The sequence below is a fragment of the Microvirga sp. HS2 genome (assembly GCF_055792805.1).
The window spans coordinates 1-56300 of sequence record NZ_JBVVAJ010000032.1 but is presented as its reverse complement, the minus strand read 5'-3'; the positions used below and the strand labels follow the sequence as shown (position 1 = coordinate 56300).

Here is a 56300-nt window from a genome sequence, read left to right as displayed (position 1 = left end):
TACATCGACCTGACGTAACTTGGCGACGATCTCTTCCGGCTTGTGGCGCTTCCTGGGCATTGTGGTCCTCCTGTCTGCCTCAAGACATACTTCAAGGTGGACCAATTCAATGGGGGTGAATCAGCAAGACGACGGAGTTGGCGGAGCGCTCGACTACAGGCTCGTCAGCGACTTCAACGGAAAGTTCGGGATCAGGACCATCGAGCAAGATGGAGTCAAGTACGGCGAGATCTTCCTCACTGGTTCAGGGTTGGATTTTGAGGCGTTGACCGCAGGGCTGGATGTGAGGGTCGAAGGCGCCCGGAAATATGTCAAGGTCACGGCCTACGCTCAGGAGACGGACATCGCCAATGGCGGCCTGAAGTCAGATAACAGTGATATCTGGGTGGAGATCCTCGACGCCAATGAGGCGCCGACCGCTCCGAAGTGGAACCTTGCGGGCAATCCGACCAATATCAGCGTACAAGAAACTCGGCCTTTCAGCGTAAGCGTCGTCGCCACCGACCCGGAGACGACATCAGGCTTGCGCTATAGCTGGGGGCTCGATCCCTCGGGTAATGTCGGGAATGCGGGCGGGCTCTTCGAAATCGTTTCGTCCACCGGCCTCGTCACCTTGGCACCAGGCCGCGAGTTGGATTATGAATCTCTGCCGAGTGGCGCGAAGTTCCATAAAATCTATGTGCGGGCGTGGGATGGGGTCAACTTTGGCGACACTCAGGAACTGATCATCAACGTCTCGGATATCAACGAGGCACCGAACGCGCCGACGTGGAGCAACAACTCGACGAGCCTGCCGGCGGTTCAGGAAAATACCGCTTTCACGGCTCAACTGAGAGCCACCGATCCCGACGGAACCACGACCTTTACTTACGAGTTCGATCCGTCCAACGGTGGGGCTACCGGTACTGCCAGCGCCAATGGCTTGTTCGTGATCGATCCGAACACAGGCGTTGTCAGCCTCGCACCAGGCAGGGGAGTGATCGATTACGAGGCCGCCACTAACGGGCAGTACACGATCTATGTCCGGGTCAAGGACGGCAGCCTCTACAGCGCCGTTCAGGCATTGACGATCAACGTTGCCGATGTGAACGAAGCTCCGACCGACGCGAATTACAACGTCAACGCCATGAACGAGACCGCTCAGGTGGGCACGCCCGTCGCCTCGCTCAACGGCCCGGTCATCGATCCCGATATCAGGGACGTGAATCGGAACTTCCGCTTCAAGCTGGTGACCGACGCGAGCGGCAACACCGTCTATACCGGTAACGCCTTCGCCATCGATCCGATGACGGGCCAGATCACGGTCGGTACCGGCGGTCTGCCTGACGTGTCTAGACCGGAAGTGATCAGGGTTTATGTGAAGATCACGGATCAGGGCGGCAACGGCTATTCCATCATCAAGCCCCTCGATGTCACGGTGAATCCGTCAACCGTGAACTCGCCTCCGGGGACTCCGGTCATCGTCAACGATTCCGTCGTGGAACTGAGCGAAAACAGCGGCGCGGTCCCGACGGTCGCGACGGTGCATTCGGAGGACGACAATGTGGGCGGCTCCCATGTGGAGTACGAAATCGTCACTAATCCGGGCAATCTCTTCTCGATCAATAACATGACGGGCGTGATCTCCTTCGCGGGGGGCGCCAATTACGAGGCGGCCAATATCGGTCTCTTCACCGAGTTCCCCGGCACCCCGCAGGAGCGCAAGTATTTCGAGGTGGTGGTCCGCGCCAAGGAGATGGGGATACCGAACGGTCAGCTGTCCGGCCAGAAGATCGTCAAGGTCTATCTCAACGACGTGAACGAGGCTCCGCATCTCGCAACGACCAATGCGACGGTGTCGATCAACGAGACGGCTGCAGTGAATGATCCGCTGGCGACCTTCACGTTGACCGATCCGGATGCGAACGAGCATTTCGTGTACGAACTCACGGGCTACCCGGTGGGTATGGACGGCGCGTTCCGGGTGGATGCGTCCGATCCGCAGAACCTGAAGATCGTCGTGGCCGACCAAAGCAAGCTGACGGTGGCCACAACCACGACCTTCACGCTCACCCTGACGGTTAAGGACAAGAACGGCGCGTCCGGCCATCTGACCGATACGCTGCCCTTCACCGTCACCGTCAACGACGTGCCACAGGGGAACAGCCCGCCAGTTGTCGCGCATCAAGATATCCCGGATATCCGTGAGGATACGGGAGTCAACCTAGCGATCGGCGCTCCTCTGGAGGCCCGTGACGATGATGGAGATGCCATCTCCCATTTCGATGTCGTCGGCCAGAATATGCCGTTCGAAGCCCGGGAAATCGGCGGCCAGTGGTTCCTCGTGGTCACCGGCCCGCTCGATTACGAGACCGCTCCAGGCAGCGACGGGGTTCCCGGCGGTCAGCGGTGGTATGATGTCCAGGTCACGGCGACAGCTGGGGGGCAGACCTCCGCGCCCGAGACTATCCGGGTCTATGTCACTGATGTGGATCCCGACAACACGGCGCCAGTCATCACGATCGACGGTCCGTTGAACTGGACGGTGGATGACGACGCTGTCGTCGATCCTTTCCAGCATCTCAGCTTCTTTGATGCCGAGGATGGCGGGAACGACAACGATCCGAGCACTTTCATCACGGCCCAGATCTTCTTCCAGGCCAATCAGGGTGCCATCGAGAACCAGCCAGTTCTAGATAATTTCCCTGGCGCCACATTCGACTACACGGACGGTTTTGTGAGTGTAACCGGCACGGCCGAGCAGGTGACTGCCATCGTCCACGGGCTTCGATTCCACACGCGGTCTCGTCCCAATGACCCAGATGGCGCATCGGAGTTGACCGGCTTCACAGTGATCCTGTCCGATACCAGAGGCGCCTTAACCTACCGAACGGTCACCGTGGATGCCTGGGCTGGCGGCCCGCACAACAACGCGGCGCCGACGGATATTCATCTGGATGGTGGCGCGGTGGCCGAAGACCTACAAGTGACTGGTTTGGTCGGCCTCCTGTCCGCCACGGACGAGAGCCCCTCGGCGCTGACCTATTCCTTCGTCACGGGCTTCGACGGCGCCGGTCACTTCGTGATCGAAGGCAACCAGATCAAGGTGCAGACGGCCCTCGACTACGAGGCTCCGATCGTGACCACTCCCGGTGCGGGGCTCGAGCAGGATCAGAGCGGCAATAGATTTTATCGCCTGCAGGTGGTGGCCAACGATGGCACGAATGCATCGACCCCGCAGGAGATCCTGGTCTACGTCACCGACGCGAACGATGCGCCGACGGCGGTGAATGTCCCCGTTCCAGCGACGGTGCGCGTGGGTTCTCACGCGAACGATGTCGTGACCACCGTGAGCGCGGTCGATCAGGATACGAACCCCACGTATCGGAACAACGTGTTCAAGTTCCTGTTGTCGGACGGCAGGACTCTGAGCGATGAAAGCGAGGATCACTTCTTCACCATCGACGCCAGCGGACACGTGAAGCTGAGGGCAGACGTGACCGACGCCGATCTGGGTGGCGCACACACGTTCACGGTTGTGGCCTATAAGGAAGGCGACGAGGCTCACTTTTTGCAGTCGCAGGTGCAGACGGTGACGGTGCAGGCTGCGGGGGCAAATACCGCTCCGACGGCTCCGACCTTGTCGCAAGCCTATGTGTTCGAGTTCGACGCGCCTGGCACTCTCATCGGCACACTCGAGTCGACAGATGTGGATCACGACCCGCTTGAGTACTGGATCATGAACAGCCAGAACCAATTGGTGAAGGATGACGGACGCTTCAAGATCGTAGGCAACGAGCTTCAGGTTTCGAATCCTCTGATGCTCGACGCGGAGGCCAATCCGCTCTTCAATCTCAAGCTGGTCGCAACCGATGATCACGGAGGTGTCAGCACGGTCGCCGATCAACAGATCAGCGTGCTCGACTGGATTGGTGAAACTGCCGTCGGCGATGGTGTCAACAACCTCATCCTCGGTTTCTTGGGCAACGACAACCTTTCTGGGAACAACGGGAACGATACTCTGTCGGGCGGCATTGGTCGCGATATCCTTGCCGGTGGTGAGGGTAGCGACGTGTTCATCTTCGATACGGATGCGGCGACGAACAACACCGACACGATCGTCGATTTCAAGGTCTCCGAAGGCGACAAGATCCACCTGAAGTGGGACATCTTTAGATTGGGTAGTGGCAATGTGGGTCACGCCCTGAGCGATGCGCAGTTCCACTTGGGTTCGCCTGCGACGGGGCTGTCGGGAACCACGCGTATCATCTACGAGAAGACAGGGACCGTGGCTCGGCTCTGGTACGATGGAGACGGTAGCGGCACCCGATTCAGCGCGAAGCTGATCGCCACCTTCTCAACCGAGAAGCCGGACCTCACGATTAACGACTTCCTCATCATCTAAACGAGATCCCGGGCGGGAGGTCATTCCCGTCCGGCCTACATCCGGACCGGCCCGCGGCTGAACTCAGCCATGACGCCAACAGGCGCCCGCGAAGGGCATGTGCCCTGGATTGTCAACCAGATGCAATGCTGTTACGTAACAATGGCATTGTTTCCAGCTTCTGTTCGAGAGGGCTCCTATGCCTACAAATCTTACCATCACGCCAGTCAATCAGTCGCAAAACCTTGGCTTCAACAATGTCGGTTTTGCTGAGAACCACCCTAACGGCTGGGTCATTGCCAAGATCACGGGGTTTCCTGCCAATGAGACCAACATTGGCACCCTGACATTCACCCCTGACACGGCGAACGGCGCCCCTGGAACCGATAGCGGCCGCTTCAACGTTATCAAGGCCACGGCCGCCGATACTGGGACTCCTCCAAGTTGGAACGTCGGCGATTGGGTCCTTGTCGTCGCCGATACGACGAAGATCAGCTTCGAAACCGAGGCCGGTCTTTTTAAAAATGCCTACAAATTCGTAAGCACGGCGGGCTCGGCCGATAGCTATATCATCAACGGCCGATGCTCGATCACGGACGTTAATGACGCCCCTGAGAACGTTGCTACGACCAACGATACGGTCAACGAGGAGCAGATGGGGATCGCCATCGGCGTTCTGAGTTCTTTCGACCAGGATGACGATTGGTGGCAGGATCCAATCACTGGGGAGCGACCGCGCCTCTACTCCATCGACGCCGGTCTCGATGGCGCGATGTTCGAGATCGCTGCCGACGGCAGGACTCTGAAGCTCAGGGATGGTATCAAGCTCGATTGGGAGACGATGACCAAGGTCGTGAACGACCCTGCCGATCCCAAGAACGGCATGAAATACGTCGAAGTCATTGTCAGGGCGACGGATCAAGGCAGCTACGATCCGGACGGTGTCCCGACCGGCCAAAATGCACAGTCAACGACTAGGACTGTTCGTGTTTACGCGAATAACGTCGCTGAAACCCCCGCCAACAATCCGCCGCCGAGCCCGGCGACGGCAGTGAACGTCAACGAGGGCACGGCCAGCGACCAGACGGTGGCGACGCTGGCGGCGCAGGATGGCGACAACCAAGTCATCACCTACACGTTCCAGAACGCGCAGGCCGGCTCGAACGGCCTGATCAGCGCCGACGGCAAGTTCAAGATCGTCGGCAACCTGATCCAGACCAACGGCACGGTGGCCGACGTGACGCAGGACACGCCGCTGACCTATGCGGTGGTGGCCAATGACGGCTCGGGCGCGGCCAACGCGACCACGACCGGCAACGTGACGATCACCGTCAAGGACGTGGCCCAGCCGCCGGCCAACACGGCGCCGACGATCACGGTCGATGCTGCGCACGCAACGACCAATACGTGGGATACGGCTCCGAGCGTGTCGCCGTTCAAGGACATTGTGACGGTTGCCGATGCGGACAGCACGAACTTGACGTTGAGGGTTTCGTTCCTCAGCACCAATGGTGCGCTGGAGAACGCCGATATGGCGACGAGTGTGAGTGGCCCCGATCCCTTCGAAGTGGTGACTTATACTTTCACCGGAACCGCGGAGCAGCTGAACGCGATCCTCCGTGGCCTGAAATTCAACCCACGCGACGGTTACCCTAACGTTGGCCAGGACCTTAACACTGTCTTCGAACTCAAGGTCAGCGACGGCATGAATACCGTCACCAATACCGAGGTGAAGGTTGTCACGAGTGTGAGCGGCAATGCCTTCCCGGTGATCAATGTGGACAACGGCACCGGATCGTGGACGGTCCTCGATACCCAAAGCGGCATGTTCGCTCTGAAGGGCTTGACCTTCGTCGATAGTGACGACCTCACGGTTGAGATCAAGTTCCATGAGGCCAACGGAACGCTCGTTGTTCCGGACGGTTTGGGTGACTTCTTCAATCCTGCGCAGGTCACGCGGACAGCCGGTGGGGACATCATCTATCGCTTTACAGGGACTGCCGCCGAGCTCCGGGTCGTGATGGATCTCCTGAAGTTCGATGCCGCCACGCGTACAAACGCTGTGATCGGCTCGGTGGAGAGCACGGTCCTGACGGTGAAGGTCACGGACGGTCAGCATGGTACGGACGGCACGACGGAGACCATCCGGATCGACTCGATCGCCGCCAAGGCCGGGTTTACGACCTTCATTGCGCCTCGGGAGCTCAGCACGGCCCCTGGCACCAAAGTCGGCGATCTCACGGCCGAGGACACGAAGCAGCACGCCTTCTCGTATCAGATCGTGCTCGCTGACGGCACGGTGACGAATACCGATGGGCGCTTCAAGATCGGCGCCGACGGCAAGTCCGTCGAGGTGGCCAACGGCTTCCTTTTGGATTACGAGCAGGCGAGAAGCCACAAGCTCAAGCTGAAGGTCACGGTTGCGGACGGCGACAACGACCCGACCAACAACCTCTCGTTCCTGCAGGATGTCACTATCAACGTGGCCGACTGGACCGCCGAGCGCACGAATGGCTCTGCCGCCAACGACTACTTCGTCGGCGGGGCAGGCAAGGACACGCTCTATGGTGGCGCCGGCAATGACAAGCTTAACGGCGGCGCGGGGAACGATATGTTGAAGGGCGGAGCCGGCAGGGACATCTTCATCTTCAACACCAAACTGAACGCGACCAAGAACATCGACAAGATCCTGGACTTCTCGGTGCCCAACGACTCGATCTGGCTCGAGAACAAGATCTTCACCAAGATCGGCAGCGGGACGATGGCGCGGCCCGGGAAGCTGAAGAAGGACTTTTCGTCAAAGGTGACAAGGCGTTGGATGGCAACGATTACATCATCTACGACAGCAAGAACGGCATTCTGTACTTCGACAAGGACGGATCCGGTTCTGCCAAGGCGGTGGCGTTCGCCACCCTGGCCAAGAACCTGAACCTCACCGAGAAGGATTTCTTCGTCATCTGAGGATGAGGTCTCTCCAATCGCGCGCCCCGGCAGCCAGCCTGCCGGGGCTTTTTGTTTGAGCATGTTCACGAGCCTAAGGGCCTGTCGATCGGCACAATCACGCCGACCCCATCACACCTTCACTGCTTGATAGGATCGGACCATTCATCTGCATGGGCATCGCAGGGCGACCCAGGGCGAGCGTGTGTCGTGGCATCGAACGCGAAAACCGTATCGGTTTCGCACCGAAAGAGGCTCGACAATCAGAAGCTGATAGCACCTGACATGGGGCAACTGCATCTTCTGATGCCTTGGAAGGTAAAGGCGCTGACACGGTCCAGCGAGTGGGACAGGGCAGGGCGCGACCGCGCGGCCGTCGTTACACCGGCATCGCGATCGTGAAGGATTCTCCTGCGCTGGGCCCAACCTCAAGCGCGGAAGCGCTCCGTTCCTCCCTGCGCGATCCGGTCGCCGGCTGTGGGCTTGCGCTCTGCGTTGACGCTCGTCTTTGAACCCCGCTCCCTGTCGCCCGGCTGCAAGCCGAAGCGGCTCGTTCCTTTCAGCAGAAGCGTTCCAGCCGGATGATCCGGCAAGGCTCGCCAGCCTGTGCGGGCGGTGCATGGGGCGGCCTGACGAGGAGGGTCTGCGAGCGTTCGAGAATGCTCAGCATGGATGAATCCTGCATCATGTGCGGCGTTGCCACCGGCAGAACCATGCGCCCCGGGCCTTGGGAAAGGGAAATCTCGAACTCCTCGCAGGCGAGCGACGCGCGCATGTAATCCTGGCGTGGGCCGTTGGCAGGCAGATCCGCGCCGAGGATCGCGTCCTCCGCTGGGTCCGCATCCGGCTGGGCATCGCCAAGCAGGGCGCGAACGGCCGGAATGAGGAAGAGGACGGTGCACACGAGGGTGGAGACCGGATTGCCGGGAAGCCCTAGCAGGAGCATGTCCCCGAGCTTGCCGTGCATCAGCGGCTTGCCGGGGCGCAGGGCCACGCGCCAGAAGCCGAGTTCCATGCCCTGGCGCTGCAGCGCCTTCTGAACGAGATCGTGCTCGCCCACGGAGGCGCCGCCGAGCGTCACGAGAATATCGGCGCCAGCATCGCGCGCAGCCTGGATCCGTTCTTCCAAGGATTCGAGCGTGTCGCGCGCGATGCCGAGGTCGATGGCCTCGGCTCCTGCCTTCTCCGCCATCAGCGCCGTCGCGGGTAGGCTCGATGCCGTGATCTGGTCGGGGCCCACCTGTTCACCGGCACGCACAAGCTCGTCGCCTGTCGCCAGAATGGCGACGCGGGGTTTCCTCCGCACGGGGAGGGTTCCATGCCCCATGGCGGCGGCCAGGGCGATATGGCGGGAATCGAGGCGAAGCCCGGCCTGCAGCAGCACGTCGCCCGCCGCGAAATCGAGGCCGGCTTTGCGGATATGCTGCCCCCGACGCGGGGCCTCCTTTACAATCACCCGATCGCCCGCGGCCTCGGTGTCCTCCTGGATTACAATTGTGTCCGCGCCATCGGGGAGGGGCGCGCCGGTGAAGATGCGCACGGCCTGGTGCGGCCCGACTGTCCCGGAAAATCGCTGCCCCGCCGCACTCGCGCCGATCACCTGAAATGTCGCGGGAACCTGCGCCGCATCGGCGCTGCGCAGGGCATAGCCGTCCATGGCCGAGGCAGGGAAGGGCGGCTGGTCGCGCCGAGCGCTCACGTCTTCCGCCAAGGCGCGGCCCGCGCAGGACGACAGCGGCACATGCTCGATGGAGACAGGTCGCTCCACGCTTGCCAGCACACGGGACAGGGCATCCTCGACCGAAATCAGGCTCATGGCGCCTCTCAAAGCATGATCCGGTGAAGGGAGAACCGGTTCACCGGTAGGATCACGCGACCAAGAAAAGACATACGAGGGGAACGCATTCTGATCAAACAGCCTCGTCGATTATGGCGCCTCGAACACTCCGGAGCGTCCGCCGCTCTTCATGCGAAGCCGCACGTTCTCGATGCGCATGCCTTTGTCGGCGGCTTTAACCATGTCGTAGATCGTGAGGCACGCAACCGAGACGGCGGTGAGCGCTTCCATCTCTACGCCGGTCTGACCCGACACCTTCACCTCCGCCGTCACGCGCACGCCGGGAAGCGCGTCGTCCAAGGTGCAATCCACCTTCACTTTGGAGATGAGGAGCGGATGGCAGAGAGGGACCAGTTCGTGGGTGCGCTTCGAGGCCATGATGCCCGCAAGCCGCGCGGTGCCGAGCACGTCGCCCTTCTTGGCGTCTCCTTGGCGGATCAGCGCGAGGGTTTCCGGCTGCATCACCACGCATCCCTCCGCGATGGCGGTGCGGCTGGTCACGTCCTTCTCGGACACGTCCACCATGTTGGCTTCGCCGCTCGCATCCAGGTGCGTGAGCTTCGTCATGCCGCCTCGCCGAACAGGAGACGTTTCGTGGCCGCCGCGACATCCGCCTGGCGCATCAGGCTCTCGCCTACCAGGAACGTGCGGATATTCACCTTCGTGAGGCGCTCGATGTCCTCGATCGTGAAGATCCCGCTCTCGCCGACGATGATGCGGTCGGACGGGATGAGCGGGGCCAAGGCCTCGCTCACGGTGAGCGACACCTCGAAGGTGCGCAGATTGCGGTTGTTGATGCCGATCAGCTTCGTGCCGAGCGGGATCGCGCGTTCCAGCTCGGCACGGTCGTGCACTTCGACCAGCACGTCCATGCCGAGTTCATGTGCGGTGTCGATCAGCGCGCGCGCCTCCGCGTCCGAGACGCTCGCCATGATGACGAGGATGCAATCTGCCCCCCAGGCGCGGGCCTCGTAGACCTGATAGGGCTCGAAAAGAAAATCCTTGCGCAGCGCCGGAAGCCCGGAGGCCTCGCGCGCCTGGCTCAGATATTCGGGTCTGCCCTGGAACGAGGGCTCGTCGGTCAGAACAGAGAGGCAGGTCGCACCGCCCTCCGCATAAGCCCTGGCGAGGCTCGGCGGGTCGAAATCCGCGCGGATGAGTCCCTTGGAGGGGCTCGCCTTCTTGACCTCGGCGATCAGCGCGGGGCGTCCTTGAGAGAGATGCCGCTCGATAGCCTTCGCGAAGCCGCGCGGAGGCGCGGCTTGCAGCGCTCGACGCTTCATCTCCTCCATGGAAACGGCCGCCTTCGCGGCTGCGATCTCCTGGCGCTTATAGGCTTCTATCCTGCTCAGAACATCGGTCATTGCGACGCCTCATGCATTCGAGACTTTGACGAGGCGCTCGAGCGTGCCCTTGGAGGCGCCGCTGTCGAGAGCCTGCGAGGCGCGCTCCAGCCCCTCGCGCAGGTTCGCTGCCGCGTCGGCGATCACGAGAGCCGCGGCGGCATTGAGCAGCGCCACGTCGCGATAGGCGTTGCGCGCACCGTCGAGCACGGCGCGCAGAGCCTTCGCGTTGTGTTCGGGGTCGCCCCCCTTCAAGTCTTCCAGCTTCGCAGTCGGCAGCCCCACTTCATCGGGCGTCACGGTGAAGCGGCGGATGGCGCCGTTTTCGAGCGCAGCGACGAAGGTCGGGCCGGTGGTGGTCATTTCGTCGAGACCGTCGGAGCCGTGCACGGTCCACACGCGCCGGGAGCCGAGCTCTTTCAGAACCTGGGTGAGGGGCTCGAGCCAGGCCTCCGAAAAGACGCCGAGAAGCTGGTTCTTGGCGCCGGCCGGATTGGCGAGAGGCCCGAGCAGATTGAAGATCGTGCGCGTGCCGAGCTCCACGCGGACGGGAGCCACGTGACGCATCGCAGCATGGTGCGTCTGGGCGAACATGAAGCACAGGCCTGCCTCGTTCACGCAGCGCTCCAGTTCTGTCGGGGTGAGTCCGAGCTTTACGCCGAGCGAGGAGAGTACGTCCGCCGTGCCGGATTTCGACGACGCGGCTCGGTTTCCGTGCTTCGCGACAGGAACGCCGCAGGACGCGACGATGATCGAAGCAAGCGTCGAAATGTTGTAACTTCCGGAATGGTCGCCGCCCGTGCCGACGATGTCGATGGCATTGTCCGGCGCTTTCACCGGCAGCATGCGGCCGCGCATGGCGGTGACCGCGCCGACGATCTCGTCGAGGGACTCGCCGCGAACCCGCAGCGCCATCAGGAAGGCCCCGCCCTGCGCCGGCGTCACCTCGCCGGACAGCAGGTCGTCAAATGCCCATCGCGCCTCGTCCCGGGTCAGAGCAGCGCCGGTTGCGACTTTAGCGAGATAGGATTTGAAGGATTCCATCGGTTCATTGCCTTGGGGTTGAGCGGCGGGTCAAGCCGGACTTGGGGTTCAAGCAGGACTTGCGCCGGTCCGGCGCTGCTTGGCATTCCAGGCAGCCGCCAGGTCGAAGAAATTGCGCATGATCGTCACCCCGTGCTCGGACAGGATGCTCTCGGGGTGAAACTGCACGCCATGGATGGGAAGCGAGCGGTGTGACAGGCCCATGACGAGGCCGTCGGCCGTTTCGGCCGTGACCGAAAGCTCCTCCGGGCATGTCTCTCGGTCCACGATCAACGAATGATAGCGGGTCGCCTTGAAGGGGCCGTTGATGCCTCGGAAGACCGCTTCCCCACGATGCTCCACCTCCGAGACCTTGCCGTGCATGGGAAGGGGGGCGCGGGACACCGTTCCGCCGAACACCTGGCCGATGGTCTGAAGACCGAGGCAGACTCCGAAGGTCGGGATCTCGGGTGAGGCCCGCTTCACGACATCAAGGCATATGCCGGCTTCGTTCGGCGTGCAGGGCCCGGGCGACAGAACGATGGCGTCAGGTTGCGAGGCCAGCACCTCGTCGGTGGTGATGGCGTCGTTGCGCACCACCTCCACGGAGGTTGCGAGAGGGCCGAGCAGATGCACCAGATTCCAGGTGAAGCTGTCGTAATTGTCGATCACGAGAACGCGGGTCATGGCGCACCGACGTTCGCGTATGCGGCGGGCCCGGTCAAGGGAAGCATTGCCGCTACGATGGTCATTGGCCGATCCTCGCCTGGCTGGCGAACCGCACGGCCTCTTCCGCCGCCCGGAACAGGGCCTTCGCCTTGTTGATGCATTCCTGCTGCTCGGAGGCCGGATCGGAATCGTAGACGATGCCGGCGCCGGCCTGGACGGCCATGCGCCCGTCCTTCACCACGGCTGTGCGCAGCACGATGCAGGTATCCATTTCGCCATTGGCGCCGAAATAGCCGATGCAGCCGGCGTAGGGCCCGCGCTTGTCCTTTTCCAACTCGTCGATGATCTGCATGGCGCGCACCTTCGGCGCGCCCGAGACTGTGCCCGCCGGGAAGCCCGCCACGAGGGCGTCGAGGGCGTCGAACGAGGGATCGAGGCGGCCTTCCACGTTCGAGACGATGTGCATGACCTGGCTGTAATATTCGAGGAAGAAAGAATCCGTGACCTGCACGGTCCCCATTTCCGCCACGCGGCCCACATCGTTGCGGCCGAGGTCGAGCAGCATGAGATGCTCGGCGCGCTCCTTCTGGTCGGCGAGCAGGCTCTCCGCATGGGCCCGATCCTCGGCGGCGGTCTTGCCGCGCGGGCGCGTGCCGGCGATCGGCCTGATCGTGACCTTGCCGTCGCGCATCCGTACCAGGATTTCAGGCGAGGAGCAGACGATCTGGAAATCCTCGAAGTCGAGATAGCAGAGGAAGGGAGCAGGATTGACCCGGCGCAGGGACCGGTAGAGCGCGAAAGCGGGCAGGGGGAACGCCGCCTCGAAGCGCTGCGACAGCACCACCTGGAAGATGTCGCCCGCGCGGATGTATTCCTTCGCCCTGGCGACCATGGCCTCGAACTCGTCCGGCGTCGTATTCGAAACCGGCGGGTCGAAGTGGATGGCGGCCGGATCGCTGCGATCCTCCATGGGGAGCGGCTGCTCGAGGGCGTGCGTCACAGCGTCGAGCCGGGACAGGGCGGCCTCGTACGCGGCTTTCGCCGAAACGCCGGGTTGCGGGCGCACAGGCGTGATGAGGGAAATCTCGTCCTTCACCGCGTCGAATACCACCATCACCGTGGGGCGGACGAGGATGGCGTCCGGCACTTGCAGAACATCTGCGCTGGGCTCGGGGAGGCGCTCCATCTGGCGCACCATGTCGTAGCCCAGGTAGCCGAAGAGACCTGCCGCCATGGGCGGAAGATCGTCGGAGAGCGGCAGGGCGCTTTCCTTGATGAGCGCGCGGAGGCTGTCCAGGGCAGGGCGCTCGTCGGTGACGAACTGCCTGTCGCGGGCGAGCGCATTCCGGTCGATGGAGGCCACGCCGTCCTGGCATCGCCACATGAGATCCGGATCGAGACCGATCATCGAGAAGCGGCCGCGGGTGGCGCCGCCCTCGACGGATTCCAGCAGAAAGGCGGAGCCTTTCCGGTGGTGCCGCAGCTTGATGAAGGCTGCGACAGGGGTCAGCAGGTCGCCGACGAGGGTGGCGCGCAGGACACCCGCCTCGCCATCCCCGTAGGCCTGCGCAAAGGTCTCGAAATCGGGCGCGATGCTCATGGCTCAGAGTTCGCCGCTGCCGGTCGCCTGCTGCAAGGCGCGCGAGTTGACGGTGACGCCGAGATCCTGGCGGGCCTGGGCGATGTACTGATTGATCAGATCGTCGCTCATGCCGTTTCGCAGCTGGTTTTCGACATTCTGCGCTTCCTGGGTCGTGGTGACCATGGGCGGCACGGTGGCTGCCGTGACCTTGAAGACGACGCGTGCATCGGACCCGTTCGCCGTGTTGCCCACCTTGCCGACGGGAGTCGCGAAGATGCGGTTCACGGCATCAGCCGAGAGGTCGTCCTTGGCGGCGTTGCGGGCGAGATCGGCGGCGGATTTCACGTCTGCGCTCGCGTCCTGGGCCACGGCCTCGATGGCCTCGCCCTTGTCGAGACGTTCGGTGAGCTGAGTGGCCTTCTCGGCGAGCCGCTGGCTGACCTGGTCCTCGCGCCACTGCGCGGCAACCTGGTCGCGCACCTCGTCGAGGGTCTTCTCGCGGGAGGGTTCGATCCCCGTCACGTCGTACCAGACGTAGCCGGAGGCGACGCGCAGGGGTTCGTTGTCGACCCCGATATCCGAGGCGAAGGCCGCCTTGGCGAGGGCGTCGCGGTCGGGCGCGTTCACCAGTTTCCCGGCCTTGTCGAGGCCTTGGGCGTCCATGGCGGGGACCTGGACGAGGGTCAGGCCCTTCTCCTTGGCGATGTCGGCGAGCGGCTTGGCGCCGGCGCGGAGGTCCTCGATCTCGTCGTGGATCCGCTCGATCTGGTCCTGGGCGCGCTCGCGGGCGATTTCACCGCGAATGTCGGATGCGACCTCCTCGAAGGGACGGACGGATTCGGGCTGGATCTGGGTCACGCGCAGGATCACCGGACCGAAGCGGCCCTGGACGGGGTCGCTCACGCCACCCTCAGGAAGGCTGAAAGCAGCATCGGCCACGGCGGGATCGAGCATTTCGGCTTTCGAGAAAGTGCCGAGTTCGAGACCCGAGGCGGAAACCCCGCGCTCGGCGGCGACGGTGGCGAAGTCCGTCCCTTCCTTGATCTTGGCGGAGGCCGCCTGCGCGTCGTCCATGGAGGTGAAGGGAATCTGCTGGATCGTGCGGCGTTCCGGCTGACCGTACTTCGCCTTCTGCTGGTCGTAATACTGGCGCGCGTCGGCATCCGAGACGTCGTTGGGCTTGGCGATCGCGGCCGCGTCGAGGGCCATGGCGTTGACGGCCCGGTATTCCGGGGCGCGGTAGCCGGCCTTGTGCTCCTCGTAGAAGCTTTTGAGCTGCTCGTCGGTGGGGGCCGGGATGTCACCCGCCATCCCGGCGTTCAGCACGAAATAGGACGCGGTGCGCCGCTCGGCGGCGAAGCGGTGCAGGGCCTCCTTCGCCGCTGCCGGAACGGTCACGTCCCCGGCCAGGGCTTCGGCCAGCTGGGCGCGGGCCATGGAGGCGCGCTGCTCCTGAATGAATCCGGGCTCCGAGAGTCCGGCATTGCGCAGCGCCTGATCGAACAGGGCGCGGTTGAACTGGCCGTCGGGTCCCTTGAAGGCGGGATTCTCCATGATGGAACGGGCAACAATCTCGTCCGAGACGGACAGGCCCAGACGCTTCGCCTCCTCGGCCATGACGGCCTCGGTGACGAGCGAGTTGAGCACCTGCTGGTCGAGGCCGAACAGGCGGGCCTGCTCGGGGCTGATCACGGTGCGGAACTGACGGCTCAGCTGCTGAAGCTGGTTCGTATAGGCGTTGCGCACCTGATTGACCGTGATGGGGGTCTTGCCCACCTCGGCGACCGTCGATTCAGGTCTCGTGCGGAAGATGTCGCCAATGCCCCAGACCGCGAAGCTGATGATCAGCCCGACGAAAAAGACGGTGGCGATGATTTTGCCGACCAGGGTCTGCCCAGCCTTGCGCATGTTCCGAAGCATCGTGAACCCGTTCTCAAAAAACTCGTTTAGAAGGCCGATAGCCCATCAAAGGCCCGGGGAAAAGGGCAAGTCGGTTGAAAGAAGCCTTAAGGCTCTGCTACTGCCAAGTTATCAAGCGTGACAGGAGTTCTGGAATGAGCGTCGATAGACCGCGCCCGTTGGTGGCGGGAAATTGGAAGATGAACGGTCTCAAGGCCTCCCACGAGGTCTTGGGCGAGGTTCAGGTCGGCTTTACCCCAGGCCTGAAGGCCAAGGTCGAGCTTGTCGTCTGCCCCCCGGCAACCCTCGTGCACAGCTTCGCCGTCGCCTGCGTCGGCTCCCGCGTCGCCGTCGGCGGCCAGGATTGCCACGCCAAGGAATCAGGCGCCTTCACCGGCGATCTTTCGGCTGAGATGCTGGCCGATGCCGGCGCAACCTATGTGATCGTCGGCCATTCCGAGCGCCGGCAGTACCACCGCGAGAAGGATGCCGACGTCTGCGCCAAGGCCGTCGCGGCCCATCGGGCGGGCCTGACCGCCATCGTCTGCGTGGGCGAGACCCGCGAGGAACGCGAGGCGGGCAAGGCGCTTAGCGTCGTCCGCAAGCAGCTTCGCGGGTCGATCCCCGTCGATTCCAACAGCCACAACCTCGTGGTGGCCTACGAGCCCGTCTGGGCCATCGGAACGGGCCTGACCCCGACCGCCGCCGACGTGGCCGAGGTGCACGCCGTCATCCGCGAGGAGCTCAAGCGCCTGGTGGGCAAGGCGGATCACGGCCGGGTGAGGATTCTCTACGGCGGCTCCGTGAAGCCTTCGAATGCGGCCGAGCTGATGGCCGTCGAGAACGTCAATGGCGCTCTGGTGGGCGGGGCAAGCCTCGTGGCGGCCGATTTCCTTGCCATTGCAGGCGCCTACCTGGGATAGGCACAGCCTGACCCTCTCTAACCCGTCATGGCCGGGCTTGATCCGGCCATCCCCGTTTTGGGAAAGCTCCAGGCCCATAAGACGGGTATCTCCGGGTCGAGCCAGGGGATGACGACAGGGGATAAAGGAGGGCGCTTCAACAACAAAAGCGCCCTTGCGGGTCTTTGATCCTGCGCCCACCTGTGTTACAGGCCGCCGCAACGAACGGATTGCGAGCGGCTGACGCATTTTCAAGCGCAGCCGCTTGAGGTTTTTGGAACGATGCAAACAGTTCTCATTATTGTCCACCTGATCATCGTGCTCGCCCTGATCGGCGTGGTTCTCCTGCAGCGCTCCGAGGGCGGCGGCATGGGGCTCGGCGGTGGCGGCGGCGGCGGTGTATCCGGTTTCATGACCGGTCGCGGCCAGGCCAATGCGCTGACCCGCGCCACTGCGATTCTCGCCGGTCTGTTCTTCGTGACGAGCATTGCGCTGACCGTCATGGCGACGACGGGTCGCGGGCCGCGTTCCATTCTGGACGGGGCCGCCCCGACGGCTCCCGCCGGTCAGCCTGCTCCCGCGGCGCCGCAGGGCGGCAGCGTGCTCGAGCAGTTGCAACGTCTCCAGGGCGAACAGCCGGCGAACCCGGCTCCAGCGCCCAATGCTCCGGCGCCGGCGCCCGCAGCGCCTCAGCAGTAAGCCAAGCAGCAGGGCCGGAACTCCGGCCCTCTTCTTTTGTGGATGGTCTCGGAGTGGCACGATTCGCGCATTGCGAATCGGCGCTCCTTATTAATGGATAGGGGTCCATGACGCGGTACGTATTTATCACCGGCGGCGTGGTGTCTTCGCTCGGCAAGGGTCTGGCTTCGGCCGCCCTGGGAGCGCTTCTCCAAGCACGCGGCTACAAGGTCAGGCTTCGCAAGCTCGACCCATATCTCAACGTCGATCCGGGAACGATGAGCCCGTATCAGCACGGCGAGGTCTTCGTGACCGACGACGGTGCCGAGACCGACCTGGACCTGGGCCACTACGAGCGCTTCACCGGCGTTCCGGCGTCCAAGGCCGACAACATCACCACGGGCCGGATCTATCTCGACATCATCACCAAGGAGCGGCGCGGCGATTATCTCGGCGCCACGATTCAGGTGATCCCGCATGTCACCAACGCCATCAAGGACTTCGTGCTCACGGGGAACGAGGGCTTCGACTTCGTGCTCGTCGAAATCGGCGGCACGGTCGGCGACATCGAGGGCCTGCCGTTCTTCGAGGCGATCCGCCAGCTCGGCAACGATCTGGAGCGCGGGCAGGCGATCTACGTCCACCTGACCCTGCTGCCGTTCATCCCCTCGGCGGGTGAGCTGAAGACCAAGCCGACGCAGCACTCGGTCGCGGAGCTGCGCTCCATCGGCATCCAGCCCGACATCCTGCTCTGCCGCACGGACCGCGAGATTCCGAAGGACGAGCGCCGCAAGCTCGCGCTCTTCTGCAACGTGCGCGAGACGGCGGTGATCGAGGCGCGCGACGCCCGCTCGATCTACGACGTGCCGCTCGCCTATCACGAGGCGGGCCTCGACGGGGAAGTGCTGGCCGCTTTCGGGCTGGACAGCTCCAAGAGCCCCGATCTGAGCCGCTGGACCAAGATCTCCGAGCGCGTCCATAACCCCGAAGGCGAGGTGAACATCGCCGTCGTCGGCAAGTACACGGGCCTCAAGGACGCCTACAAGTCGCTCATCGAGTCGCTGCATCACGGCGGCATCGCCAACCAGGTGAAGGTGAACCTGCACTGGATCGAGAGCGAGATCTTCGAAAACGAGGACCCGGCCCCGTTCCTGGAGGGTATTCACGGCATCATGGTGCCGGGCGGCTTCGGCCAGCGCGGCGCGGAAGGCAAGATCCGGGCGGCCCGCTTCGCCCGCGAGCGCAAGGTGCCGTATTTCGGCATCTGCTTCGGCATGCAGATGGCGGTGATCGAGGCCGCCCGCTCCCTGGCCGGAATCAAGGATGCCAATTCGACCGAGTTCGGCCCGACGCCGGAGCCAGTGGTCGGCATTCTGACCGAATGGCTGCGCGGCAACGAGCTCGAGAAGCGCGCCGCAGGCGGCGATCTCGGCGGCACCATGCGCCTGGGTGCCTATCAGGCGAAGCTCGCGCCCGGCAGCAAGGTGGCCGAGATCTACGGTGGCACGGAAATCTCCGAGCGCCATCGCCACCGCTACGAGGTCAACATGTCCTATCGCGAGCGCCTGGAGGCCAAGGGCCTGCGCTTCTCCGGCGTGTCTCCCGACGGCGTTCTGCCCGAGATCGTGGAATACGAGGACCATCCCTGGTTCATCGGCGTCCAGTACCATCCTGAGCTGAAGTCGCGCCCCTTCGAGCCGCACCCGCTCTTCAAGAGCTTCATCCACGCGGCCGTGGAGCAGAGCAGGTTGGTTTGACATCCCCTCAGTGGCGCCGGCGGGTCATTCCCGCCGGCGCTTTCGTTTTGCGCTCCTATTGCAAGAGTGAACACTGCCCTAGGTTTTAAGCATCGAAGGACAGGAACTGAGCTTGATGACCCGCCGGATCGACCACCTCGTCATTGCCGTTCACGACCTCGACAAGGCCGCTGACCTCTATCGGCGTCTCGGCTTCCAGGTCGGCGCGCGCAACCGGCATGCATGGGGCACGGAGAACCGGATCGTTCAGTTTCCCGGCACCTTCCTCGAACTGATCACGGTGGGCGAGGGGGCTCAGATCCCGCCGCATGAGCAGGGGCGCTTCAGCTTCGGGGCCTTCGTTCAGGGTTATCTGAAAGACCGCGAGGGCCTCGCCATGCTGGTGCTCGACAGCCGGGACGCCGAGGCGGACGCGGCGGCTTTCGCACAGAAGGGGATCGGCTCCTTCGAGCCGTTCCATTTCGAGCGCACGGGCAAGAAGCCTGACGGGACCGAGACGAAGGTGGCCTTCTCGCTGGCTTTCGCGGCGGACAAGTCTGCGCCGAAGGCCGGCTTCTTCGTGTGTCAGCAGCATTTCCCGGAGAATTTCTGGAATCCGGCGTTCCAGGTCCACGAGAATGGAGCCACGGGTCTCGCGACGGTCGCCCTGGCTGCGCCGGACCCGGACCGTTGCAAGAGGTTCCTGACGGATTTCACGGGCGTCACCCCGACGAGCCCGGCCTTGCACGATCTGTCGTTCCGTCTCGCAGATTCCCATCTCGACGTGATGACGCCGGATGATGCTGCGGAAAGCTACGTGTCCGTCGAGGTGGAGATGGGCCAGCCCTGCTTCGTGGCCTTCACCGTCCGGGTGGAGGACATTCTCGTCCAGTCCAAGCGCCTGGACGCCGCAGAGGTCCCCTATCAGCACGTGGGCAGCCGGCTCGTCGTGCCCGCCAGCGCCGCCTTCGGCGTCGCCATCGCCTTCGAGGCAACACAATAAATTAACCATGTCCCCTTAACGATCATGAAAAATGAATCGTAGGGGCTGATTGTGACTTCCACTCTGGCGGGTTTGTTCGACTTCCTGGTCTTCTTCGTCATCGCCGTCGCGCTCGTGGCGCTGTATCTCGGCATCTATACCCTGGCGACGATGCATAACGAGTTCGCCCTGATCCGGCAGAACGTGATCTCGGCCTCGACGGCTCTCGGGTTCAGCCTCGTCGGCTTCGCCCTGCCGCTGGGCAGCGCCATCGTCCACGCCCAGGGCATCGTCGATCTGCTCGTTTGGGGCCTCGTAGCCCTCGCGGTCCAGATCGTCGTCTACTGGCTGGTCCGGATCGTAATGCCGAATCTCTCTCAGCGGATCGCCGGGGGCGAGATGGCCGCTGCCCTGTTCCTCGGCGCCTCCTCCCTGTCCGCGGGCATTATCAACGCGGCTTCGATGACGTTCTGAAGTTTGCAGACGGAACATGCCCGCTTCCCGTCCGGCGTGAAACGGAGTAGGTGACGGGATCATGACCGATACCAAACAGACACACGCTATCGTCGAAGCCGGTTCCGTCCGCTTCGGCAATCATCTGCCGCTCAGCATCATTGCCGGGCCCTGCGCCATGGAGAGCCGCGATCACGCGCTCGAGATGGCGGCGGCCCTCAAGGAAATCACGGGCAAGCTCGGCCTTGGACTCGTCTACAAGTCGTCCTTCGACAAGGCGAACCGCACCTCGATTTCGAGCGCCCGCGGGATCGGTCTCGACAAGGCGCTCTCCATCTTCGCCGAGGTGAAGGAGAAGCTCGGCCTTCCCGTCATCACGGACGTGCACGAGAACGACCAATGCGCCCCGGTGGGCGAAGTGGTCGATATCCTCCAGATCCCCGCCTTCCTGTGCCGCCAGACGGATCTTCTGGTCGCCGCGGCCCGGACAGGCAGAGTGGTGAACGTGAAGAAGGGCCAGTTCCTGGCCCCCTGGGACATGGCGAATGTCGCCGAGAAGGTGAGGGCGGCCGGAAATCCGAAGGTCATGCTCACCGAGCGCGGCGCCTCGTTCGGCTACAACACCCTCGTCTCCGACATGCGCTCCCTGCCGATCATGGCCGAGACCGGCGCGCCGGTGATCTTCGACGCCACCCATTCGGTGCAGCAGCCCGGCGGCAAGGGCGCGACCTCCGGCGGGCAGCGGGAATTCGTGCCGGTTCTGGCCCGTGCGGCGGTAGCCGTGGGCGTGGCGGGCGTCTTCATCGAGACGCATCGGGATCCGGACAAAGCCCCCTCGGACGGTCCCAACATGGTGCCCCTGAAGGAGCTCGAGGGTCTGCTCGCCCAGCTGAAGGCCTTCGACGCGCTGGCCAAGGGAAGGTCTTAACAGACTTCTTAATACGATCCTCCACCACGTCATCACCGGCCTTGGGCCGGTGATCTCGGCACGAGAGGCGTAGCGCCTCTCGAAACCGAGACGGCTGGGACGAGCCTGGCCATGACAACCGGGGGCTCATGACGAACGGGAGGGGCAGGTTTGCATTCCTGTGCCTCCTCTAAGGGCAGGGCCGTGATATGGAGCAAAGCTCTCCTCTCACGGCCTTCTTCCTCAGAGCGTCATGTCCTCGCGCAACCTCATCCTGATCCTGGCCGTCAGCGGCTTCGCCAGCACCTTCTCCGCCCGCGCGGTCGAGCCCATGGTCGGGGTGATCGCCCGCGATCTGAACTCGCCGGCGCAGACCATTGCGCTTCTCTCGGCCGCCTTCGCGCTGCCCTATGCCTTCATCCAGCCGGTCCTCGGGCCCATCGGCGATGCGCTCGGCAAGGAGCGCGTGATGAAGGTGGCCCTGTCGCTTCTCTTCCTCGCGCTCGCGGGATCGTACTTCGCGCCCGACGCCGCGACGCTGTTCGGGCTCCGGATCGTTGCAGGCACGGCAGCGGGTGGGGCCGTGCCGCTCTCCATCGCGCTCATCGGCGACCGGGTGGAGATGGCGCAGCGCCAGGTGGCGCTCAGCCGCTATCTGGTGGCCGTCATCGTCGGCCAGCTCGCGGGCTCGTCGCTCGCGGGGCTCCTGGCGGAATGGATCGGCTGGCGCGGAGTGTTTGGCCTGTCCACCCTCATGATGGCCTGCGCCCTGGCCGCGACGATGGTCGGCTTTCGAGGGGCCGTGGGCGGTGGCAGGTTCGATCCGCGCATGGCGATCCTGCGCTATCGGGACATCCTGTCCAATCCCCGCGCGCTGTTTCTCTTCGGCTCCGTCTTCATCGAGGCCATCGCGCTCTTCGGCATCGTCCCTTACATCGCTCCCCTGCTCGAAGAGCGGGGCGGAGGCGGGGCGGCGCAGGCGGGCTTTGCCATTGGAGGCTTTGCCATCGGCGGCCTCGTCTATTCCGCCCTCGTGACGTGGATGCTCAAGAATCTCGGGATCGGCCGGATCCTCCTCGGCGGAGGCCTGTGTGCGGCGGCGGCGCTCGTGGCCCTGGGCTTCGCAGGAGACTGGAAATTCAATTTCGCCGCCCTGCTGCTCATGGGCCTCGGCTTCTACATGCTCCACAACACCTTCCAGGTCCAGGTGACGGAGGTCGCGCCGCAGGCACGCGCTTCGGCGGTCGCGCTCCATGCGTTCTCGTTCTTCTGCGGGCAGGCGCTCGGCGTCGTGCTGATGGGTTTCGGCCTGCGCCATGTCGGGCTGGCCGCCTCGACCGCGACGGCCGCTCTGATCATCCTGGGCGTCGGCCTGACCGCCTCGATGGTGCTGAGGCGGCCGGCTCCTCAGCGGGCGCGGTAGGGCGCGACGCCCTGGTCGGGCAGCCAGAGGTTCTTAGGGATCTCGCCCGTCTGCCAGAACACGTCGATCGGGATGCCGCCGCGCGGGTACCAATAACCGCCGATCCGCAGGAAGCGAGGCTCCAGCAATCCCGCGAGGCGCTTGCCGATCGCCACCGTGCAATCCTCGTGGAAGGCGCCGTGGTTGCGGAAGCTGTGCATATAGAGCTTGAGCGACTTCGACTCGACGAGCCAGGGACCCGGCACGTAATCGATCACGAGAATCGCGAAGTCGGGCTGACCCGTCACGGGGCACAGAGACGTGAATTCCGGCACCGTGAACCGGGCGAGATAATCCGTATCGGGGTGCGGGTTCGGCACCCGGTCGAGCGTCGCCTCCTCGGGGGACAGGGGCGTTGCGGTCGTTTGACCGAGCTGGAGATGGGTTTCCGTCATCGTAATTCACCTTGGATCGAGACGTCATGGGGTGCTCTCGTCCTTGCCCGCTTCGGCGTTTCGGTCAATAAGCCTTTTCATGACGCGAGGCCGCACCCGTCGTTACGGGCACGTCGGCCGCCCTTCAGCCCCAGGAGTCTGCTTTATGACTGCGATCATCGACGTTTTCGCCCGCCAGATCCTCGACAGCCGTGGCAATCCCACGGTCGAAGTGGATGTCACCCTCGAAGACGGCTCCATGGGCCGTGCGGCCGTTCCCTCCGGCGCATCGACGGGCGCTCATGAGGCGGTCGAGCTTCGCGACGGCGACAAGTCCAAGTATCTCGGCAAGGGCGTGCTGAAGGCCGTCGACGCCGTGAACAACGAGATCCTTGACGCCATCGGCGGAATGGACGCCGAGGAGCAGGTCGCCATCGATGAGACCATGATCGAGCTCGACGGTACGCCGAACAAGAGCCGCCTGGGCGCCAACGCCATCCTGGGCGTTTCCCTCGCCGTGGCGAAGGCGGCCGCCGAGGCCTCGACCCTGCCGCTCTACCGCTATGTGGGTGGAACGCAGGCCCGGATCCTGCCCGTGCCGATGATGAACATCATCAACGGCGGCGCGCATGCGGACAATCCCATCGACTTCCAGGAGTTCATGGTTATGCCGGTCGGCGCGCCGACCCTGGCGGAAGCGGTGCGCATGGGCGCCGAGGTGTTCCACACCCTCAAGAAGGCCCTGAAGGATGCCGGCCACAACACGAATGTGGGCGACGAGGGCGGCTTCGCCCCGAACCTGCCCTCCGCCGAGGCCGCGCTCGACTTCATCATGAAGTCCATCGAGCAGGCGGGCTACAAGCCGGGCCAGGACATGGTGATCGGCCTCGATTGCGCCGCCACCGAATTCTTCAAGGACGGCGCCTACCGCTATGAGGGCACTGGCCAGACGCTCTCGCCGCAGCAGCAGGCCGAGTATCTGGCGAAGCTCGTCGGGGCTTATCCCATCGCCACGATCGAGGACGGCATGTCCGAGGACGATTGGGAGGGCTGGAAGGCGGTGACCGACCTGATCGGTTCCAAGTGCCAGCTCGTGGGCGACGATCTCTTCGTCACCAACGTGAACCGTCTCTCGCAGGGCATCAAGCAGGGCGTCGCCAACTCGCTCCTGGTGAAGGTGAACCAGATCGGCTCGCTCACCGAGACGCTCAACGCCGTCGACATGGCCCAGCGCGCCGGCTACACCGCCGTCATGTCGCATCGCTCGGGCGAAACGGAAGACTCCACGATCGCCGATCTCGCAGTCGCCACGAATTGCGGGCAGATCAAGACCGGCTCGCTCGCCCGCTCCGACCGGCTGGCGAAGTACAACCAGCTTATCCGCATCGAGGAGGAGCTAGGCTCTCAGGCCAAGTATGCTGGCCGTGCGGCGCTGAAGGCGCTGGCGTAAGGATAGTACTGAGCTTCTGCCTCAGCCGATTCTTACTGAGCCTTTTCTCGGCTGAGAGTTTAGAGTTGTATCATCGGTTGGAGCCTTTGCTCCAACCGAATGCTCTTTCTAGGAATGCAGAGATTTTTGACTGCTTAACCTCAAGGCCGAATAGAAGCTCGGATCCATATCGCTTCAACTCTGCATCTGCTGCGCCCCGCCCCCAGGCAAACCCATTGCCAAGCTGATTTCGTAAATCATGAATGTTGTAATTGCTCGGCAATGTCTGCGCAAAAGCGACAATCATTGGATCGTCAGACCGCAACGCTTCAGCAACCGGAAGGCCGGCAACTCTCCGGCGCCAGATCTCTGCCGCCACATCACGCGTTTGTTCTACGAGGTCAGGATTAGTGGCTGCCTGTTCAGTGAAAGCTCTGATCGTGGCGAACTGAAGAATGATGACAGGTGGGTCATGAGCGATATGAAAAATGGCGCCCCACTCACCGGATTCCTTTACGTCGGCATACCAGAAATCCCCTTCGCCATCGTGGGCTAGCAGATAGCAGCCGTAAGGGAAGATGCTCTGGAACTCATTCAAGAACTCCGTAAATTGGACTTCGAACACGCCTGAACGGGTAACAATGCTGAAGCCAGACGTATCAAGCAGAAGATCCTTCAGCCATTGAGGGATTTCGTGACCTGATGCCTGCTGCAATTGTTCGACTTGCTCTGAGCTAAGTCCTGGCTTGAGTGCTAGATCCGGGTGCTTAGAAACAAGGTCCTTCAAGGTTCTCACCTACCCCTACAGGCAAACATTTTGCTATATCGTTATACGGTCCTAAGCTTAAGGCAAGCAGGCTGTTGGGTTCTCCTGTTTGGCAGCTTTGATGTGGTCTGCAGCCGGTAATCTCTTAGCCCTCAGGCAAGCCGAAGCCTAAAAGGCCATGTTGCGGTGGCGCCGATAGTGTTGGGGTAATGAAATAACTGCATCCCGGTTGAGCAAGCGCTACCGCTAGGCGCCTACTTTTCTTAAAAGGCTGGCTTCCTGCTTCGCGACGTCATAGCAGCCCCGACCGAAAGGCTCGGTTTCTAAAATTGTCAGGATTATAAGCAAAAAGGCAGGGGTGGCAGCGAGGAGGGTGGCTCTATCTCTAAACGCCTCTTTAACCATGTCCGGTCTAGAAATGCCCCATGGTGATCCGCAGACGATTGAGACGCTTTTTGATTCCGCTGGTGCTCTACAGCATCTCAGCGGTTGTCGCGGCATACTTCGTTCATCACGCCCACAGCGGCGCGCGCGGAATCGAGGCTCAGCAGAAATACGAGGCCCAGATGGCCGAGCTGAACGAGGAGCTCGCCGGGCTCAAGGATGAGCGGACGCACTGGGAGCGCCGCATCGCCTTGCTCCGCAGCGATCAGATCGACCGCGACCTTCTCGAGGAGCGGGCGCGCGTAATGTTAGGACGTGTCCATAAGAACGATCTCGTCGTCATCACCGGCCCTTAACTGATACTAGCCCGAAAGAATGAATTAACTGAATTTCTGTTAATCTAAAATTCGAGAGCTATCTCAAAGCGTTGCGCGATTCATTGTGCGGCGCAAAACGTCGTTTGGGGCTCTCGATTTCCGTTTTCGGCTGCGCTACAACTTTCGTCGAGGAAACCCTTCGGAGGAACCGATGGCTGTTGCTGCCCGCAAGGCGGGCCGTGCCGGTGCAGGCGCGGCTAACAAGTCCACTTCCAGCAAAGGCTCTGTGCGCGGAGCTGCCCCCAATACCCCACAATTCGACAAGGATCAGGATCTCGCAGCCTATAACGACATGCTGCTGATCCGCCGCTTCGAGGAGAAGTCCGGCCAGATGTACGGCATGGGCCTCATCGGCGGTTTCTGCCACCTCTATATCGGCCAGGAGGCCGTGGTCGTCGGCATGCAGATGGCGACGAAGGAGGGCGATCAGGTGATCACCGGTTATCGTGATCACGGGCACATGCTCGCCTGCGGCATGGACGCGAAGGGCGTCATGGCCGAGTTGACCGGACGCCGCGGCGGCCTGTCCAAAGGCAAGGGCGGCTCCATGCACATGTTCTCCAAGGAGAAGCATTTCTATGGAGGCCACGGCATCGTCGGCGCGCAGGTGTCGCTGGGCACCGGCATCGCCTTCGCCAATCATTACCGTGAGAACGGCAATGTCTGCCTGACCTATTTCGGCGACGGCGCCGCCAACCAGGGACAGGTCTACGAGAGCTTCAACATGGCGCAGCTCTGGAAGCTGCCCGTGGTCTACGTGATCGAGAACAATCGCTACGCCATGGGCACAGCCGTGAACCGCGCCTCCGCGCAGACCGACTTCTCGAAGCGCGGCGTGTCTTTCGGCATCCCGGGCGAGCAGGTGGACGGCATGGACGTGCGCGCGGTCTACGCCGCCGGCCAGCGTGCCGTCGAGCATGCCCGCTCCGGCAAGGGACCGTATATTCTCGAAATGCAGACCTACCGCTATCGCGGCCACTCCATGTCCGATCCGGCGAAATACCGCACGAAGGACGAGGTGACCCGCATGCGCGAGGAGCACGATCCCATCGAGCAGGTGCGCCGCCGCCTCCTGGAGAGCTGGAAGCTGTCGGAAGACGAGCTGAAGGCGCTCGACAGCAAGGTGCGCGAGATCGTCAACGAGGCGGCCGAGTTCGCCACGCACGATCCGGAGCCCGATCCGTCCGAGCTCTACACTGATATCCTTCTCTGAGCTGGTCCTGAAGACTAGGCTCAACTGACTCATGGCGGCGCGCTAAGAGCGCCGCTCCGAAACTTTCGCCGCAGCGACAATCAACACGAGTCTTTCATGGCGACCGATATTCTCATGCCCGCCCTCTCGCCCACCATGGAGCAGGGCAAACTGGCCAAATGGCTGAAAAAAGAAGGCGACAAGGTCAAGCCCGGCGACGTGCTGGCCGAGATCGAGACCGACAAGGCGACCATGGAGGTCGAGGCGATCGACGAGGGCGTCCTCGCCAAGATCCTGGTGTCCGACGGGACCGACAACGTGGCCGTGAACACCCCCATCGCCATTCTCGCAGGCGAGGGCGAGGATGTTTCCTCCGTCTCCGCGAACGAGCCCTCGGCACCGGCGCCCGCCGCGCAGCCCGCTCCGGTTCCGGACATGCAGGCCGAGGGCCTGGCCGACCGTCCGGCGCCGGCGCAGCGTCCGCAGCAGACGGATCTCTCGGCGCCCGCCGCTCCGTCGACCATCACGAGCCGCACGGGCTATGACGCTTTCGCCGAAATTCCGGAAGGCACCGAGATGGTCACCATGACCGTCCGCGAGGCGCTCCGCGATGCCATGGCCGAAGAGATGCGCAAGGACGGAAACGTCTTCGTCATGGGCGAAGAGGTGGCCGAGTACCAGGGCGCCTACAAGGTCACGCAGGGCCTGCTCCAGGAATTCGGCGCCAAGCGCGTGATCGACACGCCCATCACCGAGCACGGCTTCGCCGGCGTGGGTGTCGGCGCCGCCTTCACGGGCCTGCGTCCCATCGTCGAGTTCATGACCTTCAACTTCGCCATGCAGGCGATCGACCAGATCATCAACTCGGCGGCCAAGACCCTCTACATGTCCGGCGGCCAGCTCGGCGCGCCCATCGTGTTCCGCGGTCCGAACGGCGCGGCCGCCCGCGTGGCGGCGCAGCACAGCCAGGACTTCTCGGCGTGGTATTCCGCCATTCCGGGTCTCAAGGTCGTCGCGCCCTACACCGCCTCCGACGCGAAGGGCCTGCTCAAGAGCGCGATCCGTGATCCGAACCCGGTGATCTTCCTGGAGAACGAGATTCTCTACGGACAATCCTTCCCGGTTCCGAAGCTCGACGACTTCACGCTTCCCATCGGCAAGGCGCGGATCCATCGCGAGGGCAAGGACGTCACCATCGTCTCCTTCTCCATGGGTATGACCTATGCGCTGAAGGCGGCGCAGGAGCTGGAGAAGGAAGGCATCGACGCCGAGGTGGTCGACCTGCGGACGATCCGTCCCATGGATACGGAAACCATCGTCGCCTCGGTCATGAAGACCGGCCGCTGCGTCACGGTGGAGGAAGGCTTCCCGCAATCGGGCGTCGGCGCGGAGATCGCCGCGCGCATCATGGAGAACGCGTTCGACTATCTCGACGCGCCCGTGATCCGCGTGACCGGCAAGGACGTGCCCATGCCGTACGCAGCGAACCTCGAAAAGTTGGCGCTCCCGTCCGTGGCCGAGGTGGTCCAGGCGGTGAAGGCCGTCTGCTACAGGTGAGACCATGAAAGAGCGGAAATTCGAAGCTCTCAACGTGCCGCCTGATGCGCTCGAAAAGGGCGGCGTCGAGATCCTGAGGGCTTCGGTGGTCGACGGGGCGGTCAGCATCGCGCTGCGCCGCGCCTTCGACGATCCGTTCACCTGGGGCGTGCTCCTGGTGGATCTCGCCCGTCACGCCGCGCGCGTCTACGCCATGGAAACCGACTTCTCGGAAGAAGAGGCCCTGGCGGAGATCGTAGCAGGCATTCAAGCCGAGCTGGACAACCCCACCGATCCCGGCTCGTCGCAAGCCGTCAACTGATTCAAGATCAGGATCCAAACGCCATGCCCATCAATATCCTGATGCCCGCTCTCTCTCCCACCATGGAAAAGGGCAACCTTGCCAAGTGGCTGAAGAAGGAAGGGGACACGGTGAAGTCCGGCGACGTGATCGCCGAGATCGAGACCGACAAGGCCACCATGGAAGTGGAGGCGGTGGACGAAGGCGTCCTCGCCAAGATCGTCGTGCCGGAAGGCACGGCCGACGTCCCCGTCAATCAGGTGATCGCCCTGATCGCCGGGGAAGGCGAGGACCCGAAGAGCATCACTGCGCCGGCCGGTGGCGCTCCGGCGCCCGCGAAGGTTGAAGCGCCACCCGCACAGGCTCCGGCCGCTCCCGCCACGGCTCCTGCGCCGCAGGCCAATGCCATTCCCGGCGATCAGTCGGCTCACATGGAATACGCCCGCGTCGACCAGGCTCCCGCCGGTCCCGCGCAGAGCGCGAAGCCGAACGGGGCAGGGCAGCAGGCCGGCGGCAACCGCATCTTCGCCTCGCCGCTCGCCAAGCGCATCGCCCGCGAGGCCGGCATCGACATCGCGTCGGTCCAGGGCTCCGGCCCGCATGGCCGCATCGTCGAGAAGGACGTTCGCGCGGCCCTTCAGGGCGGCGGCACGAAGCCCACCGCGGCTCCGGCGGCGCCTGGCGCTCCGGCTGCGAAGCCCGCGCAGCCTCCTGTGCTCGCGCCGAGCATGGGGGCCGATCAGGTCAAGGCCATGTTCGAGGCCGGCACCTACGAGGAAGTGCCGCTCGACGGCATGCGCAAGACCATCGCCAAGCGCCTCGTGGAATCGAAGCAGACCGTTCCGCACTTCTACCTGTCGCTGGATTGCGAGCTCGACGCGCTCATGGCGCTGCGCGAGCAGATCAATGCGGCTGCGGGCAAGGACAAGGACGGCAAGCCCGCCTACAAGCTCTCGGTGAACGACTTCGTCATCAAGGCGCTCGCCATCGCGCTCCAGCGCGTGCCGAACGCCAATGCCGTGTGGGCCGAGGACCGCATCCTGAAGATGAAGCATTCGGATGTCGGCGTCGCCGTCGCCATCGAGGGCGGCCTGTTCACGCCCGTAGTGCGCAAGGCTGAAGCCAAGACGCTCACCGCGATTTCCGCCGAGGTGAAGGATATGGCGGGCCGCGCCCGCAACCGCCGCCTGAAGCCGGAGGAGTATACCGGCGGTTCGACGGCGGTGTCGAATCTCGGCATGTACGGCATCAAGGACTTTCAGGCCGTCATCAACCCGCCGCACGGCACGATTCTCGCCGTCGGCGCGGGCGAGCAGCGGGTCGTGGTGAAGAACGGCGCTCCCGCCGTCGTGCAGGCCATGACCGTGACGCTCTCCTGCGATCACCGCGTAGTCGACGGCGCGCTCGGCGCGGAACTGCTCGCGGCCTTCAAGCAGCTCATCGAGAACCCGATGGGGATGCTGGTTTAGCACCGAACGTCATGGCCGGCCTCGTGCCGGCCATTCACGCCTTCCTTCAATGAGACCCGGCACGACGAAACGTGGATGCCCGGGTCAGGCCCGGGCATGACGGGGGAATTCCATGGCAAACCAATACGACATCATTGTCATCGGCGGCGGGCCGGGGGGCTACGTGGCCGCGATCCGCGCGGCGCAGCTCGGGTTCAAGACCGCCGTCGTGGAGCGCGAGCACCTGGGCGGCATCTGCCTCAACTGGGGCTGCATCCCGACCAAGGCGCTGCTGCGCTCGGCGGAAATCTACCATTACATGGAGCACGCCAAGGATTACGGCCTCTCCGCGCAGGGCATCGGCTTCGATGCGGCGGCGATCGTGCAGCGTTCGCGCGGCGTCTCTGGCCGCCTCAACGGCGGCGTGGGCATGCTGCTCAAGAAGAACAAGGTCGACGTGATCTGGGGCGAGGCCACGATCTCCAAGCCCGGCGAAGTCGTGGTGAGCGCCACGAAGAAGCCCGCCATGCAGCCGCAGCACCCGACCCCGAAAGGTGTGCTGGAGCCCGGCACCTATTCCGCGAAACACATCATCGTGGCCACCGGCGCCCGCCCGCGCGCTCTGCCCGGCATCGAGCCGGACGGCAAGCTGATCTGGACCTATTTCGAGGCCATGGTACCGCCGTCCATGCCGAAGTCGCTGCTCGTCATGGGCTCGGGCGCCATCGGCATCGAGTTCGCCTCGTTCTACCGCACCATGGGTGCCGAGGTGACGGTGGTCGAGGTGATGCCGCAGATCATGCCCGTCGAGGACGCTGAGATCGCGGCTCTCGCCCGCAAACGCTTCGAGAAGCAGGGCATGAAGATCCTCACCGGCGCGAAGGTCACCAAGGTGGAGAAGGGCGCGAATTCCATCACCGCCACCATCGACGACGGCAAGGGCGGCACGCAGACGATCACGGCCGAGCGAATGATCTCGGCGGTCGGCGTCGTCGGCAATATCGAGAATCTCGGCCTCGAGAAGCTCGGCGTGAAGATCGAGCGCGGCGTCATCGTGACCGACGGCCTCGGCCGCACGAACGTGCCCGGCATCTATGCCATCGGCGACGTGGCGGGCGCACCCATGCTGGCGCACAAGGCCGAGCACGAGGGCGTGACTTGCGTCGAGACCATCAAGGGCCTGCACACGCACGCGATGGACAAGGGCAAGATCCCGGGCTGCACCTATTGCAACCCGCAGGTCGCCTCCGTGGGCCTCACCGAGGCCAAGGCGAAGGAGCAGGGCTACGACATCCGCGTCGGCCGCTTCCCCTTCGTGGGCAACGGCAAGGCCATCGCTCTCGGTGAGCCGGACGGCATGGTGAAGACGATCTTCGACAAGAAGACCGGCCAGTTGCTCGGCGCGCACATGGTGGGCGCGGAAGTGACCGAAATGATCCAGGGCTTCGTGATCGCCATGAATCTCGAAACGACGGAAGAAGAGCTGATCCACGCAGTCTTCCCGCATCCGACGATTTCGGAAACCATGCACGAGGCCGTCATGGACGCCTACGGGCGCGCCATTCACATCTGACGGAGAGGGCGGAGCACCTCTCCGCCTTTCTTCTTCACAGTCTAGAGACAAATCTTGCGGGCAAGGACGATATTTCTAGCGGCGGTCGCGCTCACCCCCTCGGGGCGGTTGCGCGCCCTCCTGCTCAAATGGCTGTTCGGCTATCGGATCGGCCGAGGTTCGCGGATCGGATTCGGCACACTCCTGGATGTCGCGAGCTTCTCTATGGGCGAGAATTCTGTCATCGGGCCTTTCAATCTCTTCAAGGGACCGTTCTCAGTAACAGTCGCGAACGATTGCCGGATAGGCAGCCTCAATCAGTTTCATTGCGGCACATGGCTCCTGGGCAAGAATTATAGCACTTATCAGCGGCAGATCACGCTCAATGAAGGCGTGCTGATCACATCGGGGCATTTCTTCGACGTGTCGGATGCAATCGTGATCGGCCGGGCTTCGTGGATCGCCGGACGAGGCTCCCAGTTCTGGACCCATGGCCTGGGCGCAAAAAAGCGCAGCATCGGCATCGGTGAGCACACCTATATTGGATCTGCCGTGCGTTTCGCGCCGGGAGCTGGTGTCGGCGACCAATGCATCGTCTCGCTGGGTTCGGTGGTCACCAAAGATTTCCGGGGCGAGAACGCTGTTTTGATCGCCGGGGTCGCGGCCAGCGTTCGACGGTCCATCAAGGACGACCTCGAAAGCCGCCGCCTCGGGTTTGGGCGCGACTGGTGACAACGATAGCAAACGGAGAGTGCTTTAATCCTTGAGGCCCATGAGCTGAAGGGTCTCCGAATCCGCTGCAAGGCGCTGTCCGAGGTACTTGGCTCCGTCTTGCGTCAGGTGGCCGCCGTCAAAGGAGATCAGCCGCCCCTCCTTCGTGAAGGGGTGGCACATGGTGCGGTGCTCGCAGAGGAGTTTGGAAACGTCGACGAAGTCCTTTCCGAGCATCTTTGCCATCGAGGCGTTGACCTTCACGTGGGCGGGCCGCATGCTCGCCTGGAGGGCAATGCGCTTCTCCTCCGACAGGAAGATCATGTGGCGCAGATTGACCTCGCCCAGATCCTTCCGTCCAAAAACGAGCACCTTCTTACCAAAGTCCCCTTCGAGGTTCCGTTTGCTGTCTGGCAGCAGTTTCACCTGCCATGCCTTCCAGCTCGAAATCAGCCAGATCGCGTCCGCCTGTTTCATCAATTCGCGCAGTTTGTTATTCCCGTACCAGTTCTGTTTCTTGCAGAACGCACGATCTTTGGGCGAAACGTTAGGCAGAAGATCCGATGACAGGTAGAGATTGCCACAGCTCTCGCTGATGCGATAGGTCGAGAGTTGAAGGCCTCTGTGAAGCCCAGCTTCATACAGGGCATTGAGGAAATCGGCCGAATAGCTGTCGCCGACGATCAGAATTTTACGCCCACCTTGTGGATTGAATTCCCGGAGAATGTGGTCGTTGAACCGTCGCCAGACGTAATTGGCATGCCGATCGGTAGGCGTCGTCAGGGACTGGTCCACGAGGGAATACCGCCCCTCAAATCCTTCCGATGCATGACCGGCCCAGCCGAACAGGCCCAGAAGGATGCTGCCGGCGAGCGAGAAGGCCAGAATCTGCTTTCTGCCCACTCGCGCCTTGTCTCTGAACGGACGCTCCACATAGCGCCAGCTCAGATAGGCCATCACGCCGGCAAGGCTGGCCAACAGCAGGAGTTCGTACAGCTCGATCTCCGGCTTCGCGTATCGTGCCAGCGCGAACATGGGCTGGTGCCACAGATACAGGCTGTAGCTGATCAGACCTATTCCGACCGGCAGTTTCCAGCCCAGGATCCGCCCAACGGACGTCTCAGGAGTTGCGCACAGGATGATCAGTCCCGTGCCGATCGTCGGCAGGAGGGCGTAAACGCCCGGAAAGGGGGTTTTTTCATCGAAGCTGAAGACCGCCCAGGCGATCATGCCCAGACCAATCAGGCTTGCAGCCTCGTTGATATATCTCGTGACTGTGGTCGAGGGGCCCCAGGCGATCTCGCGGTTGAAACCATGCAGCGCGATTAAAGCGCCGATCAGCATTTCCCAGCCGCGCGTCGGGAGCAGATAGAATGCCTTGACGGGATTGCTCATTGAGCCGGTCTGCGCGGCCACAAAACTCGCGAGACAAAGCGAAGCAAGGAAGATTCCGACCCACCGTTTGCCGTTGCGAAGAAGAGCAAGCAGGATCAGCGGAAAAACAAGGTAGTATTGTTCCTCGACTGCCAGGCTCCAGGTATGCAGCAGCGGCTTCAGCTCCGCGGCCGTGTCGAAATATCCACTCTCTCTCCAGAACAGGATGTTGGACGAGAAGAAGGAGACGAAAGCGACGCTTTGCGCGAAATCCTTCATCGGGTCCGGAAGCAGCAACATCCAGGCGACAGGAATTGTCGCGACGATAACGAGAAACAGCGCGGGTAGGATTCGTCTGGCCCGCCGCTCGTAGAACCGCAAGAAGCTGAAACGACCGACGGCCTTTTCGCCGAGGATCAGCGATGTAATGAGATAGCCGCTGATGACGAAGAAGACATCAACCCCGACGAAACCGCCGGCGAAACTCTCGACTCCTGCGTGAAACAAGACAACGGACAAAACAGCGACGGATCGTAAGCCGTCGATCTCACGCCTGTACTGCACCGGTGGTCATCCTGGAAATCCTGCCTCTCAGCGCATTGGGAACAGGGGAATCACTGCCAAGCGTGTCATGGCAGCACTACCGGTTACCCGGAACAAGCAAGCCTATCGTATGATATACTATATGGGGAGGCGTCTCGGGCCGAGGCAGGTTTTCCGATGGACCTCTCGCTCCTTCCGATTGAGATTGCTGCATAGATTCCTGTACGTTATGGCTTCTTGCGGCATACCCATCCCGTGCGTGATACGGCCGACAGGAAAGTTGCATGGCCTACGTTCAGTTCTACAGCAGCCTTCCGTCCGGCTTCCGGCTCAAGGACCTTTTCGTCGCGACGGCGACAGAGATCTCGATAACGGAGGGTCTCGATCCGAACATCGCCACCTTCAGCATTCGTGCGGGCTGGAGCAAGATCCCGGTCACCTATTACGGGGCCAGCCTTTCGCTGACGCAGGGCTCCGTGTCGGCGATCATGTTCGGCAGCGACGACAAGCCCTGGGTCGTTTTCGGGAGCGCGAGCGACCGCGTTCCACATTTTACATACAGCAACGGACTGGCGGCGTTCCAGCGCAGCGGCGCGGCCGCGGCGGCCACCGTCCTGGCAGGCGCCGATTACCTGCGCGGCTCGTCCAAGGGCGAGTACCTGGACGGCTATGCCGGAGACGACACGCTCAATGGCGGCGGTGGCATCGACACGATGGTAGGCGGCACGGGCAATGACACGTACTATGTGGACAACAAGAGCGACCGGGTGATCGAATATTACCGGGCCGGGACCGACACGGTCGTGGCCAGCACCACCTACACGCTCGCCGCCGAATCCTACATCGAGGTGCTCAAGGCAGCGGCAGGCATCAAACCCGTCGCGCTCACTGGAAACAAATACGCCAATCACATCATCGGGAACGACGGCGCCAATACCCTCGCGGGCGGTGGCGGATCGGATACGCTGGAGGGCGGCCGTGGGAACGATACCTATGTGGTCGACACCGCACGCATCGTGATCATCGAGGAGAGGGGAGGCGGCACCGACACCGTCCTGATCAGCGTGAACTGCGTCCTCCCCGACGACAGCTATATCGAGAATCTGAAGGCGACGGGCGGCAGGGCGCTCGAACTCACCGGCAACAGCGTCAACAACACCATCACGGGTAACGACGCCGCCAATATCCTGGATGGGCTGGAAGGCAACGATACCCTCTATGGCGGCAAGGGAAGCGATACTCTTTACGGCGGCGCCGGGAATGACGCTCTTTATGGCGGCGATGGTGTGGATCGCCTTTACGGACAGGCAGGCAACGACAAGCTCTACGCGGGCGCAGGCGACGGATTTCTCTACGGCGGCTCTGGGATCGACGCGCTGTACGGCTCGTGGGGCAACGACCTTCTCAAAGGCGATGCCGGTGACGACAAGCTCTACGGCGATACCGGCAACGATACTCTCCACGGCGGTGCGGGCAACGACACACTGGCCAGCGGTGAGGGATATGACGCTTTCGTTTTCGACGCGCCCCTGGGCCGGGACAACGTCGATACCCTCACCGATTTCAATCCCTGGGCGGATCAGATCCGCCTGGGCCGTTCCGCGTTCAGCGGGATCGGTGGCAAGGGGGCCCTCGGTCAGGATAAGTTCTGGACCGGAACCAAGGCCCATGCCGAAAGCGACAGGATCATCTACAACAAGAGCACCGGAGCGTTGTATTACGATCCGGATGGAACCGGATCGCAGCAGCAGCTCAAGTTCGCCATCATCGGCAAGGTCGACCTGAGCGCGGCCGCGTTCCTCGTCATCTGACGCCTCGCGCCGGCTCTGCCGCCGCTGTTCATGCGTTAGGAAAGATCCGAGCGCCCAAGGCCGAAGGAGAAGAAGCATGGAGATCAAGCGAAGCGGTTCGCAGCCATCCGGGCGAGGGCCTGCGGAATGGTTCACCGGCACCGTGCGGATCGACCCGCTCTTTCCCGCAAACGCTCCAGCACGGGCTGCGGGCAACGCGGTTACGTTCGAGCCCGGCGCCCGGACCGCCTGGCACACGCATCCGCTCGGCCAGGTGCTGATCGTCACGGCCGGCAGCGGCCGGGTTCAGCGCGAGGGCGGCCCGATCGAGGAAATCCACCCGGGCGACGTGGTCTGGTTCGAGCCGGGCGAGAAGCATTGGCACGGCGCGGCGCCGACCACGGCCATGACCCACATCGCCATTCAGGAGGCCCTCGACGGCAAGGCGGTCGACTGGTTGGAGCACGTCACCGACGCGCAATACGGAGCCTGACGGGCTTCTGGCCTCCTGTGATTGCAGTTGCTCTTCGTCATGGCCGGATCAAGTCCGGCCATCCACGTCTTTGAGGCGCCGCGGTTCCGAAGGAGTGGATCCCCGCCTCACGGCCGGGCATGACGAGAGAAACATGACCTCCAGCCTCGCTGCTCGGCTCGGATGCGACCCGAAGCGGCTCTGCTGCGTTAACGGACATGAGGTCGCAATGCCTGCCGCTTTGCCGGGTCCGCTCGCAGCGGATCTCCGGTGACAGCCCGCCTGAGGAGGAGCAGGACCGCGACCGGTCAAGGTCCGGGGTCGAACGCCATGACGACCATTCCCGCCACAGCCGAACGCGCGGCGCTTCCCGCCCGCAGCCGCAAGCCTTGGTACAAGGTGCTCTACATCCAGGTTCTGATTGCCATTTTCCTCGGTATCCTCCTGGGCTGGCTCGCGCCGGACATCGCCAAGAATGACTGGGTGAAGGCGCTCGGCGACGGCTTCATCAAGCTCATCAAGATGATCATCACCCCCATCATCTTCTGCACCGTGGTGTCGGGCATCGCCCATATCCAGGATGCCAGGAAGGTGGGGCGCGTCGGGATCAAGGCCCTGGTCTATTTCGAGGTCATCTCCACCTTCGCGCTCATCATCGGCCTGCTCGTCGGCAATCTCGTGAAACCGGGCGCAGGCTTTTCCGGGACGCCGGACCCGAACGCCGTCGCGACCTACACCAAGCAGGCCGCCGAGCAGAAGCCCGTGGATTTCCTCCTGCACATCATCCCCGACAGCGTGGTTGGCGCCTTCGCGCAGGGCGAGATCCTGCAGGTGCTGCTATTCGCCATTCTCTTCGGGTTCGCACTGCTTGCCCTGGGCGACCGGGCCGACAAGCTGCGCGGCTTCATCGACGACGCGGCGCATGCCATGTTCGGCGTGATCGCCATCGTCATGAAGGCGGCCCCGATCGGCGCGTTCGGCGCCATGGCCTATACGATCGGCCGCTACGGGCCCTCCGCGCTGGGGAACCTGTTCGGGCTGATCGTCACCTTCTACGCCACGGCGGCCCTGTTCGTCTTCGTCGTGCTGGGCATCGTCGCGCGGGTCGTCGGGTTCTCCATCTTCAAGTTCGTCGGATACATCAAGGACGAGCTCCTGATCGTGCTCGGCACCAGTTCGTCCGAGAGCGCGCTGCCGCAGCTCATGGAGAAGCTGGAGCGGCTCGGCTGCTCGAAATCCGTCGTCGGCCTCGTCGTGCCCACGGGGTACTCCTTCAACCTCGACGGCACGAATATCTACATGACGCTCGCGACCTTGTTCATCGCACAGGCGCTCAATATCGATCTCACCCTCGGCCAGCAGCTCACCATCCTGCTGGTGGCTCTGCTGACCTCCAAGGGGGCGAGCGGCGTCACGGGCGCGGGTTTCATCACACTCGCTGCCACGCTCGCCGTGGTGAATCCGGCGCTCGTGCCGGGCATGGCGGTTCTGCTGGGCATCGACAAGTTCATGAGCGAGGTGAGGGCGCTCACCAACATCACCGGCAACGGCGTCGCCGCCGTGGTCGTGTCCTGGTGGGAGGGCGAGCTCGACCGCGAGAAGCTCAGGGCCGGTCTCGACCGCCAGATCGATCCGTCCGACATCGAGACGGCGGTGGCGACGGATTAGGCAGACAGGGACAGAAGGCTCGCCATGCCCTGCACTAATGGCCGGGCTTGCCCCGCCTATGCTGATTTTCCGGGGGAGCCTTGGAATCTGAGCATTTGCGAAGATGCGCCAAAAGTCTTAAATCAAGCCCATAATCCGAAGGGGCAGGGTCCCTTCGCCCCAAGGTTCAAAGCTAGGTTCAGCCCCAATGGCCGTCGTTCTCGACCTTCTGAACAAGGACAACCGTCCCCGTCACCCGGAAAAGGCGCACCGGCCGGACCAGCCCGTTCAGCAGCGCAAGCCCGAATGGATCCGCGTGAAGGCTCCGGGTTCGCCCAAATGGGCCGAGACCAACCGCATCGTGCGCGAGAACAAGCTCGTGACGGTCTGCGAGGAGGCGGGCTGCCCCAATATCGGCGAGTGCTGGGAGAAGAAGCACGCCACCTTCATGATCATGGGCGATACCTGCACCCGAGCCTGCGCCTTCTGCAACGTGAAGACCGGCCTGCCGCAAGCGCTCGACCCGCATGAGCCCGAGAACGTGGCCAAGGCGGTCGAGAAGCTGGGCCTTGAGCACGTGGTCATCACGTCCGTGGACCGCGACGACCTCGCCGACGGCGGCGCGCAGCATTTCGCGGACGTGATTCATGCCATCCGCGCCCGCAGCCCCAAGACGACCATCGAGATCCTGACGCCCGATTTCCTCCGGAAGCCCGGCGCGCTCGAAGTGGTCGTCGCGGCCAAGCCGGACGTGTTCAACCACAATCTGGAAACCGTGCCGTCCAAGTACCTGAAGGTCCGCCCCGGCGCGCGCTATTTCCACTCCATCCGCCTGCTCCAGCAGGTGAAGGAGCTCGATCCCACCATCTTCACCAAGTCCGGCATCATGGTCGGCCTCGGGGAGGAGCGGAACGAGGTCCTGCAGCTCATGGACGACCTGCGCTCGGCGGATGTGGATTTCATGACCATCGGCCAGTACCTCCAGCCGACGAAGAAGCACCACCCGGTCATCCGCTTCGTCACCCCGGACGAATTCAGGGCCTATGAAACCACTGCCTATGCGAAGGGTTTCCTCCTCGTCTCCTCGACCCCGCTGACGCGCTCGTCGCATCATGCGGGCGAGGATTTCGCCAAGCTCAAGGCGGCCCGTCTCGCCAAGCTCGGCTGAGGCACCGGGCCCGCAGGTGGTCTCCACCTCCGGGATCTGATCCGGCGCTTCATAATGGAAACGGATGGGGGCATGCATCGCATTCTCGTCATCGGCAGCCCGGGTGCGGGCAAGAGCACCCTGGCCCGGCGCCTTAGTGAGCGGCTCGACCTGCCGCTGATCCATCTCGACCGGGAATATTTCGGACCCGGTTGGACGATGCCGCCGCGCCCCGAGTGGCGCGAGCGGGTGAGCGCGCTCGCCGCCCGGCCCGCCTGGGTCATGGACGGGAACTACGCCTCGACCTTCGACATCCGTGTGCCGCGCGCGACCGCCGTCGTCTGGCTCGATCTGCCGCGGTGGCGCTGCGCGCTCTCCGTGCTGTGGCGCGTGGCGAGGAGCTACGGCCGTGCCCGGCCCGACCTCGGCCCGGATTGCCCCGAGAAATTCGATCTGTCCTTCATGCGCTGGATTTGGTCCTATCCCACGACAATGCGCCCCAAGACCGCCCGGATGCTCGATCGCCTGCGGCCTGACCAGCAGGCTTTCGTTCTGCGCTCGCGATCCGATATTCCCGCCCTTGAGGCCCGTTTCACTCTCGCCAAGGAGGCCGCCTGAGCCATGCCGACCTTCCGCATGACTCGAATCGTCAAGCACAAGCCGGCCCAGATGTTCGCCCTCGTCGCGGACGTGGAGCGGTATCCGGAGTTCCTGCCGCTGTGCGAGGATTTGCGCATCATCCGCCGCGTGCAGAGCGGCGAGGGCGTCGAGACGCTCGTCGCCACCATGAGCGTGGGCTACAAGGCGATCCAGGAGAGCTTCACCACTCGCGTGACCCTGGACGAACCGCGGCTGCGCATCGGGGTCGAGTACATCGACGGCCCGTTCAAGTATCTTGAGAACCGGTGGACCTTCCGCGACGCGCCGGGTGGCTGCGAGGTGGAATTCTATATCAATTACGAGTTCAAGAGCTTCGCTCTCGGGCTGCTCATGGGCAGCGTGTTCGACAAGGCCTTCCGCAAGTTCACGGACGCCTTCGAGCAGCGGGCGGACACGGTTTTCGCCGGCTGACCGGCTTAAAGCGTGAGGGCGCGCTCCAGGAGACCGAGCGCATCCTCGACCGCGCTCCGGCGCACCGCCTCGCGCCCCAGGTCGCCGTAGCGCCGCTCCAGATGAACGGTGGCGAACGTCTTTCCGGCCAAGCCGAAATGCACCAGGCCCACGGGCTTCGTCGCGGTCCCGCCGCCCGGCCCGGCAATCCCGGTGATGCCGACCGCGACGTCGGCGCGGGAATGAGCCAGGGCTCCCTCGGCCATGGAGCGGGCCACGGGCTCGCTGACCGCGCCATGGGCCGCAATGAGATCAGCCGGAACGCCGATGAGTTCGGTCTTCGCCTCGTTCGAGTAGGTCACGAAGCCGCGTTCCACCACCGCCGAGGAGCCCGCGATCTCGGTCAGCAGGGCCGCCACGAGACCGCCCGTGCAGGATTCCGCCGTCGCGACTTTCAGGCCTCTCTCTTCGTAGGCCTTGAGAAGGGCCGCCGCCCGCTGCTTCAGCTCAGGGGTCATGACGAGACCTCCGGAAGGCGGATGGTGGCTGCGGCCTGAGCCGCGATCCCTTCGCCCCGACCGGTGAAGCCGAGCTTCTCCGTCGTGGTGGCTTTCAGGGAGACCTGGTCGAGCCGCAGGCCCACGATCTCGGCGATCCGCTGGCGCATCGCCTCGCGATAGGGGCCAAGACGCGGCTTCTCGCAGAGAAGCGTCGCATCCAGATGGTCGATCAGGCCCCCGCGACCCCGCACCAAGGCCGCCGCATGGGCCAGGAACTGATCGGAGGCCGCCCCACGCCATTGCGGGTCGCTCGGCGGGAAATGGGTGCCGATATCGCCCTCCGCGATGGCTCCGAGAAGAGCGTCGGTGAGGGCATGGAGCACGACGTCCCCATCCGAATGGGCAATCACGCCCCTGTCGTGGGGAACCTTGATCCCGCCGAGCCAGACATGATCGCCGTCACTGAAGGCATGGACGTCGAAGCCGGTGCCAAGCCGGGTGACATAACTCATCGCAAATCCTCGCAAGCGCCTCTCGGCCTCAGGAAAGTCGGAGGCATGGGTCAGTTTGGTGTTGAGGGGATCCCCCTCGAACACATGAACCGTGAGGCCGGCCCACTCGGCCAGAGCCCCGTCGTCGGTGAAAGATCCGATCCCGGCCGCGGCAGCCCTCCGGTGGGCGGCGAGCAGCGGCCCGAAAGCGAAGGCCTGGGGCGTCTGCACGGCTCTGAGCGCGGCGCGATCCGGGGTCGAAACGACTTCGTTCGACGGGCCGACCACCTTGACCGTATCCGTGACGGCGATGCCCGGCACGGCCGCATCCCACCGTTCCGCCGCCTCCAGGGCGCGCCCGATAAGAGCCTCGCTCGCAAAGGGGCGGGCGGCATCATGAATGAGGACCGTCAAAGGACCCGATGGAGCGAGAGCTTCGAGCCCTTTTCGGACGGAATCTTGACGTGTTTCTCCGCCATAGGCCACCGGCGACAGGCGGCCGGCGCTCTCGTCGGCAAGGGCCGCGACGGCCTCGCGGTAGGGGTCGATGTCATCCGGGTGAATGACGACGAGCGTCATGTCGATCTTCGGATGGCGCAGGAACGCATCCAGTGTCAGGGCCAGCACAGGCTTTCCGGCCAGAGGCCGGTACTGCTTCGGAACTCCCTCGCCGGCTCGCGATCCGCGTCCTGCAGCGACGATAAGGGCGGCGACTGGCATCGATGTGGGTTCTCCACGGCATGCGCTCCGCGAGAATGGGAGCATCGAATGGGTCACAAAAGTGGAAGCCACTTTCCGGTCCGATGCTCTAAGCGTGAGTTGGGAAGAAGGCAAATCTCTCCCTCAGGGGCTTGCGCTCCACACGGTATTGGCTAGTAAATAGGCACAATGGAAGCTGATCAAAAAATAGGCGAAGACTTGCGGGTGGGATCGATCGCGATCGACGTTCCCGCGATCCTTGCGCCTTTGTCCGGCGTGACGGATGTGGTGTTCCGGCGCATCGCAAAGCGCCTGGGGGCAGGGCTTGTCGTGTCCGAGATGGTCGCGTCGGACGAGCTCGTCCGGGGCTCGGAAGAGGCGCAGCTCCGGGCCGAGGGCGCCGGGATCGAGCCCCACGTGGTCCAATTGGCCGGATGCGATCCCCGCTGGATGGCGGAAGGCGCACAGGTGGCCGAGGCGGCGGGGGCTCGGATCATCGATATCAACATGGGTTGCCCGGCGAAGCGCGTGATCGGCGGCTATGCGGGTTCCGCCCTGATGCGCGACCTGGACCATGCCTGCCGCTTGATCGAGGCGACGGTCCGGGCCGTATCCGTCCCGGTGACGGTGAAGATGCGGCTCGGCTGGGACCACGACACCCTGAACGCCGCGGAACTCGCCCGGCGAGCGGAGGCTCTCGGGGTGAAGGCCGTGACGGTCCATGGCCGGACGCGGCAGCAGTTCTACAAGGGGCAGGCCGATTGGGCCGCCATCGCGCCCGTCCTGGAGTCCGTGAGCCTTCCCGTGATCGCCAACGGGGATATCGGCACGCTGGACGATGCCCGCACGTGTCTCGCCGTCTCACGGGCCCATGCGGTCATGATCGGGCGCTCGGCCGTCGGGCGTCCATGGATCGTCGGGCGGATCGGAGCCGCTTTGCGGGGCAGGGCGTGGACGGAGCCGAGTCCGGACGAGAAGACCGGCCTCGCCCTGGAGCATTACGACGGGTTGCTGTCCCTTTACGGAGCCAAAGTGGGCATCCGTCACGCGCGCAAACATCTCGCGGCCTATGCCGAAGCGGCGATGGAGGCCGGTTTCCACGTTCCGCAGAATGTCCGGACCGGCCTCGTCACGTCGGACGATCCGGCCGTGGTGATGTCGCTGTTGCGCTCCCTCTACGCTCGCGAAGATCGGGAGGCGGCATGACGGCGGCGATGAACGACCTCATCATGAACGCGCTGCCGTTGCCGGTGCTGACCGTCGGCCAGGAACACGGCATCGTCCACGCGAATGCGGCGGCCGAGGCATTCTTCGAGGTGAGCCTGCGCATGTTGCAGCGGCAGAAGCTCACCGATTTCCTGCCGTTCGGCTCTCCGGTTCTGAGTCTCGTAGAGGATGTCCGGCAGCGGGGTTCGAGCGTCAGCGAGCATCGCGTTGACATCGGCAGCCCGCGCCTCGGGCCGGAGCGGATCGTGGATGTGTTCGCAACGCCGCTGGGCGACGACAGCAACCATGTGGTCGTGATGCTCCAGGAGCGCACGATCGCCGACAAGATGAACCGGCAGCTCACCCATCGCGGGGCCGCCAGATCGATCACGGCGCTCGGCGCTCTGCTCGCGCATGAGATCAAGAACCCGCTTTCGGGGATTCGCGGGGCGGCGCAGCTTCTCGAGCAATCGGCGGACGAAAACGACCGGCTCCTCACGCGTCTGATCTGCGACGAGACGGACAGGATCGTGAAGCTCGTCGAACGCATGGAGCTCTTCGGCGAGGAACGGCCGGTCGAACGCGGCCCCGTGAACATTCACGGCGTCCTCGACCATGTGAAGCGCCTCGCCCAATCCGGCTTCGCGCGTCACATCCGCTTCGTCGAGAATTACGATCCCTCCCTGCCGCCGGTGTTGGGCAACAGGGATCAACTCGTCCAGGTCATCCTGAACCTCGTGAAGAATGCCGCGGAAGCAGTGGGAATCGACGCGATGGACGGGGAAATCATCCTGTCGACCGCCTTTCGGACCGGCGTCAGGCTGCAGGTGCCGGGATCGCAGGAACGCGTCAGCCTGCCGATCGAGCTGAGCGTCAGCGACAACGGCCCGGGAATTCCTCCTGAGCTGATGGGCGATCTCTTCGATCCCTTCGTCACCACCAAGGTGCAGGGCAGCGGCCTCGGGCTTGCGCTCGTGGCGAAGATCGTCGGTGATCATGGCGGCATCATCGAGTGCGAGCCCGCGCCCCGGCGCACGACCTTCCGAATTCTCCTTCCCATGCACCGCGCGACCTCTGGCGGCGATATCGATATGTGAGGCTCGAGACATGCCAAGCGGACAAATTCTTCTTGCCGACGACGATGCCGCGATCAGGACCGTGCTGAACCAGGCCCTGTCCAGGGCCGGATACGAGGTCCGCTCCACCAGCAATGCCGCAACGCTCTGGCGCTGGGTGGCTCAGGGGGAAGGCGACATCATCATCACGGACGTGATGATGCCGGATGAGAACGCCTTCGACCTGCTTCCGCGGATCAAGAAGCTGCGGCCGGACCTTCCCATCATCGTCATGAGCGCGCAGAACACCTTCATGACGGCGATCAAGGCTTCCGAGCGCGGCGCGTACGAGTATCTGCCGAAGCCGTTCGATCTCAAGGAACTGGTCGCGGTGGTGGGGCGTGCCCTGTCGCGCCCCCGGACCCCTGTCCCGCACGCCAATCCCGTCGAGAACGAGGATATTCCCCTGGTCGGGCGCTCCCACGCCATGCAGGAGATCTACCGCGCACTGGCCCGCCTGATGCCAACCGACCTGACCGTGATGATCACGGGCGAGTCCGGAACCGGCAAGGAACTCGTCGCGAAGGCCCTGCACGATTACGGCAAGCGCCGTCAGGGTCCGTTCGTCGCCGTGAACATGGCGGCGATTCCGCGCGAGCTCATCGAATCCGAGCTCTTCGGCCACGAGAAGGGGGCCTTCACGGGGGCCACCGCGCGCAACACCGGTCGCTTCGAGCAGGCGGAGGGTGGAACCCTTTTCCTGGACGAGATCGGGGACATGCCCATGGAGGCGCAGACGCGGCTCCTGCGCGTCCTCCAGCAAGGGGAATACACCACGGTCGGCGGGCGGGTGCCGATCAAGACGAATGTCCGCATCGTCGCGGCGACGAACAAGGACCTGCGGGTGCTCATCCAGCAGGGATTATTCCGGGAGGATCTTTATTTCCGCCTCAACGTCGTCCCCTTGCGCCTGCCGCCCCTGCGCGAGAGGGTGGAGGATATCCCGGACCTGGCCCGGCACTTCTTCTCGCTCGTGGAGAAGGAGGGGCTCTCACGCAAGCAGCTCGACGCGGAGGCGATGGATCGCCTCAAGCGCTACCGGTGGCCCGGAAACGTCCGCGAGCTGGAAAACCTCGTGCGTCGCCTGGCCGCGCTCTATCCGCAGGACACGATCACCGGCGCGATCGTCGACGCGGAGCTCGATTCCCAGCCTCTGCCGATGCCGCAGCCGGCCGGCAGGCCTGCCGCGCAGGCGCAATCGGGGACGGAGGGGCTCTCGGAGGCGGTGGAGCGTCACCTGGCGGAGTATTTCTCCGGTTTCCGCGATAGCCTGCCGCCCCCGGGCCTCTATCACCGCATCCTGCGGGAAATCGAAGGGCCCCTCATCGGCGCTGCCCTTGCGGCAACCCGGGGGAACCAGATCCGCGCCGCCGAACTCCTGGGCGTGAACCGCAACACCTTGCGCAAGAAGGTGCGCGATCTGGAACTGATGGTGGTGCGGAGCAATCGCTCTTGAGCGGGTCTCTGTAATAATTTGACCACAGTGTTGTGTTGGTGCATCACCCTTCAACGGGTGCCGCATCGAAGGTGCCCGGTTTCGCGGGGCATCACGTCTTGACCGATCAGAGCATTCAAGAACCGCGCCATGTGGCGGAACCGGCCCAGGGCAGCCTTGGCTGGCTGGGCTACGGTGCCGTGCTCGCGGCCCTGGGATCTGCCCTGACGACGTTCCTGGTACTGTCCGGCGCAACCCCGATCCTGCCGACGAACAACGTGGTCGTCGGGATGTTCCTCATCAACGGGCTGCTCATCGCGCTGCTGCTGGGCGTCGTCGCCTGGCAAGCCAAGAGGCTCGTGCGCGATCACCGGGCAGGGGCCGCGGCGGCGGGCCTGCACGTCAGGATCGTCGGTTTGTTCAGCCTGGTGGCCGTTCTGCCAGCGATCCTCGTGGCCGGCGTCGCAACGGTCACCCTGGAGCGCGGTCTCGATCCCTGGTTCACGGGCAAGATCCGGGAGCTCATGTACAACACGGTCGAAATCGCGCGGGCGTACCGGGAAACGCAGTGCCGGATGCTGGCTCGCGAGACCAACCTGATGGCGGTCGATCTCAATCGCGCGAAGGTCATGTACGACGCAGACCGGAGGCTCTTTCGCGAATACATGACCTATCGCTCGGTGGCGCTCGGCTTCCCGTTGGCCATGATCCTGGAGCCGGACGGCACCGTCGTGGAAAAGATCGAGTCGAAAAAGCTCGAAGGCATTCCCGAGCCGAAGGCGGCGGATCTGAGAGACGCCAGCGGCCAGGAGCCGTGGTGCCTGTTCCCGCGCACCGGGAACATCGTCGTGTCGGTTCTCAGGCTCGAGGCGCATGGCGGGCGCATTCTCTACATCGCCCGCGAGGTCGACCAGAGAGCCATCGAATTCCCGCCGATCGCCGAGGCCGGCGTGGCGTATTACGAGGCCTTCGACCAGAAGAAGGCGGGCATTCAGTTCGCCTTCGCCTCCATGTTCACCCTCATTGCCCTGACAGTGCTTCTCTCGGCGATCTGGTTCGGGCTGAATTTCGCCAACCGGCTCGTTGCGCCGATCCGTCGCCTGATCCATGCGACGGACCAGGTGGCGACCGGAAACTTCTACGTGCAGGTTCCGGTCAAGCGCAGCGAAGGCGACCTGGGACACCTGGGCGAGACCTTCAACAAGATGACTTCCGAGCTGCGTCGGCAGCACGACGGCCTCACGGCGGCGAGCGAGCTCATCGACAGCCGGCGGCGTTTTACGGAAGCGGTTTTGGCGGGCGTATCCGCCGGGGTGATCGGCATCAACTCGCGCGGGGCGATCACGATCGTCAATCCTTCCACCGAGGCTCTGCTGCAGACACCGCGCGAGAGCCTGATCGGCCGTCAGATTACGGACGTCCTGCCGGAGGTCGCTCAGCTCGTCCTGGAAATGAGCCAAGGACGCCAGCGCCTGATGCAGGACCAGATCCAGATTTCGCGCAAAGGAAAAGAACGGACCATCAACGTGCGCGTCACGAGCGAGCAGGCCCGGAACGACAAGCGCGAGCTCGTCATCACGCTCGACGACATCACGGATCTCGTTGTGGCGCAGCGCACCTCCGCCTGGGCGGACGTGGCGCGGCGCATCGCGCACGAAATCAAGAATCCGCTGACGCCAATCCAGCTCTCGGCCGAGCGGATCCGCCGGAAATACGGCAAGGTCATCACCACCGACCGGGAGGTCTTCGACCAGTGCACGGACACCATCGTGCGGCAGGTCGACGACATCAAGCGCATGGTGGACGAGTTCTCGTCCTTCGCCCGCATGCCGAAACCGAAGATCGGGCGGGAGGATCTCGCCGAAACGATCCGACAGGTGGTGTTCATGATGCGGATCGCGCATCCCGAGATCGCCTTCGTCGACCAGATTCCCGAGGGACAGGTGATCGCACCCTTCGACCGGCGGCTGATCTCTCAGGCGGTCACGAACATCGTCAAGAACGCCACCGAAGCGATCGAAGCCGTTCCCGAAGAGGAGCGCGGCGAGCCGCAGATCGCGGTGACGCTGGACGATACTCACCCTGATTTTCTGATTCTGGCCGTGACCGACACCGGCAAAGGATTTCCGGTGGAGGGCCGACAGCGATTGCTTGAGCCCTATATGACGACCCGCGAAGGCGGCACCGGATTGGGCCTGCCGATCGTGGCGAAGATTCTGGAAGATCATGGGGGTGGCATGGACCTTGTCGACAATCCCGCGGGGCGGGGTGGACAGGTTCGCATGTGGATCCCGAAGTCGAAGCAAGTTGCCGATGAAGAGGTGGCTGCCGCCTCCGAGCGCAACGAAACTCGCAGAGCAAGTCTATGAGCGCTGATATCCTCGTCGTCGACGACGAAATCGACATTCGCGAATTGGTGGCCGGCATTCTCGAGGACGAGGGCCACCGGACACGCACGGCCGGAACGTCGGACGAGGCGCTCGCCGCCATCGAGGCGCGCCGCCCGCACCTCGTGTTCCTCGACATCTGGCTGCAGGGAAGCCGCCTCGACGGCCTGCAGGTTCTGGACATCGTCAAGGCGCAGCATCCGGATCTGCCCGTGGTGATGATTTCCGGACACGGCAACATCGAAACTGCGGTTTCGGCTATCAAGGCCGGAGCCTACGATTTCATCGAAAAGCCCTTCAAGGCGGATCGTCTCGTACTCGTCGCAGAGCGGGCTCTCGAAGCATCCCGCCTGAAGCGTGAGGTGCGGGACCTGCGCTCCCGCTCCATCCAGGCCAACCGCATCGCGGGTAGATCCATCGTCATCAACCAGCTGCGGCAGGCTGTCGAGCGGGCTGCCCCCACTAACGCGCGCATCCTGATCACGGGAGCGCCGGGATCGGGCAAGGAGCTGACGGCGCGGACGATTCACGGCATGTCCACGCGCGCCAACGGCCCGTTCGTGGTCCTGACGGCGGCGAACATCACGCCTGAGACCATGGAGACCGAACTTTTCGGCAACGAGGGTGCGGAAGGCGGCGGCCGCCGGGTCGGCGCCCTCGAGGAGGCTCACGGCGGCACGCTCTATATCGACGAGATCGCCGACATGCCGCGGGAAACGCAAAATCGGATCCTGCGCGTGCTCGTGGACCAGAATTTCCAGCGCGTGGGCGGCACGACGCGCGTGCATGTGGATGTCCGCATCATCTCCTCATCGAGCCGCGATCTGCCTGCGGAGATCGCCGCCGGGAGTTTCCGTGAGGACCTGTTCCACAGGCTGGGCGTGATCCCGATCCGCGTACCGTCCCTGGCCGAGCGGCGCGAGGACGTGCCGGAGCTGATCGAGTTCTTCATGGATCAGATCTCCACCACCACGGGCCTGCCCAGGCGCCGGATCGCGGAGGACGCCATGGCTGTCCTTCAATCCCACGACTGGCCCGGCAACGTCCGCCAACTGCGCAACAACGTCGAACGCTTGATGATCCTGAGCTCCGGCGATCCGGACGCCGAGGTGACGGCGGACATGCTGCCGTCCGAGATCGGAACGCTTGTGCCGACCACGCCGGGCGGGGCAGGGGGCGAGAAGCTCATGAGCCTTCCCTTGCGCGAGGCGCGCGAAATCTTCGAGCGGGAATACCTGCTGGCGCAGATCGCCCGCTTCAGCGGAAACATTTCTCGCACGGCGGAATTCATTGGCATGGAGCGTTCCGCTCTTCACCGGAAGCTGAAATCGTTGGGAATCGGCAGCTAGAGCGATCCTTAGTGCTTCGGTAAGGAGCGGCGCTGCAGGAGCCAATCGGTCTCCTGCCGCTCTCATCCACGGGAAAATATGCTCCGGAGGGGGTAGATTAATAAAGACCCTCTTGCCGAACGGTCAACTTCGCCCTGTAATAGTCAGGCCGGTCAACGACCGCACGATAGCGGACAACCATATACAGGCGGCCCAATAGCCAAGACCGGCGGCGATGGGTTGGCGAGGCAACTTCAATGGCGGGCGATCGCGCGCAGAATCTGCAGGACACGTTTCTCAACTACGTCCGGAAGCAAAAGATTCCTCTGACGATATTCCTTGTGAACGGCGTGAAGCTTCAAGGAGTCGTCACATGGTTCGACAATTTCTGCGTTCTTCTGCGCAGGGACGGCCACTCCCAACTGGTTTACAAACACGCCATTTCCACCATCATGCCTGGACAGCCTGTCCAATTGTTCGATCAGGTCGACGAGGCTGGCGAAAAGGCTTGAGGTGACTGAACCGCGCACTCCGGGGGAACACCGTCTGGCAGAGCTGGCCGAGCCTGAAAAGGAGGTGGCGGCCGGCACCCGAACGCTCGTCGTCGGGCCGTATCTGACAAGAAGGCGTCGCTCGCTTTCGGCCGATGGAGATGCCGAGGAGACCAACCCTCGGCCCCCTGAAGCGCGCTTGGACGAGGCGTCGGGCCTTGCTTTGGCCATCGACCTTCCCGTCGTCCAGTCGCTGATCGCACCGCTCTCTTCTCCCCGGCCCGCGACCTATATCGGAAGCGGCAAGGTGGACGAGCTGGCGGCCCTGATCCGGGCCGAGGACATCGGCCTCGTGGTCATGGATTGCGCCCTCAGCCCCGTGCAGCAGCGAAATCTGGAAAAGGCCTGGGGTGCGAAGGTCATCGACAGAACGGGCCTGATCCTCGAGATCTTCGGCCGCCGGGCCCGTACGAAAGAGGGAACCCTTCAGGTCGAGCTGGCGCATCTGTCCTATCAGAAGGGCCGGCTGGTCCGGTCCTGGACCCACCTGGAGCGGCAGCGCGGCGGCTTCGGCTTTCTCGGTGGGCCGGGCGAAACCCAGATCGAAGCGGACCGGCGGCTCATCCAGGAGCGGATGAACCGGATCGAGCGCGACCTCGAAGGCGTGGTCAAGACGCGCTCGCTGCACAGGACGAGCCGGAGGAGGGTGCCTTACCCCATCGTGGCCCTCGTGGGCTACACCAATGCCGGCAAATCGACCCTGTTCAATCGCATGACGCAGGCCGAGGTTCTGGCCGAGAACATGCTGTTCGCGACCCTCGATCCAACGACCCGCGCGATCGATCTTCCTCACGGCGAGAAGGCGATCCTGTCCGACACGGTCGGTTTCATCTCGGATCTGCCGACGATGCTCGTCGCAGCCTTCCGGGCAACCCTCGAAGACGTGGTCGAAGCCGACGTCCTCCTGCACGTGCGGGACGTCTCCCATGGGGAGACAGAGGCTCAGGCGGGCGACGTCGCCGTCGTCCTGCGGGAACTCGGGATCGATCCGGACGACACCCGGAGGATCATCGAAGTCTGGAACAAGGCGGATCTTCTTTCGGCTGAGGATCGCGAGCGCCTCGCAACGGCGTCCCATCGCACGGGGATCGAACGGCGGCCCATCCTGATTTCGGCGCTCACCGGAGAAGGCGTGCCCGAGCTTCTGGAGACGATCGAACAGCACCTCGCCATGGGTCGGCATACCTATGAGGTCGACGTGGCTCCCGAGGACGGGCAGGGGCTTGCCTGGCTCCATGAGAACACCGAGATCCTCAAGCGCGACACACGGGAGAACGGCCATACCCTCCTCCAGGTGCGTCTCGTTCCCGGCAAGGAGCCCCGGTTCCTGAACCGCTTTCCCAATGCCCGGGTGATCTAAGGCATCGGACGTGAGGACCATTTCACGTCCTATGTTTTAGAGCCGCCTCCCGATGGGTGGAAACGGCTCTTCCCCTGGCCTTGCCGAATTGTTGGGCCGGAGAACCAAATCCATTTCGCCGAAATGGATCTATTCGCCGCGCTCGGACCGCTTCGCCTGCACCCAGAGATCTTCCATCTCTTCGAGAGAGGCTTCGTTCAACTGGCGCCCCTGCCGTTTCAGTGCATCCTCCACGGCTCCGAAGCGGCGCTCGAACTTGGCATTCGTCCGCCTCAGGGCCGTTTCCGGATCGATACTGAAATGGCGGGCGAGATTGGTCACGGAGAACAGAAGATCGCCGATCTCATCCTCGATGCGGTCTCTCTTGCCGCTTGAGGAGGCTTCCTTAACCTCCTCCAGCTCCTCGTGAATCTTGTCGATCACTTGGCCCGCGTCGGGCCAGTCGAACCCGACCTTGGCCGCCTTCGCCGTCAACTTCTGGGCGCGGGTCAAGGCGGGCAGGGCCGTTGGAATGCCCCCTAGGAAGCCCGCGTCGTGGGGCTCGGGCCGGAGCCCCATCGCCTCCCGCGCGAGGCGTCGCTCGCTCTTTTCCTCGCGCTTGATCTCGTCCCAGAGCGCCTTGACCTGCTCCGGCGCCAGATCCTTCGCTTCGCCGAACACATGGGGATGGCGGCGGATCAGCTTGCGGGTGATGGCCTCGACCACGTCGGGAAAGGCGAAAGCGCCCTGCTCCTCCGCCATCCTCGCATGAAACACGACCTGAAGCAGCAGATCGCCCAGCTCGTCCCGGAGATCCGCCAGATCTCCCCGCTCAATGGCGTCCACGACCTCGTAGGCTTCCTCGAGCGTGTAGGGCGCGATGGAGGCGAAGTCCTGCTCGAGATCCCAGGGGCAGCCTGTCCTGGGCGTGCGCAGGGCCGCCATGATTTCCAGGAGCCGTGCGATGTCTGGAGAGGGCGTCATGTCCGGGAGGTCCTTGTTGTCGTTGCGCTTCATAGCCCGATTCCAGTAGGGAATCAGGACAAAAGATGATCAAAGGCCTTTCGAACTGGGAGACGGAAGCGATGAAGGCACGGGTCAAGCTGGTCGACGGAATGATGTTCGTCGGTGAATCGGGCAGCGGGCACGCGGTCGTGATGGACGGGGCGCCCGAATATGGAGGCCGCAATCTCGGCATCCGGCCTATGGAGATGCTGCTGATCGGGCTGGGCGGATGCACGGCCTTCGACGTGGTGCAGATTCTTCGCAAGGGGCGGGAGGATGTGACCGATTGCGAGGTCGAGATCACCGGCGAGCGGGCCGAGACCGATCCTAAGGTCTTCACGGCGATCCATATCGATTACCGGGTCAAGGGCCGCAATCTGGCTCCCGCCAAGGTCGAGCGGGCCATTCAGCTCTCCAAGGAGAAGTACTGCTCAGCCTCGATCATGCTCGGCGCGGTCGCCAAGATCACTCACGACTGGTCGGTCATCGACGAGACCACCACGCAAGCGTGAGCTGCGCGCGTCCACGGGCTTCGGAGCGGAGAAGGGGCGGGCCCGTCTCTCCCGAAGGGTTGCGGGTGATCGTCGCACGTAGACCTAATCTCCATTCCGCGCGGTTCGGCGCAGGATTATGATTCATTCCGAAGACCCAGCGCTTTCGCTCGCTGGCGCATCACGCGGAAAAAGCTGACCCGGTTCTCCGTTCGCGACGATGCGCTCTTCACGCGAGTGGAGCACCGTGCGGAAGCGCCGGGTTCGCGATCAGCCGGTCCGCGTTGCATTGCCCTTCCGGGCGGGACGATATCCCGGCGGATCTCCGGCTGAAGATGGAGGAACGCACAATGGCCCGCAATCCGATGACCCCGTTCCGTCCTGGCGGCGGAATGCTCCCAGCCGATCCCTTTCTGTCGCTGCATCGCGAGATGAATCGCCTCTTCGACGACGTCTTCCGCGGCACCGGCCTTCCCGCCCCGACCGGTGGGCAGGGCGATGTCGGCAACTTCGTCAATGCCACAATGAACGTGTCGGAAACCGACAAGGAAATCCGTGTCACCGCCGAACTGCCGGGCGTCAACGAACAGGATATCGACGTGAGCCTCGACGACGACGTGCTCACCATCCGGGGCGAGAAAAAGTTCGAGCGCAAGGACGACAAGGAAAATTTCCACTTCATCGAGCGCTCCTACGGCACGTTTCAGCGCTCGTTGCGTCTGCCCTATCCAGTCAAGCCGGAGCAGGTGCAAGCAAGCTTCGAGAATGGCGTCCTCACCGTCACGGTCCCGAAGACCGAGCGGCAGGAGCGCTCCCGGCGAATCCAGGTTCAAGGACGGGGTGCGGCCGGTCAGGTCGCAGCCGGCGGAGGGACGGAAAAAAGGCCAACGGCCGGAGCGGATCAGTCTCAGGACACAAAATCGGGCTGAGGGCGGTGCCCAGAAGGTTCCGGCGCTCCATTTCTGGATAGGGCGCACGGAGCCGGTGTGTCGGCACGCCCCAGAATAGGCGGAACGGACGGCATGGGGAGATTGTGTCATGCCCAAGATGAAGGTCGCCATGTTCGTCGAGCCCGGACGCATCGTTCTCGACGAGAAGCCGATTCCCGATGTGGGGCCGCTCGACGCCCTTGTCCGGATCACCACCACGACGATCTGCGGCACTGACGTGCACATTCTCAAGGGTGAGTACCCGGTCGCCCGGGGCCTCACCATCGGCCACGAGCCGGTCGGCGTGATCGAGAAGCTGGGATCGGCCGTGCAGGGCTACCGCGAGGGTCAGCGCGTCATCGCCGGCGCGATCACCCCGAGCGGACACAGCGAGGCCTGCCTGTGCGGCTGCCATTCGCAGGACGGGGCGGGCACGAAGCACGGCTGGAAGCCGATGGGCGGCTGGAAGTTCGGCAACACCATCGACGGATGTCAGGCCGAGTACGTGCGGGTTCCCGATGCCATGGCGAACCTGGCCCCCGTGCCGGACGGGCTGACCGACGAGCAGGTGCTCATGTGCCCGGACATCCTGTCCACCGGCTTCTCGGGCGCCGAGAGCGGCCGTATCCGCATCGGCGATGTGGTGGCCGTGTTCGCTCAAGGCCCGATCGGGCTGTGCGCCACCGCGGGCGCCCGGCTGATGGGGGCGACGACGATCTTCGCCGTCGAAAGCGTGCCCGCGCGCATGGAGGTGGCGCGCCGGATGGGCGCCGATCACGTGATCGACTTCACGAAGGCCGATCCCGTCGAGGAGATCAGGCGTCTCACCGATGGGCGAGGGGTCGATGTCTCGATCGAGGCTCTCGGGCGCCAGGAGACCTTCGAAGCCGCTTTGCGCGTGCTCCGTCCCGGCGGAACGCTGTCGTCTCTGGGCGTCTATTCCAGCGATCTCAGAATCCCGCTCGACGGGTTCCTCGCAGGGCTGGGCGACCACACCATCCGCACGACGCTATGCCCGGGTGGGAAGGAGCGCATGCGGCGTCTCATCGGAGCGGTTGCCTCGGGGCGGGTCGATACGCGCCCGCTCGTGACGCACCGGTTCAAGCTAGACCAGATCGAGGAGGCATATGACCTGTTCGCCCACCAGCGGGACGGGGTTCTGAAAGTGGCGATCACGCCATAGGGCGCATCGCGCAATATGCCGTCCGGCTCATTCAGACACATGCAAACGCCTGCGACAGACGGAATGGAGGCGGCGGATGGACGAGGATATGAGGCAGAAGATCCTGACGCTGTTGGATCAGCATCGGATCATGACGGTCGCCACTCTCAGGCCCGACGGGTGGCCGCAGGCGACGACCGTCGGATACGCCAACGAGGGCCTCGCTCTCTACTTCCTGTGTGGCCCGAACAGCCAGAAGGCGACAAACCTGGCGCAGGATGACCGGGTGTCCCTGACGATCGACCACGATACGCCGGACATCATGGCGATCACCGGCCTGTCCATGGCAGGACATGCGCAGGCGGTGACCGACGTGGCCGAGATGCGCAAGGTGATGCAGATGCTTGTGCGCAAGTATCCGGAGCAGGCGGCGCTCCCGGGACCGATGCCGGGTCCGGAGGAGGTGCGCATCTTCCGCGTGACGCCCACCGTCATCTCCGTTCTCGACTATTCCAAGGGCTTCGGGCACAGCGAACTGGTCACCGCCCTGGGAGATTCCCCAGATATTGTCCAGGAGGCGGATGAGGAGTCCTTCCCGGCGAGCGATCCACCCGCGTGGACGCGGACGACGATCCGATAAGGCGCCTTGGTTTAGGAGAGGGGCGTCACCGGTGCCGCGAGGTCCACCAGGCCCTGGATCAGCATGACCGTGCCGAGGACACCCACGAGGCCGGCCGAGGCCAGGGGCAGGCGCCGGAGCAGGCGGTCCGACAGGCTGATCCGCTTCGAGGCA

At 63.7% G+C, this 56300-nt stretch carries 47 protein-coding genes; 34 read left to right on the top strand and 13 right to left on the bottom strand.

The window, feature by feature from the left end:
• Positions 1 to 115 precede the first annotated feature (115 nt).
• Both ACS5Q0_RS21800 and ACS5Q0_RS21795 read left to right on the top strand, forming a co-directional pair.
• The gene (locus ACS5Q0_RS21800) at positions 116 to 4384 is read left to right on the top strand and encodes a cadherin repeat domain-containing protein (protein WP_473128751.1); all 4269 of its coding nucleotides are present in this window, start codon (positions 116 to 118) and stop codon (positions 4382 to 4384) included.
• A gap of 178 nt (positions 4385 to 4562) precedes the next feature.
• Entirely contained in the window at positions 4563 to 7292 is a 2730-nt protein-coding gene (locus ACS5Q0_RS21795) for a hypothetical protein (RefSeq protein ID WP_473128750.1), read from the top strand.
• A gap of 570 nt (positions 7293 to 7862) precedes the next feature.
• Here ACS5Q0_RS21795 and ACS5Q0_RS21790 read toward each other — a convergent pair.
• From ACS5Q0_RS21790 to ACS5Q0_RS21760, 7 genes are all read right to left on the bottom strand, one after another.
• The gene (locus tag ACS5Q0_RS21790; protein WP_473128749.1) at positions 7863 to 9119 is read right to left on the bottom strand and encodes a molybdopterin molybdotransferase MoeA; all 1257 of its coding nucleotides are present in this window, start codon (positions 9117 to 9119) and stop codon (positions 7863 to 7865) included.
• A gap of 111 nt (positions 9120 to 9230) precedes the next feature.
• Positions 9231 to 9707, bottom strand: a complete 477-nt coding sequence (gene moaC, locus ACS5Q0_RS21785; RefSeq protein WP_473128748.1) for a cyclic pyranopterin monophosphate synthase MoaC — start codon at positions 9705 to 9707, stop codon at positions 9231 to 9233.
• Positions 9704 to 10504 (bottom strand): indole-3-glycerol phosphate synthase TrpC, encoded by an 801-nt coding sequence (trpC, locus tag ACS5Q0_RS21780; protein WP_473128747.1) that lies wholly within the window; start codon positions 10502 to 10504, stop codon positions 9704 to 9706. Before trpC ends, moaC begins: the two co-directional genes overlap by 4 nt.
• Positions 10505 to 10513: 9 nt before the next feature.
• Positions 10514 to 11527 (bottom strand): anthranilate phosphoribosyltransferase, encoded by a 1014-nt coding sequence (gene trpD / locus ACS5Q0_RS21775; RefSeq protein ID WP_473128746.1) that lies wholly within the window; start codon positions 11525 to 11527, stop codon positions 10514 to 10516.
• Positions 11528 to 11575: 48 nt separating this feature from the next.
• Positions 11576 to 12193, bottom strand: coding sequence for an anthranilate synthase component II (locus ACS5Q0_RS21770; RefSeq protein WP_473128745.1), 618 nt, complete (start codon positions 12191 to 12193; stop codon positions 11576 to 11578).
• Positions 12194 to 12254: 61 nt separating this feature from the next.
• Positions 12255 to 13775: an anthranilate synthase component I gene (gene trpE / locus ACS5Q0_RS21765; protein ID WP_473128744.1), complete on the bottom strand. Its 1521-nt coding sequence runs from the start codon at positions 13773 to 13775 to the stop codon at positions 12255 to 12257.
• A 3-nt stretch (positions 13776 to 13778) separates the two neighbouring features.
• Positions 13779 to 15665: a peptidyl-prolyl cis-trans isomerase gene (locus tag ACS5Q0_RS21760; RefSeq protein ID WP_473128743.1), complete on the bottom strand. Its 1887-nt coding sequence runs from the start codon at positions 15663 to 15665 to the stop codon at positions 13779 to 13781.
• A gap of 146 nt (positions 15666 to 15811) precedes the next feature.
• On the opposite strand from ACS5Q0_RS21760, the gene tpiA reads away from it, so the two are divergent.
• From tpiA to ACS5Q0_RS21725, 7 genes are all read left to right on the top strand, one after another.
• The gene (tpiA, locus tag ACS5Q0_RS21755; protein WP_473128742.1) at positions 15812 to 16579 is read left to right on the top strand and encodes a triose-phosphate isomerase; all 768 of its coding nucleotides are present in this window, start codon (positions 15812 to 15814) and stop codon (positions 16577 to 16579) included.
• Between the two features lie 261 nt (positions 16580 to 16840).
• Positions 16841 to 17257, top strand: coding sequence for a preprotein translocase subunit SecG (gene secG / locus ACS5Q0_RS21750; protein WP_473128741.1), 417 nt, complete (start codon positions 16841 to 16843; stop codon positions 17255 to 17257).
• A 107-nt stretch (positions 17258 to 17364) separates the two neighbouring features.
• Positions 17365 to 18993 carry a CTP synthase gene (locus tag ACS5Q0_RS21745; RefSeq protein ID WP_473128740.1) on the top strand — a complete coding sequence of 543 codons (1629 nt, stop codon included), beginning with the start codon at positions 17365 to 17367 and terminating at the stop codon, positions 18991 to 18993.
• Between the two features lie 115 nt (positions 18994 to 19108).
• Positions 19109 to 19975: a VOC family protein gene (locus tag ACS5Q0_RS21740; protein WP_473128739.1), complete on the top strand. Its 867-nt coding sequence runs from the start codon at positions 19109 to 19111 to the stop codon at positions 19973 to 19975.
• A 51-nt stretch (positions 19976 to 20026) separates the two neighbouring features.
• Positions 20027 to 20428, top strand: a complete 402-nt coding sequence (locus ACS5Q0_RS21735) for a DUF350 domain-containing protein (RefSeq protein WP_134499622.1) — start codon at positions 20027 to 20029, stop codon at positions 20426 to 20428.
• A 61-nt stretch (positions 20429 to 20489) separates the two neighbouring features.
• Complete coding sequence (gene kdsA / locus ACS5Q0_RS21730; protein WP_473128738.1) at positions 20490 to 21335, top strand: 3-deoxy-8-phosphooctulonate synthase; 846 nt, start codon at positions 20490 to 20492, stop codon at positions 21333 to 21335.
• A 232-nt stretch (positions 21336 to 21567) separates the two neighbouring features.
• Complete coding sequence (locus tag ACS5Q0_RS21725) at positions 21568 to 22737, top strand: MFS transporter (protein ID WP_473128737.1); 1170 nt, start codon at positions 21568 to 21570, stop codon at positions 22735 to 22737.
• Here the strand turns inward: ACS5Q0_RS21725 and queF are convergent.
• The gene (queF, locus tag ACS5Q0_RS21720) at positions 22722 to 23177 is read right to left on the bottom strand and encodes a preQ(1) synthase (protein WP_473128754.1); all 456 of its coding nucleotides are present in this window, start codon (positions 23175 to 23177) and stop codon (positions 22722 to 22724) included. The two genes, ACS5Q0_RS21725 and queF, sit on opposite strands and share 16 nt — an antisense overlap.
• Positions 23178 to 23316: 139 nt before the next feature.
• Between queF and eno the strand changes: the two genes are divergently transcribed.
• The gene (gene eno / locus ACS5Q0_RS21715) at positions 23317 to 24600 is read left to right on the top strand and encodes a phosphopyruvate hydratase (protein WP_473128736.1); all 1284 of its coding nucleotides are present in this window, start codon (positions 23317 to 23319) and stop codon (positions 24598 to 24600) included.
• A 70-nt stretch (positions 24601 to 24670) separates the two neighbouring features.
• On the opposite strand, the gene ACS5Q0_RS21710 is transcribed toward eno, so the two are convergent.
• Positions 24671 to 25366, bottom strand: coding sequence for an SMI1/KNR4 family protein (locus tag ACS5Q0_RS21710; protein ID WP_473128735.1), 696 nt, complete (start codon positions 25364 to 25366; stop codon positions 24671 to 24673).
• 404 nt (positions 25367 to 25770) lie between these two features.
• Here ACS5Q0_RS21710 and ACS5Q0_RS21705 point away from each other — a divergent pair, with 404 nt between their 5' ends.
• The 7 genes from ACS5Q0_RS21705 to ACS5Q0_RS21675 all read left to right on the top strand — a co-directional run bounded on the left by ACS5Q0_RS21705 (position 25771) and on the right by ACS5Q0_RS21675 (position 32867).
• Complete coding sequence (locus ACS5Q0_RS21705) at positions 25771 to 26085, top strand: FtsB family cell division protein (RefSeq protein ID WP_473128734.1); 315 nt, start codon at positions 25771 to 25773, stop codon at positions 26083 to 26085.
• 172 nt (positions 26086 to 26257) lie between these two features.
• Positions 26258 to 27319, top strand: a complete 1062-nt coding sequence (pdhA, locus tag ACS5Q0_RS21700; protein ID WP_473128733.1) for a pyruvate dehydrogenase (acetyl-transferring) E1 component subunit alpha — start codon at positions 26258 to 26260, stop codon at positions 27317 to 27319.
• Positions 27320 to 27415: 96 nt separating this feature from the next.
• Positions 27416 to 28855 carry a pyruvate dehydrogenase complex E1 component subunit beta gene (locus ACS5Q0_RS21695; RefSeq protein WP_473128732.1) on the top strand — a complete coding sequence of 480 codons (1440 nt, stop codon included), beginning with the start codon at positions 27416 to 27418 and terminating at the stop codon, positions 28853 to 28855.
• A gap of 4 nt (positions 28856 to 28859) precedes the next feature.
• Entirely contained in the window at positions 28860 to 29156 is a 297-nt protein-coding gene (locus ACS5Q0_RS21690; RefSeq protein WP_473128731.1) for a DUF5076 domain-containing protein, read from the top strand.
• A 23-nt stretch (positions 29157 to 29179) separates the two neighbouring features.
• Positions 29180 to 30604 carry a pyruvate dehydrogenase complex dihydrolipoamide acetyltransferase gene (locus ACS5Q0_RS21685; RefSeq protein WP_473128730.1) on the top strand — a complete coding sequence of 475 codons (1425 nt, stop codon included), beginning with the start codon at positions 29180 to 29182 and terminating at the stop codon, positions 30602 to 30604.
• Between the two features lie 112 nt (positions 30605 to 30716).
• Positions 30717 to 32156, top strand: coding sequence for a dihydrolipoyl dehydrogenase (gene lpdA / locus ACS5Q0_RS21680; protein ID WP_473128729.1), 1440 nt, complete (start codon positions 30717 to 30719; stop codon positions 32154 to 32156).
• A gap of 54 nt (positions 32157 to 32210) precedes the next feature.
• A complete protein-coding gene (locus tag ACS5Q0_RS21675; protein WP_473128728.1) occupies positions 32211 to 32867 on the top strand; it encodes an acyltransferase in 657 nt (218 codons plus the stop codon).
• Between the two features lie 24 nt (positions 32868 to 32891).
• Here ACS5Q0_RS21675 and ACS5Q0_RS21670 read toward each other — a convergent pair whose 3' ends face one another.
• A complete protein-coding gene (locus tag ACS5Q0_RS21670) occupies positions 32892 to 34784 on the bottom strand; it encodes an acyltransferase family protein (RefSeq protein WP_473128727.1) in 1893 nt (630 codons plus the stop codon).
• A 263-nt stretch (positions 34785 to 35047) separates the two neighbouring features.
• Here ACS5Q0_RS21670 and ACS5Q0_RS21665 point away from each other — a divergent pair, with 263 nt between their 5' ends.
• The 6 genes from ACS5Q0_RS21665 (at position 35048) to ACS5Q0_RS21640 (ending at position 40890) form a co-directional block, all read left to right on the top strand.
• The gene (locus ACS5Q0_RS21665; protein ID WP_473128726.1) at positions 35048 to 36574 is read left to right on the top strand and encodes a calcium-binding protein; all 1527 of its coding nucleotides are present in this window, start codon (positions 35048 to 35050) and stop codon (positions 36572 to 36574) included.
• A gap of 76 nt (positions 36575 to 36650) precedes the next feature.
• Positions 36651 to 37046 (top strand): (R)-mandelonitrile lyase, encoded by a 396-nt coding sequence (locus tag ACS5Q0_RS21660; protein WP_473128725.1) that lies wholly within the window; start codon positions 36651 to 36653, stop codon positions 37044 to 37046.
• A gap of 309 nt (positions 37047 to 37355) precedes the next feature.
• On the top strand, positions 37356 to 38693 hold the full coding sequence (locus ACS5Q0_RS21655; RefSeq protein ID WP_473128724.1) for a dicarboxylate/amino acid:cation symporter: 1338 nt from the start codon (positions 37356 to 37358) through the stop codon (positions 38691 to 38693).
• Between the two features lie 187 nt (positions 38694 to 38880).
• Positions 38881 to 39840, top strand: a complete 960-nt coding sequence (lipA, locus tag ACS5Q0_RS21650) for a lipoyl synthase (RefSeq protein WP_473128723.1) — start codon at positions 38881 to 38883, stop codon at positions 39838 to 39840.
• Positions 39841 to 39912: 72 nt separating this feature from the next.
• Positions 39913 to 40437, top strand: a complete 525-nt coding sequence (locus tag ACS5Q0_RS21645) for a P-loop NTPase family protein (RefSeq protein WP_473128722.1) — start codon at positions 39913 to 39915, stop codon at positions 40435 to 40437.
• A 3-nt stretch (positions 40438 to 40440) separates the two neighbouring features.
• Positions 40441 to 40890, top strand: a complete 450-nt coding sequence (locus ACS5Q0_RS21640) for a type II toxin-antitoxin system RatA family toxin (protein ID WP_473128721.1) — start codon at positions 40441 to 40443, stop codon at positions 40888 to 40890.
• A 5-nt stretch (positions 40891 to 40895) separates the two neighbouring features.
• Here the strand turns inward: ACS5Q0_RS21640 and ACS5Q0_RS21635 are convergent, their stop codons facing one another.
• On the bottom strand, positions 40896 to 41387 hold the full coding sequence (locus tag ACS5Q0_RS21635) for a CinA family protein (protein WP_473128720.1): 492 nt from the start codon (positions 41385 to 41387) through the stop codon (positions 40896 to 40898).
• Positions 41384 to 42580 (bottom strand): bifunctional 2-C-methyl-D-erythritol 4-phosphate cytidylyltransferase/2-C-methyl-D-erythritol 2,4-cyclodiphosphate synthase, encoded by a 1197-nt coding sequence (locus ACS5Q0_RS21630; protein WP_473128719.1) that lies wholly within the window; start codon positions 42578 to 42580, stop codon positions 41384 to 41386. Before ACS5Q0_RS21630 ends, ACS5Q0_RS21635 begins: the two co-directional genes overlap by 4 nt.
• A 168-nt stretch (positions 42581 to 42748) precedes the next feature.
• Here ACS5Q0_RS21630 and dusB point away from each other — a divergent pair, with 168 nt between their 5' ends.
• From dusB to hflX, 7 genes are all read left to right on the top strand, one after another.
• Positions 42749 to 43765: a tRNA dihydrouridine synthase DusB gene (dusB, locus tag ACS5Q0_RS21625; RefSeq protein ID WP_473128718.1), complete on the top strand. Its 1017-nt coding sequence runs from the start codon at positions 42749 to 42751 to the stop codon at positions 43763 to 43765.
• Complete coding sequence (locus tag ACS5Q0_RS21620) at positions 43762 to 44862, top strand: two-component system sensor histidine kinase NtrB (protein WP_473128717.1); 1101 nt, start codon at positions 43762 to 43764, stop codon at positions 44860 to 44862. The genes dusB and ACS5Q0_RS21620 overlap by 4 nt, the downstream gene beginning before the upstream one ends.
• 10 nt (positions 44863 to 44872) lie before the next feature.
• The gene (gene ntrC, locus ACS5Q0_RS21615; protein WP_473128716.1) at positions 44873 to 46336 is read left to right on the top strand and encodes a nitrogen regulation protein NR(I); all 1464 of its coding nucleotides are present in this window, start codon (positions 44873 to 44875) and stop codon (positions 46334 to 46336) included.
• Positions 46337 to 46434: 98 nt separating this feature from the next.
• Positions 46435 to 48684: a sensor histidine kinase NtrY-like gene (locus tag ACS5Q0_RS21610; RefSeq protein ID WP_473128715.1), complete on the top strand. Its 2250-nt coding sequence runs from the start codon at positions 46435 to 46437 to the stop codon at positions 48682 to 48684.
• Positions 48681 to 50051, top strand: a complete 1371-nt coding sequence (gene ntrX, locus ACS5Q0_RS21605; protein ID WP_473128714.1) for a nitrogen assimilation response regulator NtrX — start codon at positions 48681 to 48683, stop codon at positions 50049 to 50051. Before ACS5Q0_RS21610 ends, ntrX begins: the two co-directional genes overlap by 4 nt.
• A gap of 236 nt (positions 50052 to 50287) precedes the next feature.
• A complete protein-coding gene (gene hfq, locus ACS5Q0_RS21600) occupies positions 50288 to 50542 on the top strand; it encodes an RNA chaperone Hfq (RefSeq protein WP_329785631.1) in 255 nt (84 codons plus the stop codon).
• A gap of 1 nt (position 50543) precedes the next feature.
• Positions 50544 to 51941, top strand: coding sequence for a GTPase HflX (hflX, locus tag ACS5Q0_RS21595; RefSeq protein WP_473128713.1), 1398 nt, complete (start codon positions 50544 to 50546; stop codon positions 51939 to 51941).
• Between the two features lie 129 nt (positions 51942 to 52070).
• Here the strand turns inward: hflX and mazG are convergent, their stop codons facing one another.
• The gene (mazG, locus tag ACS5Q0_RS21590; protein ID WP_473128753.1) at positions 52071 to 52904 is read right to left on the bottom strand and encodes a nucleoside triphosphate pyrophosphohydrolase; all 834 of its coding nucleotides are present in this window, start codon (positions 52902 to 52904) and stop codon (positions 52071 to 52073) included.
• A 101-nt stretch (positions 52905 to 53005) separates the two neighbouring features.
• On the opposite strand from mazG, the gene ACS5Q0_RS21585 reads away from it, so the two are divergent.
• From ACS5Q0_RS21585 to ACS5Q0_RS21570, 4 genes are all read left to right on the top strand, one after another.
• Entirely contained in the window at positions 53006 to 53437 is a 432-nt protein-coding gene (locus tag ACS5Q0_RS21585; RefSeq protein WP_473128752.1) for an OsmC family protein, read from the top strand.
• A gap of 329 nt (positions 53438 to 53766) precedes the next feature.
• Positions 53767 to 54345, top strand: a complete 579-nt coding sequence (locus ACS5Q0_RS21580) for an Hsp20/alpha crystallin family protein (RefSeq protein WP_473128712.1) — start codon at positions 53767 to 53769, stop codon at positions 54343 to 54345.
• Positions 54346 to 54454: 109 nt separating this feature from the next.
• Positions 54455 to 55528, top strand: a complete 1074-nt coding sequence (locus ACS5Q0_RS21575; protein WP_473128711.1) for an NAD(P)-dependent alcohol dehydrogenase — start codon at positions 54455 to 54457, stop codon at positions 55526 to 55528.
• Positions 55529 to 55604: 76 nt separating this feature from the next.
• Positions 55605 to 56147 (top strand): pyridoxamine 5'-phosphate oxidase family protein, encoded by a 543-nt coding sequence (locus ACS5Q0_RS21570; RefSeq protein WP_473128710.1) that lies wholly within the window; start codon positions 55605 to 55607, stop codon positions 56145 to 56147.
• Positions 56148 to 56300 lie beyond the last annotated feature (153 nt).

Excerpts from the sequence above, each read along its gene's own strand:
- ACS5Q0_RS21790 (WP_473128749.1), bottom strand. The coding sequence starts at position 9,119 with ATGAGCCTGATTTCGGTCGAGGATGCCCTGTCCCGTGTGCTGGCAAGC.
- mazG (WP_473128753.1), bottom strand. The coding sequence starts at position 52,904 with ATGACGCCCTCTCCAGACATCGCACGGCTCCTGGAAATCATGGCGGCC.
- pdhA (WP_473128733.1), top strand. The coding sequence starts at position 26,258 with ATGGCTGTTGCTGCCCGCAAGGCGGGCCGTGCCGGTGCAGGCGCGGCT.
- ACS5Q0_RS21770 (WP_473128745.1), bottom strand. The coding sequence starts at position 12,193 with ATGACCCGCGTTCTCGTGATCGACAATTACGACAGCTTCACCTGGAAT.
- trpC (WP_473128747.1), bottom strand. The coding sequence starts at position 10,504 with ATGACCGATGTTCTGAGCAGGATAGAAGCCTATAAGCGCCAGGAGATC.
- moaC (WP_473128748.1), bottom strand. The coding sequence starts at position 9,707 with ATGACGAAGCTCACGCACCTGGATGCGAGCGGCGAAGCCAACATGGTG.
- ACS5Q0_RS21695 (WP_473128732.1), top strand. The coding sequence starts at position 27,416 with ATGGCGACCGATATTCTCATGCCCGCCCTCTCGCCCACCATGGAGCAG.
- lpdA (WP_473128729.1), top strand. The coding sequence starts at position 30,717 with ATGGCAAACCAATACGACATCATTGTCATCGGCGGCGGGCCGGGGGGC.
- ACS5Q0_RS21570 (WP_473128710.1), top strand. The coding sequence starts at position 55,605 with ATGGACGAGGATATGAGGCAGAAGATCCTGACGCTGTTGGATCAGCAT.
- ACS5Q0_RS21620 (WP_473128717.1), top strand. The coding sequence starts at position 43,762 with ATGACGGCGGCGATGAACGACCTCATCATGAACGCGCTGCCGTTGCCG.
- secG (WP_473128741.1), top strand. The coding sequence starts at position 16,841 with ATGCAAACAGTTCTCATTATTGTCCACCTGATCATCGTGCTCGCCCTG.
- ACS5Q0_RS21690 (WP_473128731.1), top strand. The coding sequence starts at position 28,860 with ATGAAAGAGCGGAAATTCGAAGCTCTCAACGTGCCGCCTGATGCGCTC.
- ACS5Q0_RS21645 (WP_473128722.1), top strand. The coding sequence starts at position 39,913 with ATGCATCGCATTCTCGTCATCGGCAGCCCGGGTGCGGGCAAGAGCACC.
- ACS5Q0_RS21575 (WP_473128711.1), top strand. The coding sequence starts at position 54,455 with ATGCCCAAGATGAAGGTCGCCATGTTCGTCGAGCCCGGACGCATCGTT.
- hfq (WP_329785631.1), top strand. The coding sequence starts at position 50,288 with ATGGCGGGCGATCGCGCGCAGAATCTGCAGGACACGTTTCTCAACTAC.
- ACS5Q0_RS21640 (WP_473128721.1), top strand. The coding sequence starts at position 40,441 with ATGCCGACCTTCCGCATGACTCGAATCGTCAAGCACAAGCCGGCCCAG.
- ACS5Q0_RS21665 (WP_473128726.1), top strand. The coding sequence starts at position 35,048 with ATGGCCTACGTTCAGTTCTACAGCAGCCTTCCGTCCGGCTTCCGGCTC.
- ACS5Q0_RS21705 (WP_473128734.1), top strand. The coding sequence starts at position 25,771 with ATGGTGATCCGCAGACGATTGAGACGCTTTTTGATTCCGCTGGTGCTC.
- dusB (WP_473128718.1), top strand. The coding sequence starts at position 42,749 with ATGGAAGCTGATCAAAAAATAGGCGAAGACTTGCGGGTGGGATCGATC.
- trpD (WP_473128746.1), bottom strand. The coding sequence starts at position 11,527 with ATGGAATCCTTCAAATCCTATCTCGCTAAAGTCGCAACCGGCGCTGCT.
- ACS5Q0_RS21725 (WP_473128737.1), top strand. The coding sequence starts at position 21,568 with ATGTCCTCGCGCAACCTCATCCTGATCCTGGCCGTCAGCGGCTTCGCC.
- kdsA (WP_473128738.1), top strand. The coding sequence starts at position 20,490 with ATGACCGATACCAAACAGACACACGCTATCGTCGAAGCCGGTTCCGTC.
- trpE (WP_473128744.1), bottom strand. The coding sequence starts at position 13,775 with ATGAGCATCGCGCCCGATTTCGAGACCTTTGCGCAGGCCTACGGGGAT.
- eno (WP_473128736.1), top strand. The coding sequence starts at position 23,317 with ATGACTGCGATCATCGACGTTTTCGCCCGCCAGATCCTCGACAGCCGT.
- ntrC (WP_473128716.1), top strand. The coding sequence starts at position 44,873 with ATGCCAAGCGGACAAATTCTTCTTGCCGACGACGATGCCGCGATCAGG.
- ACS5Q0_RS21585 (WP_473128752.1), top strand. The coding sequence starts at position 53,006 with ATGAAGGCACGGGTCAAGCTGGTCGACGGAATGATGTTCGTCGGTGAA.
- tpiA (WP_473128742.1), top strand. The coding sequence starts at position 15,812 with ATGAGCGTCGATAGACCGCGCCCGTTGGTGGCGGGAAATTGGAAGATG.
- ACS5Q0_RS21630 (WP_473128719.1), bottom strand. The coding sequence starts at position 42,580 with ATGCCAGTCGCCGCCCTTATCGTCGCTGCAGGACGCGGATCGCGAGCC.
- ACS5Q0_RS21740 (WP_473128739.1), top strand. The coding sequence starts at position 19,109 with ATGACCCGCCGGATCGACCACCTCGTCATTGCCGTTCACGACCTCGAC.
- ACS5Q0_RS21760 (WP_473128743.1), bottom strand. The coding sequence starts at position 15,665 with ATGCGCAAGGCTGGGCAGACCCTGGTCGGCAAAATCATCGCCACCGTC.
- ACS5Q0_RS21685 (WP_473128730.1), top strand. The coding sequence starts at position 29,180 with ATGCCCATCAATATCCTGATGCCCGCTCTCTCTCCCACCATGGAAAAG.
- ACS5Q0_RS21660 (WP_473128725.1), top strand. The coding sequence starts at position 36,651 with ATGGAGATCAAGCGAAGCGGTTCGCAGCCATCCGGGCGAGGGCCTGCG.
- lipA (WP_473128723.1), top strand. The coding sequence starts at position 38,881 with ATGGCCGTCGTTCTCGACCTTCTGAACAAGGACAACCGTCCCCGTCAC.
- ACS5Q0_RS21635 (WP_473128720.1), bottom strand. The coding sequence starts at position 41,387 with ATGACCCCTGAGCTGAAGCAGCGGGCGGCGGCCCTTCTCAAGGCCTAC.
- ACS5Q0_RS21580 (WP_473128712.1), top strand. The coding sequence starts at position 53,767 with ATGGCCCGCAATCCGATGACCCCGTTCCGTCCTGGCGGCGGAATGCTC.
- ACS5Q0_RS21795 (WP_473128750.1), top strand. The coding sequence starts at position 4,563 with ATGCCTACAAATCTTACCATCACGCCAGTCAATCAGTCGCAAAACCTT.
- ntrX (WP_473128714.1), top strand. The coding sequence starts at position 48,681 with ATGAGCGCTGATATCCTCGTCGTCGACGACGAAATCGACATTCGCGAA.
- ACS5Q0_RS21745 (WP_473128740.1), top strand. The coding sequence starts at position 17,365 with ATGACGCGGTACGTATTTATCACCGGCGGCGTGGTGTCTTCGCTCGGC.
- ACS5Q0_RS21655 (WP_473128724.1), top strand. The coding sequence starts at position 37,356 with ATGACGACCATTCCCGCCACAGCCGAACGCGCGGCGCTTCCCGCCCGC.